Raw genomic sequence first — 57,671 nt, 5'->3', positions numbered from 1 at the left:
TGCTCCTTGATCCGGGATTCGCCGAGGATTTCCGCTGCCTCATCGGGCAGGAAGGCCTCGCCGATCTCTCTTGCGCGCTCGTCATTCCGTACGACGAAATACCGGACGTACGGTTTTGGCTCACCCACCCCAGTCGCGGTTTTCTGGACGAATCACGAATGTTTCCGCCAGAAAGCGAGTTCGCGCGGTATGTCGCTGACTGCTGGGACAACTCGCCAGCTTTCACGGTCAAGGAAAGTCGCTCCGACCACGTCAATGTGATCTGGGCCGCTCCGCGATCTCCGCCTGAAATCAGGTTTCGGTGAGAAAAGCGCGGATTTCAGTGAGAACTTCGTCGGGTTGTTGTTCCACCAGGAAATGGCCGGCGTCGATGGAATGGCCGCGTACGTTGGTGGCGTAGTCACGCCAAACCGTGAGCGGTTCGTACAGGGCGCCGACCGCGCCTTTGGCGCCCCACAGGACCAGCGTGGGCTGCTGCACCCTGCGGCCAGTATCGGCCTTGTCGTGCTCGAGGTCCACAGTGGCGGCGGCTCGGTAGTCTTCGCACATCGCGTGCCGTGTTTGTGGGTCGGCGAAACACCTTTCGTACTCGGCCAGGGCGGCAGGTGCGTACGAGTCGAGGCCACTGCCGAAGCTGCCCAACGCGCTGTGCAGGTAGTAGATCGGGTCGTTGCCGATCAGTCGCTCGGGCAGCTCGTCAGGCTGGATAAGGAAAAACCAGTGGTAGTAAACGGTCGCGAGCCGTTTGTCGGTGTGCCCGTACACATGCCGTGTCGGCACGATGTCGAGCATCGCCAGCCGCTCGACCGCCTCGGGGTGGTCCAGCGCCATCCGGTGGGTGACCCGTGCACCGCGATCGTGCCCGACCACCGCGAATCTTTGGTGCCCGAGCGTACGCATCACTTCGACCTGGTCCGCTGCCATGGCGCGAAAACTGTAGCCAGCGTGGTCGTCGCCACCTGGCGGCGTGGACGAATCGCCGTAGCCGCGCAGATCCGGGACAACGACCGTGTGGGTGGCCGCCAGTGCGGGTGCGATCTGGTGCCACATCGCGTGCGTCTGCGGAAACCCGTGCAGCAACAGCAAAGGTGGCCCGGAGCCGCCGACGCGGACATTGATTTCGGCGCCGCTGGTGGGAATCCGCCGCTGGCCGAATCCCTCGAAGAGCTGTCCGCTATCGGTCATCGTGCAGCCTCTCGAAGAAATCTTCCCTACTGATCCCGGGATTGTCCTTGTCCGCGGCCCAATGTTCCAGCACGATCGCGGCCGCTCGGCCAAAGTCGTCCGGCAGTCCGGCCGCTCGCATGGTCTCGGCGACCTCCAGCATCTCCGGCGCCCACCGCCACGCCCGGTCCACGATGCTCGGCAGGTCGGCCAACTCGGACAGCGCTGACGTGGTGGTCCTGGCCGCTTCCGTCATCAGGTGCTCGGTGACGCCGTACTGCGCCGCGAGGGCGTGCGCGACGGCCGCCAACGCCGAGGTCGCCTTGTTGTAGCCGGCGTACGCCATCTTCATCGCGCTCGACGCCCCGATTTCCGTTCCCAGGTCGACCGTTCCTACGTGTGAGTCGGCGAAAAGTTCGACGATGGCGGCCACATCCGCTGGTTCGCCTGACAAATAAAGGCGGTTGCGGCGGGTCGCATTTGGCGGTGGCCCGACGATGGCGCCGTCGATCGAGCGAGCGCCCGCTTTGGCCACCCGCTCGGCGATGGTTTTGGCTCTCTGTGGGCTGATGGCGTTCGCGTCGAGATAGATCCCCTGGAATCCGGCGCCAGCCACCTCGATGGCGACCGCCTCGGCGGCCGCGGGCGGACAGATCGACAGGACTATGTCAGCTCGCAGCGCCTCCTGCAGTGTTTCGACTGGGCTGAGGCCGGCCGCGGCGGCTCTCGCGTGGGTGGCGGGGCTCCGGCCGGCGCGGACCCAGAGGATTTCGGTGGCGTTAAGGGAGGCGATCTGCGCGACAGCGGCGCCCATCTCACCCGGATGCAGCACGGCGATCGTGGGGGTCATGTCGCAACGGTACGCAGTTTGGCCGGCTGCGCGATCTTAGTCGAGTGTGGGACTTTGTGCCGCGCTCGGCGTCGAGTGTGGGGTTTTGTCCGGCACTCGACGACGGACCTGTTGCCGGTGGAGCTGTTGATCATGGGCAAATCGCACCAGTGAACACCGGTCGCAACCGTTCCAGCCCCTCGATTGTACGTTCGGGCGAATGAGTCGAGAAGGACAGTCGCAGGGTCGCGAGATCCGGGTCGCGTACGTAAAAAGGCGCCCCAGGAACGTAAGCCACATCGTTTTTCAGTGCGTACGGCAACAAATCGCTGCTGACGAAGCCGGAAGGCAACCGTACCCACACAAACATCCCGCCGCTGGGCCGCGTCCACTCGCTCCCGGCGGGCAAAACAGCAGGCAGAACAGTCAGCATCGCATCGCGGCGGGTCCGATAGGCCGAGCGAACGCGATCAAGATGCAGAGACAAATCAGTGTTAGCCAGGTAGTGCGCGGCGGCGGCTTGGTCGATGGTGGAGGTGTGGAGGTCGGCGGCCTGTTTGGCGACGATCAGGGCGGCGCGCAACCCGGCGGGGGCGCGGAGCCAGCCCAGGCGCAGGCCCGGTGCGACGATTTTCGAGAAACTGCCCAAAAGGATCGTACGGTCGGCGGCGGCTGGGTGGGCGGCGATGGGTGGGATGGGGGCGCCGTCGTAGCGGAGTTCGGTGTACGGGTCGTCCTCGACGATCCAGACGCCGTGCTGGCCGGCGGATCGGGCGATGGCTTCCCGGCGGGCCGCGGACAGGGTGCGGCCGGTGGGGTTCTGGAAGGTCGGGACCAAGTAGAAGAGCTTGGGTTTTTCGCTCTGAATCAACGAAATTAGCTGCTCAACGTCCGGGCCGTCGGCGTCGCTGGGCACCGCGACCAGGCGGGCGCCGGCGAGCTGGAAGCACTGGATGGCGGACAGGTACGCCGGTTCCTCGACCAGGACGGTGTCGCCGGGCTCCAGTAGCGCGGTGGCCACGAGCGTGAGCGCCTGCTGCGAACCGGTGGTGACCAGCACGTCCTCCGGCGCGGTGGGGACCGGCGCGCGGGCCGCGATGGTGGCGCGTAGGGCCGGGTTTCCCTCGCTGGGGGAGTACTGCAGGGCGCGCCGGCCGTCGGTACGCAGGACGTGCTCGAACGAGCGGGCGAGGCCGGCGACATCGAAGAGATCGGGGGCCGGCAGGCCGCCGGAGAACGAGATGACCTCGGGGCGGCTGGTCAGCGCCAACAGGTCGCGGACCGGCGAGCTTGCGACAGTGGCGAGGCGGGCGGCGGGCGAGGGCAGCGGGGCGTACGACACGACAAATCTCCACAGATCAACGGATGAGCGGGAAAGCTCAGCCGTCACGGTCGTGCCGTTCGGCTGGACACCGGGCCACGGTGGTGGCCCACCTGAGACCTTACCGCTCGTTAAGGCGGCCGTCATGCCTTTTCGGATCGTCTAGTGTCGCTACATGCAGCACTACATGGCCCTCGCCGCGGCAGCTCCGGTGCCGTATTGGCTGGATCGGGCCGAGCGTCCGAAAGCGTTGCCAGCGCTGGGAAACCGGATCGACTGTGATCTCGCGGTGGTGGGCGGCGGGTTCAGCGGGCTGTGGACGGCCCTGCTGGCGAAGGAAGCCGACCCCGACCTGGCGGTCGTGCTGGTCGAGGGCGGTCGGTTGGGCTGGGCGGCCAGCGGTCGCAACGGCGGGTTCTGTGAGGCGAGCCTGACGCATGGTGAGGCGAACGGGCGAGCGCGCTTTCCGGATGAGTACGACACTCTGGACCGGCTGGGCAGGGAGAATCTCGACGATATCGAGAAAACGCTTCTCCGGCACGGCATCGACTGCGGATTCGAGCGGGTGGGTTCGCTGTCGGTGGCGACCGAGCCACATCAGGTGACCGAGCTGGAAGGCGACGGTTTCCTTGACCAAAAGGCGGTAAGAGCCGAGCTGAATTCGCCGACCTTTCTCGCCGGGCAGTGGGAAAAACAGGGCACCGCGCTGGTGGACCCGGCCCGGCTGGCCTGGGGCCTCGCGAAAGCCTGTCAGAAACTCGGCGTCACTATCTTCGAACACTCGGTGGTACGCGGAATGTCGGCTGGTCGGGCCGGAGTCTCGTTACGGATAAACGACAACGCGGTCGTACGAGCCAAAAACGTGGCGCTGGGCACGAATGCGTTCCGGTCCCCGTTGCGCAGGGTCCGGCCGTACACAGTGCCCGTCTACGACTATGTGCTGATGACCGAGCCGCTGAGCGCCGAGCGGCTCACCTCCATCGGGTGGCGGAACAGGCAGGGTGTTTCGGACAGTGGCAACCAGTTTCACTACTACCGGCTGACCGCGGACAACCGGATCCTGTGGGGCGGGTACGACGCGATCTACCATTTTGGCCGGAAAGTACGCCCGAAGTACGACCAGCGGCCGGCGACCTTTGAGCGGTTGGCGGACCATTTCTTCGAGACTTTCCCGCAGCTGGAGGGAATCGGCTTCACCCATCGATGGGGCGGAGCGATTGACACCTGCAGCCGGTTCTGCGCGTTCTTCGGCACCGCGCACTCCGGCCGGGTCGCGTACGCCTTGGGATTCACTGGCCTCGGCGTCGGAGCGACCAGGTTCGGTGCGCGGGTGATGCTGGATCTGCTGGCCGGGCAGCCAACCGAGCTGACCGAGTTGAGAATGGTCCGGACGAAGCCGATCCCGTTCCCGCCGGAGCCGGTCGCCTATGCCGGGATCGAGCTGACCCGACGGTCGATGGCGAAGGCCGATCGGGACAGCGGCCGGCGCGACCTGTGGCTGCGCGGCCTCGACGCGTTGGGGATGGGCTTCGACTCGTAAGAGTGTGTCTCTAAAGCGGGGGTCGGCCCGGACATCGGAGGGGGTCGGTAGACTCCCGGAGGTTAGACATCCCCCGCTTCCATAAGTCCGGAGTGTACGTACGTGAAGAGCACCGTGGAGACCTTGAGCCCGACCCGTGTGAAGCTGTCGGTGGAGGTCCCGTTCGAGGAGCTGCAGCCGAGCCTGGACAAGGCGTACAAGCAGATCGCGCAGCAGGTGGCGATCCCGGGCTTTCGGCGAGGCAAGGTGCCGGCCCGGCTGATCGACCAGCGGGTCGGCCGCGCGTCGGTGCTCTCCGAGGCGATCAATGACGCCATCCCAGTGCAGTACAGCGCGGCGATCCAGGAGCACGACGTCAAGGTGCTCGGCCAGCCCGACATCGACGTCACCAAGCTCGAGGACGGGGACGAGCTGAGCTTCACCGCCGAGGTGGATGTCCGCCCGGAGATCACGCTGCCGGTGTTTGACGAGCTCAAGGTCACCGTCGACACGCTGGATGTGACCGACGCGGACGTGGACGAGCACATCGACCTGCTTCGTGACCGGTTCGCGGTGCTCAAGAACGTCGAGCGGGCCGCGGCCGAGAAGGACTACGTGTCCATCGACCTGGTCGCCAAGATCGGCGGCGAGGAGGTCGAGGGCGGCAGCACTTCGGGTCTGTCGTACGAGGTCGGTACGAACCAGATGCTGGACGGGCTGGACGAGGCCATCATCGGGCTGACCGTCGACCAGGACAAGACCTTCAGCACCAAGCTGGTCGGCGGTGACCACGCCGGCGAGGAGGCCGAGGTCACGGTCACTGTCAAGGGCGTCAAGGAGAAGGACCTGCCGGCGCTGGACGACGACTTCGCGCAGACCGCCAGCGAGTTCGACACCATCGACGAGCTGCGCACGGACGCTCGTACGCGGGTCGAGCGGAACAAGCGGCTGGAGCAGATCGTGGCCGCCCGCGACGGCGTGTTGAAGGCGCTGATCGAGGCTGTTGAGGTGCCGCTGCCGGAGAGCGTGGTGCTCTCCGAGCTGGATTACCGCAAGCAGGCCATTTCCCGGCAGCTGGAGCAGGCCGGCGCCACCATCGCGCAGTATCTGGCCGCTGAGAGCAAGACCGAGGAAGACCTCGACGCCGAGCTCAAGGAGGCGTCGCAGGACGCCGTACGCAACCAGTTGGTGCTGGACGCGGTGGCCGACAGCGAGGAGTTGGGCGTCACCAACGAGGAGCTGACCACCGAGGTCGTGCAGCGGTCCGCGCAGATCGGCCGGGAGCCGCAGCAGTACGCCGACGAGCTGGTCAATTCCGGGCAGCTGCCCTTCATGATCGCCGACATCCGCCGCGGCAAGGCCCTCGCGCTGGTGCTGGACAAGGCCACCATCGAGGACTCCGCCGGCACCAAGATCGACCTCGGTGCGGCCATGCGGGAAGCGGACGCGGATGCGCATGCCGGCCACGACCATGCCGACCACGATCATGGCGATCACGACCACGCTGACCACGACCATGCTGACCACGACCATGGCGATCACGAAGACGACGACACCGACGAGGCGTAGTCGGGCGCGATGAGCTGGGCGAATGCCCGGCTCCTGCGCTCACAGCGAAACCGCCGGTAGAGCCCGCGTCAGGCGGCGGTAGCCGAGCTAACCTCGCGGGAGTAACAGCAAGCACCACTCCCTGTAGGCACCGCAAGTATCGAAGGCAGGAATACCGGTGACTGACTTGTACACCCCGGGGGATCCGGCGGCACGATCCGCTGGCGCGTCCGGCATGGGTTTCGACGACTCCGTCTTCAACCGGCTGCTGCGAGAGCGCATCATCTTCCTCGGCTCCGAGGTCAAGGACGAGAACTCGAACCTGATCGTGGCGCAACTGTTGGTGCTGTCGGCGGAAAGCCCGGAGGAGGACATCCACCTCTACATCAACTCGCCCGGCGGGTCGGTGACCGCGGGCATGGCGATCTATGACGCGATGCAGTTCGTTCAGTGCGACGTCGCGACGTACGCGATGGGCATGGCCGCCTCGATGGGACAGCTGCTGCTGTGCGCCGGCACCACCGGCAAGCGGCACGCGCTGCCGCACGCGCGGGTCATGATGCACCAACCGTCCGGCGGCATGGGCGGTACGGCCAGCGACATCGCCATCCAGGCCGAGCAGCTGATCTACACCAAGCGGATGTTCCAGGAGCGCACCGCGTTCCACACCGGCCAGACGTTCGAGCAGATCGAGGCCGACGCGGACCGGGACCGCTGGTTCACCGCGCAGGAGGCCAAGGACTACGGCTTCGTCGACCACGTGATCTCGGTCGCCGAGCAGGTCGCCTCGGGCGGTCGAACCCGATGAATCTTCAGAACATTGAGCAGGGAGTTTCAGCCGTGAACGGTTTCGCCCCGGTCACCAACCGGTACATCCTGCCGAGCTTCGTCGAACGGACCTCGTACGGGATCAAGGAGACCAACCCGTACAACCAGCTGTTCGAGGACCGGATCATCTTCCTCGGCATGCCGATCGACGACAGTGCGGCGAACGACATCATGGCGCAGCTGCTGAGCCTGGAGTCGCGCGAGCCGGACCGGGACATCTCGATCTACATCAACTCCCCGGGTGGCTCCTTCACCGCCATGACGGCGATTTACGACACCATCCAGTACGTGCGCCCGGACGTGTCGACGGTCTGCCTCGGGCAGGCCGCGTCCGCCGCCGCCGTGCTGCTGGCCGCTGGCACGCCGGGCAAGCGGATGGCGCTGGACAACGCCCGGATGCTGATCCACCAGCCGGCCACCGAGGGCGGTTACGGGCAGGGCTCGGACATCGAGATCCAGGCCAAGGAGATCCTCCGGATGCGTACGCAGATGGAGGCCATCATCGCCAAGCACACCAGCCGTACGCCCGAGCAGGTCCGTAAGGACATCGAGCGGGACCGCTTCCTGACTGCCCAGGAGGCCGTCGAGTACGGCTTGATCGACCAGATCCTGGAATCCCGCAAGGCAAGCCTCACCAACGCGGGCTGATTAAGTAAGAAGTGCGACGCGCGAGACAAAGAGGGCTCGGCCTAGAGCGTCGGACGAGGTACGGTCTGTTAGTGGCTCCGGACGCCACGCTGGCGATGCATACTTGGTGACTACCAGATGCACCGCCGGCGTGCAGCCGGGACCGGCATGACACCCGGCCTTGCCTGGCCGGCCACGACAAGGATGGGGTTCGTCAGTGGCACGCATCGGCGATGGCGGCGATCTGCTCAAGTGCTCGTTCTGCGGGAAGTCGCAGAAACAGGTGAAGAAGCTGATCGCTGGTCCCGGTGTCTACATCTGCGACGAGTGCATCGACCTGTGCAACGAGATCATCGAGGAAGAGCTTTCCGAGAGCAGTGATCTCAAGTGGGACGAGCTGCCCAAGCCGATCGAGATCTGTGAGTTCCTGGACTCGTACGTGGTCGGCCAGGATCACGCGAAGCGCTCGCTCGCGGTGGCGGTCTACAACCATTACAAGCGGGTGCAGGCGGAGAACGCGGCACACCGGTCCAACGCCGAGCAGGTCGAGTTGGCCAAGTCCAACATCCTGCTGATCGGCCCTACCGGCTGCGGCAAGACGCATCTGGCCCAGACGCTGGCCAAGATGCTGAATGTGCCGTTCGCGATCGCCGACGCCACCGCGCTGACCGAGGCCGGCTATGTCGGCGAGGATGTCGAGAACATCCTGCTCAAGCTGATCCAGGCCGCTGACTACGACGTGAAGCGCGCCGAGACCGGCATCATCTACATCGACGAGGTCGACAAGATCGCCCGCAAGTCGGAGAACCCGTCGATCACCCGCGACGTGTCCGGCGAGGGCGTCCAGCAGGCGCTGCTGAAGATCCTGGAAGGCACCACCGCGTCGGTGCCGCCGCAGGGCGGCCGCAAGCATCCGCACCAGGAGTTCATCCAGATCGACACGACGAACGTGCTGTTCATCGTGGGCGGTGCGTTCGCCGGGCTGGAGAAGATCATCGAGCAGCGGGTGGGTCGCAAGGGCATCGGCTTCGGCGCCGAGATTCGGTCGCGGACCGAGCTAGACGACGTGTATGCCGAGGTCATGCCGGAGGATCTGCTGAAGTTCGGGATGATCCCGGAGTTCATCGGCCGGCTGCCGGTCATCACCAGTGTCCGCAACCTGGACCGCGACGCGCTCGTACAGATCCTCACCGAGCCGCGGAACGCGCTCATCAAGCAGTATGCGCGGCTCTTCGAGCTGGACGGCGTGGAGCTGGAGTTCACCGAGGACGCGCTGGAGGCGGTGGCGGACCAGGCGGTCCTGCGCGGCACCGGCGCCCGCGGCCTGCGAGCCATCCTCGAAGAGGTCCTGCAGTCGGTGATGTACGAGATCCCGTCACGTTCGGACGTGGCCCGCGTGGTCATCACCAACGATGTGGTGTTGTCACACGTCAACCCGACGATCGTGCCGCGCGACACGCTCAGCAAGCGCGAGCGCCGGGACAAGTCGGCCTGATCCTGGTCGCCCTGATTCTGTTCGCGCTGCTTTCTGGAAGGTAGGCAGTGGCGTCTGAGATGACGGCTGTCCGCAAAATGCCGTTGGCGCCATTGGTCGGATGTTTCGGCGTCTTCGTGACTATGGGCCTGCTGGTTTCCACGCTGGGCCCGCTGTTGCCGGGGATCCGCGCCGAATTCGGGGTCGGACCGCAAGACGCCGGGCTGTTGGTGTCCGCGGTCCCGCTCGGGTGCATCGCGGGCACGCTGATCGTGCTTTTCCTCAACCGGCGCTTTCACGCCCGGGTGTTGCTCGCCGCGACCGGCGTGACGATGGCGGTCGGTCTGGTCGGCGCGGCCACCACCCCCAGCTGGTGGCTGGTGTGCGGGTCGCTGGTGATCGTCGGGATGGGCTACGGCGCGGCGACCGCGCTGGTCAACGGCGTGATCGCGGTCGCGTACGGGAGCAGGTCGGCCGGCTTGCTGAACCTGCTGAACGGCGTCTTCGGAGTAGCCGCGGTGGTCGGCCCGTTCGTGGTGTCCGGGCTCGCCGGCGGCCTGCCGGGCCTGCCGCCGCGCTTTGCCTACCTGCCGTACGTGCTGGTCGCGATCTTCTCGGCGGTGTTGGTCAGCCGGCTGCCGACCGGGTTTTCCACCATCCCGGAGGGCGCCGCTGCCCCCGAGGTGCTGGCCGACTCTCCTTCGCGGGGGCCCGTTAGGAACACGCAGTTGCAGTCGTACGGGCGGCTGGCGCTGGTGGCCGCGATGCTGGGCTCTTACGTGGCCACCGAGGTGGCCGCGAGCAGCTTCGCCACCACGCACCTGCTGGCCGCCGGAGCGGACGCGGGCACGGCCGTACGCGCCACGTCCCTGTTCTATGTGGGGCTGGCCGGTGGCCGGCTGCTGGTCGTACCGGTGGCGGCCCGGATCGGCGCCGGCCGGCTGATGCTCGGCTGCGCCGGCCTCGCGGCGGGTCTGCTGGTGGTGACGTGGGCGCTGCCGCTGGGCGGCTTCACGTACCTTCTCGTCGGTGCCGCGATGGGGCCGATCTTTCCGACCGCGCTCGCGTGGGTGAGCGGGCAGGGCCTGGGCCGGGACGCGCTGCCGATCGCCCTGACCGCCGCCAACATCGGCGGTCTGATCCTGCCGCCTATCATCGGCGCGGTGATCGGTGCGGTCGGCGCGACCGCGGCCCCGCTGCCGATGGCCGCGTCGGTCGCCATTAGCGCTTTGCTGATCAGCTATCTCCTCTTCAGTGCGCGTCGGAGTTCTGTCAAGTAGATCTCCCGGCCGGCCCCGATGAGTTCCGCTGACATTTGTCAGGGTGAGGCCGGATCTGGTCAGTGGTCTGATTTTTTCCGGGAGATTCGGATTTTCCGCGTACGTTTTCCGGTGTCCACAATTTTTCTCACCGGAGGTGCGAATGTCCACCATTGAACTCGTGCGGGCCTGGAAGGACGAGGACTACCGACTCAGCCTGTCGCCCGACGCCGTGCCAACCCACCCGGCCGGTGTCCCGCAGTCCGAGCTTTATGCAAGTCAGGCGCTTTCGTTGAATACCTGCGAGTTCGCGACCAGCTGTTTTCGGATTTGCAGCAACTGAGCAGGCCGCGGAAAACGTCGCATTCCTCGCCGGTCCGGCGAGGAATGCGACATTTATCAACTGTCAAGGAAAACCTGGAGTGCGCCCATGAAGCTCGACGGTTTACGGTCGGCGGCCGGCCGAGCTGTGCCATTGGTATTCCGCGGCCCGGACAATGGGCGGGTGAGTGACGATCCGGACCAGCTGGCTCGCGCGGACCGCAGGCTCACCCGCTGGCGGCAACAGGAACCGTTCGACAGCACCGAAAAAGACTGGTACGGGAGGCGCCTGGCGGCCGTCGGCCGCGACGTTGCGAGCGTACGCGCGCAGCTCGCCGGTGCTGTCCCGGCGTCCACCGAAACCTGGATCGACTGGCTGGTCGAATGTTTCGAGAATCCCGCGCCGCCGGTCGACATTCCGAAAGAGCACGTTTTCGCCACACTGGTGGGTCCGTTGGTCGCGTCGGCCCGGGACCAGCTCCGAGCCGCTGTGAGCCCGCTCTTGTCGCACTCCGTCGCGGAGCTTTTCCTGCCGGCATTGACGGCCGAGCTGCATGCGATGGCGGCTCGTACGATGGTGCTGGAGCTGAACGTCGCCCGCGTCACCGGGCAGCTGACCGCGGACACTCCGGGTGGGCGCTTCGAGGAATTCGTCGTACGGCTTCGCGATCGCGAGTTCGCGGTGGCACTGTTGACCGAATATGTCGTGCTGGCTCGCCAATTGACGCTTGCCACGCAGGCCTGGCTCGACAACCAGACCCGATTGCTCGCCCGATTCGTCGCCGACCTGCCGGCGCTGACCACGACTTTCGGCGCTGACGTTGGCCAGCTGTCCACTGTGGAGGTGGGGCTCGGGGACCGGCATCGGGGTGGTGCCACGGTGGCTCGGCTGGGTTTCGAAAGCGGCTTGCGGCTGCTGTACAAGCCGCGCCCGGTCGGTGTCGACGTACATTTCCAGCAGGTGGTGGATGGGCTCAACCAGCACCTGGAACATCCGTTGCGGCGGCTGGAAGTGCTGGCTGGGGACGGCTATGGGTGGATCGAACACGTGGAAGCCGCGCCCTGTGCGGATGAAGCGGAGCTGAGCCGGTTCTACTGGCGCTGTGGGTGCCTGGTGGCGCTGACGTACCTGCTCGAGGCCACTGACTGCCATGCGCAGAACCTGATCGCGGCCGGCGAGCACCCGGTGCTGGTCGATCTGGAAACGCTGCTGCAGCCAGAATTCCCTGATCCGCCAAAGAAGCTGTCCGACGGCGAGCGACTCGCCTACGCCGGGATCGCGCATTCGGTCGTACGGTCCGGCATGCTGCCCTATCGCTCGTGGGCCGAATCGGATCACGGCGGGGTGGACCTGTCAGCGCTGGGCTGGCGGCCGGGCGAGCGGATCCCACGGCCCAGCCCGGAACTAACGGGCGAGTGGACCGACGAAATGCATGTCGACTACGTACGGAATGCTCTCCAGCCGACCGGCGCTCAGCCATCGGATCGGCCAGTGGATCTGTTGGACCAACTGGACGCGCTGGATGCGGGGTTCACCGCCGCGTACGAGATTTTCTCTACACACCGCGAAGAGCTCCGGCCCTTGCTGATCGCCTTCGGCGCCGACGAGGTCCGTTTGTTGCGCCGGGACACACTGGAATACGGCTCGTTGCTGGGCGCCAGCTTCCATCCGGATCTGTTGCGGGACGCGCTGGATCGGGACCGGCATTTCGACCGGTTGTGGGCGCTGGCCGCGCGGGACCAGACCGCGTTGCCTTTTGTCGCCGACGAACAGCATGACCTGTGGAACAACGACATTCCGGTGTTCGCGGTGCGGACCGATGGTGTCGACGCGGTCGGAGGCACCGGCGTACCCATTCCGATGGCGGTCACCGCCGCGCCGCTTTCCACTGTGCTCGCCAAGCTGGACGCGCTCGGCCCCGCCGACCTCGACCGGCAGCGCTGGCTGCTCCGGTCCGCGGTGTCGGCGGGCTCGCCCGGAGCGGCCAGTGAGGCGAACACGGCACGCTACCCGTACGCGCGTGGTACCTCGGACAAGGTGAAGACGCGGGCGATCGACCAGGCCGCCGCGATCGCCGACGAGTTGATCCGCCGTGCGTACGCGGGGCGGTCGGACCTCGCCTGGAGCGGTCCGACGCTGACCCCGCACGGTGGTTGGGTGGTCGTGCCGCTCGGGCCGGACTTTTACAGCGGCACGGCCGGGATCGCGCTTTTTCTCGACACCGTGGCCGGAGTTACCGGCGAGCGGCGGCACCGAGCGGCCGCGTACGGTGCCCGCGCCACGCTGGAGCTGCAGATCCCGCGCCGAGCCAATCGGCTGACCGGCGGCCTGGACTCGGCCGGCGGGCTGCTCTACGCCCTCGCCCGGCTGGCCGGTGACTGGCCGGCCGCCACCGACCTGGCGGGTCCGGTGGTCGAGCGGATCGCCGCGCTCACGGCCACCGATGAGACGTACGACGTGGTGGGCGGCTCTGCCGGAAACATTGGCGGTCTCGCTGCTTGGTACGCCGTCGCGCCAAGCGCGCGCGTACGCGAGGTCGTACGCGCCTGCGCCGACCACCTCGTCGCCACCGCCGCCGCGCAACCCGTGGGCGTCGGCTGGGTGCCGGAGCCGCTGCGCTCGCAGGTCAGTCGACCCCTCGCCGGCTTCGGACATGGCGCCGCAGGCATCGCGTGGGCCCTGTGCAAGGCCGCCGATCTGCTCGGATCGCCGTTGTACGCGCGAACCGCGGTGGCGGCGCTGGCGTACGAGCGGACGCTTTTCGTTCCGTCGCTGGGAAACTGGCTGGACGTACGCGCCGAGGACGAGCCCCCCGCGGTCGCCTGGTGCCACGGCGCCACCGGGATCGGACTGTCCAGAATGGACATTCGCGGCACCCTGGACGACCCGGTCTTGGACACTGAGGTGCAGGCCGCGGTGACCGCTGTGGAGGCTGGCTTCGGACGTAACTTCTCGCTCTGCCACGGCGATCTGGGCAACCTCGACCTGCTGTTGTCACTTCCGTCGTACGACTGTGCTCCGGCGGCGGCAGGCATCCTCGATGGCCTCGACGCGTACGGCTGGCTGTGCGGCCTCCCGCGCGGGGTGCGGCTGCCGTCCCTGATGACCGGTCTCGCCGGCATCGGCTACGGCCTGCTCCGCCTCGCCGCCCCCACCACCGTGCCCTCCGTCCTCACCATGCGCCTGTAACAGCGGCCGAAATGGCTGGTCGCTGAAATGGTCTGAAGATAGGGGCGCACGAGTTTTGCGAGTGCGCTACGGTCGGTGCCGACGCGGTCGCCAGTGGTACGGGAGCGGGGATGGCAGCAGGTTCCACGACAGCTCTGCACGGAATGCCACAGCCGGACGACACCTTCGTCAATCGTGGGGGCCCGCTGGCTGCGATACGCCGGGTGCTGGAGGACGCGAAAGCTGCCGGCCAATGTGCGTACGTCCATGTGTATGGGCCGAGCGGGGTCGGCAAGTCGCAGCTGATCTACCAGTTGGCTCGGCAGTTGGACACCGAATTTCCGGACGGCGCCTGGTGTGTCGAGCTGGGCAGTGTCGAGGGCGCGGTGCTCGCCCGGCCAGCCGCCTACCTGCGCCAGTTGTTGACGTATATGGGCGTGGACGCAGCAACGCTGACCGATGACGTGGGGCTGCTTTCCACCCGGTTGAGGGAAAAGGTCGCCACCAGGCGAGTGTTGATCGTGCTGGACGGCGTGGTGGGGCCGGCGATCGCCGAGGTGTTCCGCTTCCACGCGCCGGGAAGTCTGGTGGTGCTGATCAGCCGGGACCGCTGGGATCGGCTGCCCGGCTCGTACGTGCCTTTTGAGATCCAGCCGCTGAAAGACCAGGATGCGGCGGAGCTCGCCGAACTCCGGTTCCGCCGAAGGGGGATCGCCTGTACGCCGCGGGTCGCTGACGCGATCGTCCGCGGCACCGGTGGAATGCCGCAGCTGATCGCGGTGGGCGCCGAGACGCTGGCCGGGCTGCCGGCCGGCTCGGAGGAACTCGTTCTGCGGTTCGTGGACGCGAAACTGGTGAAAGACTGGGGCCGGGTGTTCCGGCAAATGTACGACTCCGCCTACGATCAGTTGTCCACAGCCGGAAAACGCGCGTACCGGCTGCTCAGCCTGCATCCATTGCCGGAGTTGGAGTTTTCGGTGGACGCCGCGATGGCGTTGCTGGGCACCGACTTCGTGACCACTGTCAACGCGTTGACCGAACTGCGAAACAAGAATTTGCTGACGACCGCCTCCGAAGGCTACCGGTTCCACAGCAGCGTCTGGCGCGACGCGGCCACTCGTCGCGACGAGGTCGATTCGCCGGACGTGCAGCAGGAAGCGGTCGGCAGGATGCTCCTGTGGTATCTGGAAAAGGCTGTCTCGTACGAGCTGGTGCTGTCCGATCGCTGGCGGGTGCTGGAGATTTTCCAGCGGGTGGCGGCGGCGTGCGATCTCGCCGATCGGGTCGCCCGGGAGCGGACCCGCGAGGTCGCGCTGGCGTGGCTGGAGCGGAACCTGGAAATCCTGGTGCAGCTGGTGTTGCTGGCCCACGACCGTGGGTTTGACCGGGAAGCAGTGGCATTCGGCGAGGCCCTGTGGTCGGTCCTGCATCTGCACAACCATTTCGACAACTGGCGGACAGTCCATGAAGTGGCGCTGAAATCCGCCGAGCGAGCGAACCTCCCGTTGCCGCTCATGCATCTGTCGCTGCAGCTCGCGACTCTGGAGCTTCGGGAAGGAAAACTCGACCGCGCCGAGACGCTTGTCGATACGGCGTATCGGATCGCTGTCGACCAGGACCACGTTTTCGGGCAGCAGAGCGCCCTGGAGTGGAAGGCGCGAGTGCTGCTTGAGCGGCAGGCGTACGAAAGAGCGGTAGGTTTCTATAGCCAGTCGATCGACCTGGCTCAGGCCCGGCTGACCGATGCTGAAGGGCGTGGGCGCGCTGTCGCGCTGGGGCACTTCCACCGCGGCCGGGCGTATCACCGCTGGCGTGATCACCTGCCCGAGTCGTTCGCCGATCTGTCGATCGCGGCGACCTTCTTCCAGGACAGCGCGGATCGCGACAACTACGCCAAAATCCTGCACGAGTACGGCGACGCCTTGCGGCACGGCCAGCGAGCCCGCGAAGCGATCGCGCCGCTGGAAATGGCGCTTTCGTTGTTCCTGGCGGAAAAGTCGCTGGTGAGCGCGCGTCGGGTGCTGCAATCCCTCGCTCGTACGGCGCAAGCTCTGGGCGATCACCCGGCCGCCCAGGAATATCTCCGCCGAATGCACACCATTTAGCAGCTCGCGCCGACCGAATCAGGCGATAGTCGTACCAGCCCGGGGTGTGTCGCCGGCCGTCGACCGCATGATCGCGACGATTTCGTCGATGGCCACGGACCACAGCGCCGGTGGGACATTGCTGGCCATACCGGGATAGGTGACCAACCGCGCGCCCGGGATGGCGTCCGCGGTGGCGCGGCCACCTATCGGCCGGAAGGCGCGGTCGGCGGTGCCATGGATGACCAGCGCCGGCAGCCGCAGGGTAGCCAGTTCACCGCGCCGGTCGCCGGATGCCTGAAACGCCGCCGAAAGTCGCTCGACGCCGGCCTGGTCGTGACCGCGTTCAAAGCTGCGCCGGCCGAACTCGCGGATCATCGCCTCGTCCTGCGGATAGGCCTTGGATCCGAGGACCGCGTCGAGATCCCTTACATGTTGGGCATAATCCTCAGCGCTGTCGATGGACCGGCCCGTTCGCAGGATCCGTACGAGGGTGGCGAGGCTGGGTCGGCCGATGCGCGAGGACGGTGTCGACGCGATCGAGGTCAGGCTGCGTACCCGATCCTGAGAGCGGAATGCCATCGACTGGGCGATCATGCCGCCGAAAGTCTCGCCGACAACGTGCGCGCTGGACCAACCGATGGCGTCCAGCACGGCGACCGCGTCGTCCGCGAGGTCCGTCAGCTGATAGGCGGCCGCGCAGGCGGGCCGCAGCAACAGGTCCAGCTTGTTCGGACGCCCGGCATCGTGCAGATGCGTGGAGAGGCCGGTATCCCGGTTGTCGAAGCGGGCGACCAAAAATCCACGGGCCGCCAATGCGGCGCAAAAGTCGTCGGGCCAGGTCAGCATTTGTGAGATCCCGGCGATCAGCAGGAGCGGCTCGCCGCCGGCCGGCCCGATCGTCTCGTACGCGAGGTCGATGCCGTCATGATGAGCCATCCGGATGGTCATTGCTGCCTCCTGGTCGCCAGGTCGAAAGTTGTGACGAGTTCCTCGCAATAGCCGCGTACGTCGAAATCAGGGTTCCGGGACAGGTGGAGCACGGCGCCGTCGACGGCTTGGCGCACGGCGATCGCCATAGCTGGCACGCTGAACGCGCGGAACTCGTGGTTTCGTTGCCCGAGTTCGAGAATTGGCGCTGGATCCAAGGCCGCGAGGTCACCGACCGGTGGCCGGTCGGCGACGGAGGCAGCCATGACTTCGTCCAGCCGCTGCCCGGCCGGCGACCGGTAGCTCGTCCAGATCTCCAGCATCGCCAGAGCATGGTTTCGATGCGTGGCGATGAACTCACCGTTGGACCGGACGTACGCGCCCAGCTTCCCGACTGCGGTTGACTCTGCCTCGACGGCCGGCACCATCACCGGCACGGCCGTCAGGAAAATCTCCGTGATCAGCGCGTGGAGCAGTTCTTCTTTACCGTCGAAGTAGTAGAGAACAGCGCTCTTTGCCACGCCCGCGCGTTCGGCGATCTTGCTGACCGATGCCTGCGCGTACCCGCTCTGGGCCACCAGGTCGATCGCGCAGGCCACCAACTGGGCCCGCCGAGCCTGCTCGGTGAACGTACGACCATCCCGCTCGCCTCTTGTCCGCACGGTCTTATTATAGACCGACCGGTTCAGGATGAGAACGCCCGACCTAAGTGACGTTGTCCCGGCGCGCACGTAGTCATGGGTCTGGCGTTCGGGGACACCGGGCAATGACCGGCAGCACCGGCGCGGTGCGGTCCAGCGCCTGGATCTGGGACTTCTCATCCACACACAACACCAGCGCGTTCTCCGGCGGGTTCAGGTAGAGACCGACCACATCACGGACCTTGTCCACGAAGAACGGGTCGGTGGACAGCTTCCAGAACTCCACCACGTGCGGTTTGAGACCGAACACGCGCCGACCCGCGACACCGCGGTCTGGCTCATCCCGACCTGCTTCGCCATCAACCGCGTTGACCAGTGCGTTCCCTCGTCCGGCGGCTGGTGTTCCAAGGTTTGGATGATCACGTTCTCCACCTGCGCATCAGTCACCGCCCGCGGCCGACCCGGACGCGCCTCGTCACTGAGCCCACCTAACCCAGCCTCGACAAACCGGTTCCGCCACTTGGCGACCGTCTGCGGTCGGGTCCCCAACTCCCGGGCCACCACCTGGTTCTGCGCCCCATCCGCACACACGCCAGCACAATCCGCGCCCGAAACGCCAACGCCTGAGCCGTTTTCCGACGCCGCGCCCACGACATCAACACCTCCCGATCAGCCGCAGAAACAACCAACTCCCGACGAGGACGCCCACGACCAGCCATAAACCCAGACTGACCGATTAACGGCGCGAATTAACGACTCGACAGGCTAGGTGCGGAGGTTCACGACCGTGCAAGCGGGGACACCGGATGGTGGCGCTGAGTTGATGCGATTGTTGTCCGTTGATTCAACCAACGTCCGGGCGTGTGCATCAACACGCCGCCGGCGCCCCTAAACCAGACACAAGGGGCTCCATCGAATGACAAGAATTGAGGGGCGACGCTCAGGGGGCGGTACCCGCGGTTGGCGACATCGGCATGGTCGACGACGTCGTGATCTCCGCGCATGAGCACGTCCGGGCAGGGTTGTGGGCCGCCGGGCGTGGTGGTGCCCGGCGGCCGGGTGGTTTGTTTATGCGGCGAGTTGGTTGATTCCGCGGATGGGTCTTCGTTCAGGGTCCCGGTACGCGGGTGGGATGAATTCGACGATTCCGTCGATGATGCGTACTTCCCAGTCGCTATGATGGATCAGTCGATGGCAGGCATCACACAGGAGCACGCAGTTTTCCAGGCAAGTATCGCCACCATCGGCCCAGTGAGTGACGTGATGGCCACGGCACCAGCGAGGTGGTCGACCGCACCTGGCGCAGCCTTTATCCCGCGCTATGAGTGCTTTTCGTAGGTGCGCGGGAATGAGTCGTTCGGTGCGGGCAACATTGAGCGGTACGCTGTTCCTGCCCAGAAGCATCGGGGTGATGTCCGCGTCGCAGGCGAGCCTGCGGCCGGATTCTGGAGAGATAGCGATGCCGGTGTGCGCGTACGCGACACCGAGACGTTCCCGGAGCAGTTCCCAGTCCAGGGTAATAGTGAGGTGAGGCCGCTCCTGCCCTTGGACGGGGAGTTTCCCGGAGTCCGCAACAAGATTAAGCGCCTCGGCGAGCGCGTCGCCGTTGCGTTGGGAGACTGACCGCTCATCTCGGTGGCCGTCTTGGGTGGGGTGGGGTTTGGCCAGTGGGCTGAGGATTTCGGTGAGCAGGGTGCCCGTTTCGCCGTCGAAGGAGCCCCGGAAATTCAACCGCCCATCACGACCGGTGTGTAGGGACAGTTCGCGGCGCGGTTTCTCGTTCTCCCGTTCGGGCGGTGCTGGGCCGTCGGGGTCGAGGTGGTCGTGGATGCGTTGGCCAAGTTCGACGAGGCGGCGGGCGGGGTGATGTTTCGCGTGTTCCACCAGGGAAGCCTCGGCACCTTCGCGTTCTTCGATGTTCACCCTGGCGGGGAGCCTGTTCACGATCCCCAGAATCGTGTCGATGTGGGAATCCGCGAGTTCACCTCTGCGCATAGCGTCACTGACAAGACCAAGTTTGGGTACGAGGGTTTCACCGGTGAGTGCTTGGCTGCTGCACAGGTTCAACGCCCGTTTCAGGCGACGACCAGCCTCGGTCGGGGACAGCAGGAGGTTATCTTGCAGTAGCCTCATGGTGTTGTCATGCCCGAGTGCCTTACCGACCCGGTTCCGATGAATCGCCGCGACAATATCCAACGCCCGCGCCTGCCGCCGCCGAATGTCCTGCTCGGCTGCACGCAGCAAATCGACCAACTGCCGGGGTTTACACATCCAGAGCTCTGGATCTGCGACTTCATCGCCGGCGGCCATGACACCACTCTACCGCCATCACCGTCAAAAAGATCGAGTTCGTACGATCGGAACGTACTCATTTCTCAATCACATCAGCAAAACACGGAGCGCGCGCGTTCAAGCCCTAAGCACTTTGGTGAGAATGGTGCCAGAACCCGGCTGCGAGCGGGCGTTGATCCTCAGACGATTCAGGTAACGCCGGATGTCGGCCGGTCGACGCTCTACGAGTGGTACACGATCTACCAGTACGGTGATGGGCCGGTTATGAAGAGATTTCCAGGGTGTTTTCGACGCCACCCAAGGTGACCGCGACGGTGGCGGGCAGCGGACCCGTGAGGAGCAGGAAGTAGGCGGCGGAGGCGGCGGCTTCGGGAGGGAATCCCGGCGGAGTGTGGACCTTGAGGATGGCGTCGTTTTCGCGCGTACGTACGAAACAGACGTCGTCGTCGATCAGCGCGGCGAGATAGCAGCCGGGGTGATGAACAAGCAGATCGGCCAGGATGTCCGGCGTGCTTCCCTCGACCTCGCCGGCGCGTCGGAAGACCACTTCGGCGTTGCCGAGCAGTGAACGGACCGGATGCTCGGCGTGACAACACAAATGTGCGCCAGCTGGCGGCGCCGACAGTGGCAGTCCACTGTAGACGTCGGCGGGCCGGCGGGTCAGCCCTACGACAGAGCCCGCCGCTGAGCCGCTGACAAAGGTGGCTGCGATGTCCGGCCTTGTCAATATACCGGGAAAGTCGGCTGGAAGAATCCGTACGGGCGGCTCGTGGTTTGGCTCCGGCAAGGCCATCAGCCGGTAGAAAAGGGCACGCAGGCGTACGAGCGCGGCGCCGGGCTCGGACGTGATCAGATCGCTGACGTCTTTCCATTGCCCTGGCCGGAACTCGTCTATCGCGCGGTCGATCTGGGCGTCCAGCGGCAGCGTCCGGTCGAGTCGGGGAGCGGACCGCCCGAGCAGGTCGACGGGTGAGCCGCCGGCCACGTCCGCGACCGGGAACGCGGCCAGCAGGATCGGCTTGTCGAGTGCGGTCGCATATGTGGTCACTGCGCCGTGATCGCCGATCACGCAGTCCGCCGCGATCAACGCGGCCCGCCATCCTTCCTGTGGCGGGACCAAAATCAGCCCGGCTCGCTGACAGTCGGCCAGCCAACTGTGCACCTGCCAGCCGCCGTGTCCGTACCAGAGATGCGGGTGCAGGGCGGCGGCCACCCGATAGTTGTCCAGCGGCAGGTCCGCCATCACCTGCCGGAAAAGATCAGGCCAGGTCCCGAAAAGCGAGTGCTGCCACCAAGTAGACGAGAGCAGAACGAGCCGCTGGTGTGGACGTACGCCCAACGCTTTACGGTATCTGCTGCGATATTCGGCGCTCGCCGCGATCCGGTCGTGGCACGGATCGCCGATGACGGTGGCCACGTCGACGGCTTGCGGGACGGCATCGGCCAGTCGCTGGAGTTGTTCCCGATGGGAAAGGCCAACGGCGGCTGCGAAGACCTGTCCGTCGTGCAAAAGCCACTGCGGCGACAGCCCATAAGTCGCCCTAGGGACCCGGGACCCGGGACCCGGGACCCGGGACCCGGGACCCGGGACCCGGCCGTATTCTTAGTATATCCTATACCATGTGAGAGCAGGACAAGTGGGGCATTGATTTCGTGCAGGCTGCCGCTGTGCGCGGCCGCGATCGCGAGGTCGAACTCGGTCTGCAGTGCTTGCGCCCAGGGAATTGTCGCGGCGCCGAGAGCGGCCAGCACCTCGGCCACTCCGGCCCGTACGGCAGAGGTGCCCGGAGTGGTGAAAACCACCTGGATCCGCAGGTCGGCGTCGAAAACCGGCAGCACGTCCGCAAGCCGCGTCGCCGCGGTCACGGTGTGGACGATCACCAGCACGGTCCGTGCTGGCTGAATCGTCCGCCAGCGGGGCGCCTGGAGCCCGACCGGCACCTTCTCCCAGGTGTGGTCGGCGGGCACGGTCGCGGGCCTTTCTGCTGGACGAGGTCGATTCCACCCGAAGGGCGTCTGGAACCTGTGGCGGCCGATAGTCGAGCCCAAACGCCGCCTACCGGCACCGGTCGATGACCCACCATAGCTTTGCTATTTGGGTCATCACCCGGCACCGGTAGGACGACGTGTGGATCTCGACTTTCAACCACCACAGGTTCCAGACGCCCTAACCGCCAGCCGGCCGCGACCGCCGGTACGGTGCGTCACATGGAAATCTGGGTGGCCGTGGTGACCGGTGTGGTGGCCCTGCTGGCGGCTTTCGTCGGTGTGATCGGCACCCTGGTCGGCGCGCTGGTCGCCGATCGTGGCGCCCGCCGGCGCGAGGAAGATGCCCGCAAGGAGCGCCGCAATGAGACCGTGCGGGAAATGTACGGCCGGTTCCTCAGCGCGGCGGCACCTCTGGTCGCCGACCGCCGTGATCCGGACCGCGCGGCCACCGACGCGTTGCTGCTCGCCGCCACGGACTTCGATCTGCTGGTGCCGGCCGGGATGGCGAGCCAGGCCCGGCAGGCCGTCGCGGCCGCCGAACGCCTGGGACGGTTGCTGACCACTGAGGACCGCCAGTCACCGGCCGTCACCGAAGCGGTCGCCGACCTGCGTACGGCGGTGGACGTCATCCGCGACGCGATGCGCGCCGACCTTGCGTCCTAACGTCGGCTGTGGAGGCCGATAGGCTGCCCAACCGGCAGGAATTCGCTGCCTGAGTCGCCGTCCCGCTCGGCATGTCACCAGCTGGTTCGGCGTCGTCCACTTGGGCTATGTCAGAAACAGTGCTGAGTGCCCGGCGCCGAGTGCGCGGCATTGACGTGGTGTGCGCGATCGCGATGGCCATAGTGGTGGTGCCGATCGCTCTCTCTCCGGTGTTGTCCATCCTGCCCATTTCTGGTTTGCCAACGGGTCTCAGCAGAGGAATCGTGACTGTCGCGCCGATTGTCACGACGATTCTGCTGGGCCTCGCGATCGCGGGCGCAGCCGTGCGCCGGTTGCCTGGCACCGTCCGCGGCGGAAGCGTCGGCGTCCTGATCGGCATTCTGTTCAGTGTTCTGCTCGCCGGCGCCGCCTTTGCGGCTGTGCCGGTCTTCTTGGTCCTCTGGGTGATTGGCCGGACCTTGGTCGGGCTCCACTAGTGGAGAGTCCACTCGCCGGAGTCGGCGACCGGGTAGTAGCCGACCTCCTGGTAGATGTGGTTGCTCGTCGGGTTGGCGAGGTCGGTGAACAGGCAGCAGGCAGTCGCGCCGGCGGCCAGGGTGTCGGCCGAGACAGCGGCGACCAGGGCGCCGGCGTACCCGTGGCGGCGGTGCGCTGGCGGGGTGTAGACGAACCCGACGCGGACGACGCCACCGGACGCGTCCGTACGGGATGCGCTTGCCACCGGCTCGCCGTCGACCTCCCAGAGCCAGATCAGGCCCTGGCCGATGCGGCGGCGCAGGTTGGCCGCGCCCAGACTGTGACTGCCCAGCGCAGCGGCGAAAGCGGCCTGCCAGGTGACTGCCAGCTCGGTGTCCGCTTCGGTGGCGAGCCGGGCGCGACCTGGTACGCCGGTTGGCGGCTTGACTGCGTCCAGCTGGTAGAGGCGCATGCCCCGGGCCAGGGTCGCCGGTCCCCAGGCGGCGATGAACGGCTCGGCGGAGGTGGTGAGGCTGCTCAGCATGTCGATGTCGAAGGAGCGGCAGTAGTCGGCGACGGCGGCGGCAGCGGCCGGAGACATCGTCGACAAGCCGAGCGGATGAGGTGGCGTACGTATGGCGACGCCGGCAAGCGAACCGTCGTCGTCCAGTACGCGCAGCCATAATGGATCGCCGTCGACCACATAGCCACCGGCGGCGCCGGCGATCACCGAGGACAGGACCGTGTTCCGGACCGGGTCTTGCTTGAGCCAGCCCAGCACGGCAGCGGCGAAAGCCCTGACATCGTCATCCCGTACGCAGCGCATAACCCAGGATCGCTAACGGGTGCTTCCGAACGCCACTGATTTAGTGATCCATCCGCACTGACCAGCTGGCACTGCCGGTGGAATGCGACGCCTGGTTCTGGTCGGGGGCACCGAGCCAGCTGACCAGCAGCCCGATCAGGGTGAACGTGAGGATCCCGCCGGCCACCAGGTAGAGCGCCCTGGTCATCCGGGACGGTCCGCGCAGGAACAACCGCCACGCCATCACGCCGATGGCGGCGATCAGCAGCAGCGCGATGACGCCGTTCTCCGTGGGGTAGATGCCCTGCATGATTGGCTCGCGGTTCTCCGTAGACTTGAGGGTGTGACAACCACGGCCGACACCAACGCTCGCACCGACCTCCCGCCACAGTATTCCCCCGCGGCGGTAGAAGGGCCCGCTTACGAGCGATGGGTAACAAACGGCTACTTCCACGCCGACGAGAAATCCGACCGCGAGCCGTACTGCATCGTCCTGCCGCCACCGAACGTGACCGGCAACCTGCACATTGGTCACGCCCTCGACCACACCCTGCAGGACGCCTTGATCCGGCGCCGCCGCATGCAGGGGTACGAGACGCTGTGGATGCCCGGCATGGACCACGCCGGCATCGCCACCCAGAACGTGGTCGAGAAGCAGCTCGCCGCGAAGGAGGGCAGGTCGCGGCACGACCTCGGCCGGGAGGACTTCGTCGCCCGGGTCTGGGAGTGGAAAGAGGAATACGGCGGCCGGATCCTCGGCCAGATGCGCCGGCTCGGCGACTCGGTCGACTGGGAACGCGAGCGCTTCACCATGGACGAGGGCCTGTCCCGGGCCGTCCTGACCATCTTCAAGAGGCTGTACGACGACGGCCTGATCTACCGCGCCGAGCGGATCATCAACTGGTGTCCGCGCTGCATGACCGCGCTGTCGGATATCGAGGTCGAGCACAGCGACGACGATGGTGAGCTCGTCTCCATCCGTTATGGCGAAGGCGAGAACTCGATCGTCGTCGCCACCACCCGGGTCGAGACCATGCTCGGTGACACCGCGGTGGCCGTCCATCCCGACGACGAGCGCTATGCGCACCTGGTCGGCACCGAGGTCGAGTTGCCGCTCACCGGCCGCCGGATCCCGATCGTCGCCGACACCCACGTCGACCCGGCTTTCGGCACGGGCGCGGTGAAAGTCACACCGGCGCACGACCCGAACGACTTCGAGATCGGCCAGCGGCACCAGTTGCCGGCGCTGTCCGTGATGGACGAGCGTGGCGTGGTCACCGCGAAGGGACCTTTTGAGGGCCTGGACCGATTTGAGGCGCGCCCCGCGGTGGTCGCCGCGCTGCGCGAAGAGGGCCGGATCGTCGCCGAGAAGCGGCCGTACGTACACGCCGTCGGGCATTGCTCGCGTTGTGGCACGGCCGTCGAGCCGCGGCTTTCCAAGCAGTGGTTCGTGAACACCACCCCGCTGGCGAAGGCGGCCGGCGCCGCCGTACGAGATGGCCGGGTGAAGATTCACCCGCAGTCGCTGGAAAAGCGGTATTTCGACTGGGTCGACAACATGCACGACTGGTGCATTTCGCGGCAGCTCTGGTGGGGCCACCGGATCCCGGTCTGGTACGGCCCGGATGGCGAAATGCGGTGTGTTGGCCCGGACGAAGATGCACCTGGCGACGGCTGGACGCAGGACGCCGATGTCCTGGACACCTGGTTTTCCTCTGGGCTGTGGCCGTTCTCGACGCTCGGTTGGCCGGACGAGACGGCCGCGCTGAAGAAGTTCTATCCGAACTCGGTGCTGGTCACCGGCTACGACATCCTGTTCTTCTGGGTCGCCCGGATGATGATGTTCGGCCTGTACGCGATGGACGGCGTGCCGCCTTTCGACCACATCGCCCTGCACGGCCTGGTCCGTGACCAGTTCGGCAAGAAGATGTCCAAGTCGCGCGGAAACGTCGTCGACCCGATGGAGTGGATCGAGGCGTACGGCGCGGACGCCCTGCGGTTTTCGCTGGCCCGCGGCGCGAACCCGGGCACCGATCAGGCGATCAGCGCGGACTGGGTGGGCGGCGCACGGAATTTCTGCAACAAGATCTGGAATGCCACCCGGTTCGCGATCGCCAACGGCGCGACTGTCGGCGAGATCCCGGCGGATCTGTCCACTGTGGACCGTTGGGTGTTGTCCCGGCTGCACCAGACGATCGCCGAGGTCGACGAGCTGCTGGAGGATTTCCAGTTCGGCAAGGCATCCGACGCGCTCTACCATTTCGCGTGGGACGAGGTCTGCGACTGGTATTTGGAGCTCGCCAAGCCGACCCTGCAGGCCGGCGGTCCGGCCGCGGACGCGACTCGCGCGGTGCTGGGGAACGTCCTGGACGTGTTGCTGCGGGTCCTGCATCCCATCACGCCGTTCGTGACCGAGGAGCTGTGGCGAGCGTTGACCGGCGGCGAGACGCTGATAACCGCCGCGTGGCCTTCGCCGGATCCGGAGAAATTTCGGGACGCCAAGGCCGAAGCGACCGTGCTGGCGCTGCAGGAGGTCGTCACCGAGGTCCGCCGGTTCCGCGCCGAGCAGGGCCTCAAGCCCGGCCAGCGGGTGCCGGCGCGGCTCGCCGGCATCGCCGACACCGACCTGGCCGAGCACGCTGGTTCGTTGCGGGCGCTGCTGCGGCTGACCGAGCCCGAGGACGGCTTCAGCGCGACCGCGGCTTTGCCCGTACACGGGCTGAAACTGGAGTTGGACCTGTCCGGCACCATTGACGTGGCGGCCGAGCGAGCCCGGCTGACCAAGGACCTGGCCGCCGCCGAGAAGGAAAAGCAACAGAACTCCGGAAAACTCGGTAATCCGGCGTTCACCGCGAAGGCACCCGAGGCAGTGGTGGCCAAGGTGCGGGAGCGGGTCGCGGTGGCCGAGGCCGACATCGCCCGGATCACCGCCGCGCTGAAGGGGCTGCCGTCGGCGTGAACGTCAACAAGAGACACCGCAACAACGCCGGCAACACTGCGAAAGCGTCCGAGCAGCTCGAGGAAGTGCTGGCCGCGCTGGAAAGTCGCGGTCAGGGCCGGATGGTGCCGGACCGGTCCCGGATCGTCGAGCTGCTGGATCTGCTCGGCAACCCACAAAAGGCGTATCCGTCCGTACATTTGACTGGTACGAACGGGAAAACGTCGACCGCGCGGATGATCGACTCGCTGCTGCGGGCGCAGGGCCTGCGAGTCGGCCGCTACACCAGCCCGCACCTGGACAGCCCAGCCGAGCGGATCAGCGTCGACGGCGAGCCGATTGACGACGAGCGGTTCGTCGCCGCGTACCAGGACGTCGCCCCGTACGTGGAGCTGATGGACGCCCGCAACGACCAGCCGGTCACGTATTTCGAGCTGATGACCGCGATGGCGTTCGCCGCCTTCGCGGACACGCCGGTGGATGTGGCGGTGGTCGAGGTCGGACTGGGCGGCACCTGGGACGCGACCAACGTGCTGGAGGCCGCGGTCGCGGTGATCACCCCGATCGGGCTCGACCACGTGGAGCTGCTCGGCCCGACGATCGCCGACATCGCCACCGAGAAGGCCGGCATCATCCATCCCGGCTCTACCGTGGTGGCCGCGATCCAGCCGGTCGAGGCGGTCGAGCCGCTGCTGCGCCGGGTCGCCGAGGTGGGCGCCAACCTCGCCCGCGAAGGCGAGGAATTCGGCGTCATGGAGCGGCAGATCGCGGTGGGGGGTCAGGTGCTGTGGCTGCAGGGTCTGGCCGCTCGGTATGAGGAGATGTTCCTGCCGTTGCAGGGGGCGCACCAGGCGCAGAACGCGGCGGTCGCGGTAGCCGCCGTCGAGGCGTTCCTCGGCGCCGGCGCGGACCGGCAGTTGGAGCTGGAGGCCGTCCGGGAAGGCCTCGCCGACGCCAGCTCGCCGGGCCGGCTGGAGCGCGTACGCAATAGTCCGACCGTGCTGTTGGACGCCGCCCACAACCCGGCCGGCATGCAGGTGTTGGTGGACGCTCTGCGCGAGGAGTTCGCCTTCAGCCGGCTGGTCGCGGTGGTGGCGATGCTCAGCGACAAGGACGCCACCGCGATGCTGGAAGTCCTTGAGCCGTACGTGGACGCCGTCGTCATCACCCAGAACAGCTCGCCGCGCGCGCTGCCGGCCGACGACCTGGCCGCGCTCGCCGTGCAGGTCTTCGACCGGGATCGGGTGGAGGTCGAGCTGCGCCTGGACGAGGCGATCGAGGCGGCCGTGCGCAGGGTGGACGAGAACCCGGACGCCGCTTTCGGCGGCCAGGGCGTCATCATCACCGGCTCGGTAGTGACCGTCGCCGACGCGCGCAGGTTGCTCAAGCGATGACTGAGACTCCCGAGGAGGAAGAACCGACGTCGGGCCTGCGTAACCCGCAGGCCGCCGCCCGTGGCGTCGGGTCGGCGACCCTGCTGCTGGAAGCGTTGGTCCTGCTGCTCGCGCTCGTACCGCTGACCAAACTCTCCGGTCACGTCTCCGGCCTCGAGATCGGCGTCCTGCTCGGCTTGATCGCTGTCTGCGTGCTGACCTGCGCCGTCCTTAAACGCTCCTGGGGCTGGCACCTCGGCACCGCGATCCAGGTCGCGATCATCCTGACCGGCTTCTTCAACTGGGCCCTGCTGGTGCTCGGCCTGGTCTTCCTTGCCATCTGGGCTTACGTCCTACACGTCCGCCGCACTGTCCTACGCCCCGCCCACTTCGACCACTAAGTGGGACCAGGCGCCGTTTTGTCGGTGCATCCGTCACCGTCCATGGTTTCCGTTGTTGATCTTGGTTAGTTGGTCTACCTGAAGCGGACATATCGGGTGAGTGTCCGTTTTGGGTAGACCAACTAACCAAGATCAACACATCGACTTTTCCACTCGCTCGGAGATGTCGTCGCGTCCACTGCGACCGGTGCCTGCGGCGAGCAGCTGCCGCCGCCGATAGAGTGCTGGGGACTCAAGTGGGCATGAAAGACAGGAGATAAAGGTGTCGGAGCGTACGCTCGTGCTGCTGAAGCCAGACGCGGTGCGCCGCGGGCTGGTGGGGGAGATCCTCGGCCGGTTCGAGCGCAAGGGCCTGACCATCGAGGCGCTGGAGCTTCGTACGCTGGACGGGGAAACCGCCGACCAGCACTACGCCGAGCACGTGGAGAAGGCGTTTTACCCGCCATTGCGGGAGTTCATCACCTCCGGTCCGCTGATCGCGACCGTGTTGTCGGGCGACACCGCCATCGAGGTCGTACGCGCTCTGATTGGCAGCACCGACGGGCGCAAGGCCGCCGGCGGTACGATCCGTGGCGATTTGTCCTTGTCGAACCGGGAAAACCTGGTGCACGCATCGGATTCCGCGGACTCCGCGGCTCGGGAGATCAAGCATTTCTTTCCCGAACTGGGCTGACGCGTAACGCCGTGGCGCGTTTTGGGGATGTTCTTCGTTGCACCGTCTTCGTACAGTCTTCTTCGACGGCAGCAGAGTCAGCGGCACGCAGTGGTGTCGCGCACGAGAGGAACACATCATGAGCGACGACTACTCGACCAACGTCGATATCGATGGCGACGGTCATTACGACCACGTCGACTACACCGAGAACTCGGACGGCAGCGTCACGATCACCGGCGACGCCAACCACGACGGCAAGGTCGATTTCGTCGCCCACGACTACAACCACGACGGCATCGTCGACGACGCCAAATACGACACGAACCACGACGGCACGTACGACCAGTACTGGAAGGACACCAACGGCGACGGTTACCTCGACCGGGTCAGCGGTGACGGCAACCAGGACGGTCACACCGACTACAAGGGTGAAGACGCGAACGAGGACGGCAAGATCGACCACGTCACGAGCGACACCAACTATGACGGCAAGTACGACACGTATCAGCAGGACACGAACTACGACGGCAAGTTCGACTACACGCAGCACGACACGAACGAGGACGGCAAGGTCGACACCGTCAACTACGACAGCAACCACGACGGGCACTACGACACCACGTACACGCCCGAGGGCAACGTCCCCCTCCACAACGTCTAGGGCGTGTCTCCAAATCCCAGGTGGATGAGGGTCGAGATCCACACGTCGTCCTGCGGGTGCCGGGCGGTCGCCTTCATACCTGGTTGTATGGGGGTGATCGACCGGTGCTCGCAGGCGGCGTGTGGGCTCGGCCCTCGCCGCCTGGGGTTTGGAGACACGCCCTAGTACTACAGCCCTGTAGTACTAGCAACAAAGACGGCAGGCACGGCCGCCATAAACACGGTTAGCCGAGGCGGGTGACCTCGACGGTAACCTCGAGGGCGGCCGCGTCGCCGCCGGAGTAGATGCCCTTCAGTGGCGCCACGTCGGCGTAGTCGCGGCCAAGGGCCACCCAGATGTGCCTGGGCCCGATGGGGATGTCGTTGGTCGGGTCGTAGCCCCACCAACCGCCGGTCCACGCCTCGATCCAGGCGTGACTCTCGCCGCGTACGGTCTCCCGCAGCGCCGCGTTCGGCTTGGTGTGCAGATAACCCGAAACATACCGCGCTGGGATGCCCATGGTCCGCAGCAGGACGAGCGTGAGGTGCGCGAAGTCCTGGCAGACGCCCTCCCGGGCCTGCCACGCGTCGGTGGCGGTGCTGTGCACCCCCGTCGCCCCGGACCGGTACGCGAGCTGCTCGTGCACCCAGCGAGAGGCCTCCAGCACCGCTTCGTCCGGCCGCCGGCCGCGCCGCAGGTCGCGGGCGATCGCCGCCAGTTCGCGGTCCCTCGGGGTGTACGCGGTCGGCTCCAGCAGCTCGGTGTAGCGGTCCAGCACGTCCGGGGCCCGCAGGTCCGGCCAGCCGGCCTTGTCGATCGGCTCCGCTTCGGTACCCGTCTCGACCACCGACGACGACACGACAGTCAGCTGCTTGTGCGGCGCGTGCAGGTCGAAGGTGGTCACCTCGGTGCCCCAGTAGTCGACATACCGGTACGACCGGGTGGCCGGCGAGGTCTCGACGCGGGTGACGACGACGTTCTGCCGCCGGTCGCTGCGCGGGGTCAGCCGGGCCTCGTTGTACGACTGGGTGACCGGCGCCTCGTACTGGTAGCCGGTGGTGTGTACGACCCTGATCCGCCAGCTCACCGCTGCACCTCACTGTTCAGCTGGGCGTTGGTCCAAGCCACCCAGGGCGCGGTGTGGAAATACTGCAACGACACCGCTTCACCGACTTCGCGTACGCATTCCTGCAACGTCCCGAGCCGGCTCGGCAGGTCGTCGAGCAGGTCGTCCGGGCGCAGGAATTCCAGGTCGCTGCGCGCTTTTCCGAGCAACCGAAGCGCCTCCGCGCGGGCTCCGACGCGTACGCTCGGCTGGTTGTCCAGCTGTTCCAGGCACGACTCGGCCTGCCGTAACGCGTGGAAGACAGACCGCGGGAAGAGCCTGTCCAGCAACAAAAACTGGACGACCCGGCCGGCGTCCAGGGTGCCTCGGTACGTACGAAGGAAAGTGTCCTGCGCGCCGGCCGATCGCAGCACGGTGACCCAACCGGGGGAAGAGGCGCGGTCGCCGACCCTGGACAGCAGCAGTCGTACGATCATGTCGACGCGTTCGACCGAGCGGCCAAGGACCAGGAACCGCCAGCCGTCGTCGCGGCTCATCGTGGAGTCCGCCAGCCCGGCGAACATCGCCGCTCTTTCCTCGACGAAGCTGAAAAACGCATGTGGACCGACCCGGCGGGCATAGCGCTGCCGGTCCGGGATCGCGTTCCACATCGCGTTGAGGCATTCCCACATCTGCGCCGAAACGACCTCGCGCGCGCCCCTGGTGTTTTCCCGCGCGCTGGTCACCGACGAGACGATCGAGCCGGCCTGGTCTTTTGAATACGCCACCAGTTCGGTCAAGGACCACACATCGAAGGTCGCGCCGGCCGGGCCTTCGATGCCCAACACGCTGAGCAGCCTGCGGCTGGTGGTGTCCGGGTTGACGGTGGCGTCCTCTAGCAGTTGGTGCACGGAGACGTCCAGGATCCGGGCGGTGTCGTCGGCTCTTTCGACGTACCGGCCGATCCAGTAGAGCGATTCGGCGTTGCGGGCCAGCATCTCGTCCCCCTACTGCTGCTGTTGTTGTTGCTGTTGGGACGAAGTCAGCTCGGGTCCCTGTTCGGTCTCGACCCGGCCGACAATGTCGGTCAGGCTGGAAACCTCGGCGAGTCCCGGCTCGGCGAGCTCACGCTCCACAGTGGACGATCGGGGTGCCAGCACCCAGGTGTCCTTGGAGCCGCCACCCTGCGAGGAATTGACTACCAGACTGCCCTTGGGCAGCGCCACCCTGGTCAGTCCGCCGGGCAACACAAAAACTGACTTTCCGTCATTCACGGCAAAGGGGCGCAGGTCGACGTGCCGCGGCACCAGTCGGTCGGCCACCTTGGTCGGTACGGTCGAGAGCTGCACCACCGGCTGGGCGATCCAGCCGCGCGGGTGGTTGCGGATTTTCCTTTTGAGGGTGGCAAGTTCGGCCGCGGTGGCGGAGGGGCCAAAGACGATCCCGTAGCCGCCGGAGCCCTCGACCGGTTTGACCACCAGCTCGTCGATGTGGTCCAGGACGTACGTGCGTTCCTCCGGCAGCCAGCAGCGGAAGGTGTCCACATTGGGCAGGAGTGGCTTCTCGTTGAGGTAGAACTTCAGGATTTCCGGCAGATAAGTATAAATGAGCTTGTCGTCGCCGACGCCGTTGCCGAGCGCGTTCGCGATTACCACGTTGCCGGCCCGGGCCGCGTTGACCACGCCGGCCACCCCGAGCACCGAGTCCGGCCGAAAATGCAGCGGATCCAGGTAGTCGTCGTCGATTCGGCGGTAGATCACGTCCACCTGGCGTTCGCCCTCGGTCGTACGGATATAAACCACGTTGTCCCGTACGAAAAGATCGCGGCCCTCGACCAGTTCGACACCCATTTGCCTGGCCAACAATGAATGCTCGAAATATGCCGAGTTGTGCACTCCAGGCGTGAGTACGACGACATTCGGGTCGGCCGCATTCGGCGCCGCCGCGGCGCGCAATGCCCTCGACAAGTGCGCGCCATAGTCGGCGACCGCCCGGACCCGGTGCCGGGCGAACAGGTCCGGGAACACCCGGGCCATCGTCCGGCGGTTCTCCATCACGTACGAGACACCGCTCGGGCACCGCAGATTGTCTTCCAGTACCCGGAAAGTGCCTTGCTCGTCACGTACCAGGTCAATGCCTGCCACGTGGATGCGTACACCGTTCGGCGGGCTGAAGTTGGCCGCCTCGCGGTGAAAATGCGAGCAGGAAGTGATCAGTCTGCGCGGCAGCACGCCGTCCCGGAGGATCTCGGCGTCGCCGTAGATGTCGGCGAGAAACATCTCCAGCGCCTTGACCCGCTGGATGATGCCGCGCTCGAGTTTGGACCATTCGGCCGCGGTGATGACCCGGGGGATGAGGTCGAGCGGGAAGGGGCGTTCCTGCCCGGAGAGCGAGAACGTGATGCCTTGGTCGACGAACGCGCGGCCAAGTGCTTCGGCGCGGGCTCCGAGGTCGGCGACCTCGGAGGGCGCGAGGGCTTCGTAGAGGGTCTTGTACGCGGAGCGGACGCTGTCCTGGTCGGCGAACATCTCGTCGTACGCGTCGGCGTGCGGGCGGTTGGGGTCCAGGTAGCCGGCGAACAGCTCGCTGGGCGGTGCGCCGTTCAGCGACGGCGTACCAGCCCGTTGCGCCTGTGCCGCTGTCCGCGTCGGCCGGGGAGATGGCGTCATCCCCGCATCTTGTACTAGACACCCCGTTCCGCGCACGGGTGTCCGTCTGAGACACACCCTGACCGGACCAGGCCACCGGCTAGGAAAGCAGCGCGTAACCCTCGGCGAGCTGTTCGGCCTGCCGGAGCCAGTCTCCTGACGCGAGCCCCATCACGACCCGGTGCGCTCCGGCCTCGGCGAAGGCGGCCAGCCGATCGGCGATCTGGGCGGGGCCGCCGGTGAGGGGGATCTTTGGCGCCTCATCAGGGGCGATGCCGTACGCCTGCACGAGGCGGTCGGTCATGGCCTCGACCGGGATGTCGGCGCCGGCCAGGACGGCGGGGCCGCCGACGGTGATCAGCGGCATCGGGCGGCCCTGCTCGGCGGACATCTCGCGGAGTTTCGCGGCGCCGCGGATGACGGTGGACAGTGGCATCGACGAAGGGAACCACTCATCCGCGTACGCGAGAGTGCGGCGCAGGGTGGGAGCGGCGTCGGTGCCGCCGATCAGGATGGTGGGAACGGTGCTCGCGGGCGCGAGCGTCATCTCGGGGGAGTCGGGGCCGATTCGGGTTGGTTTGCCGGCGATCAGGTCGGGGAGGACTTCCAGGATCGCGTTCGTACGCCTGCCTCGTTCGGTGGCCGGGATGCCGACAGCTGGCCAGATCGGGGCGCTGGGGAAGCCACCGGAGCCGACGCCGAGCAGGATCCGGTCACCGGAGACCTGTTGCAGGCTCGCCAGCATGGCCGCGGAGGCGGCGGCTGGGCGCAGGGCCAGCGTGTACGTCCCGAAGCCGAGCCGGATGCGCTCGGTCGCCGCGGCGGCCGCGGCGAGCACGATCGGTGCGTCGAGTGCGTGATTGCCGCTTCCGAGCACCATATCGGCCGCCCACGCCGATTCGAGGCCGAGTCGCTCCACATGGCGGGCCGCGGCGCCGATACCGCCGACGCGGGCGAGGTCCTCCGGTTTCGTGATGATCGGCAGCGAGACGCCGAGTTTCAAAGCAGTCATGAGATGGACGGTAGAACCTCAACATTAGTTGATGTCAAGGAGCTGACATTCGTCACCTTTCGGCGGGGACATTTCTAACGTTGTAAATCACCTCGCCGATTTGTACGATCCTAAAGAAATGCATGTCTCGTAAGGAAAACGAGAGGACCCAAAATGCGGGTGAAAGCGATACTGGTGGCCGGCATCGCCGCGGTGGCGCTGACCGGGCTGGCGGCGCCGGCGACAGCCTCGGTGCGTACGGCCGCGCAGCAGCCTTCGGACGGATGGGCCGCGGATTTCCTCAGCCAGACTGACATTTACGGCGGGGTGCCGTACGACTCGGCCAAGGTCGGGGTCGGCACCCCGGGCGACCAGGTGCGGGTGACCTGTCACACCAAGGCCGGCTGGTTGTCGATCACCGACACCACCACCGCGGTCAGCGGTTTTGTCGACCCGCGCTACCTGAAGGTCTACGGCTTCCCCTTCGAGTGCCCGTGACGACGGCGGGGAATATTCGCTGTACGCGGTTCGCTACTCTGTACGCATAGGCATCGACCCGGCCATCACCGGCGAGCCTCCGGAAGAACGGGACGGTTGTCCTTAGTAGAACCGGACGGGACGGCCCGTCACAGCCGACCGGAGTGGGCGCTCGATGCCGCGGCCAGCGGCGGGTGGGGGCCAAGCGAGGTGGTACCGCGGTGGCGCGCAACGGCGCCGTCGTCCTCGCGTACGAGTGTGAAGTACGCGAGGAGAGCGAGCACCCGATGGCCTATCCGCAGCATCGAAAAGATCAGGGTGTGGCGGCCTCCCCGTCGTTCCCGGACCTGGAGAACGAGGTCCTGGACGGCTGGGACACCGACGGCACCTTCCAGGCCAGCATCGACCAGCGGCCGGCCGGCGACAAAGGCGCCAACGAGTTCGTCTTCTACGACGGGCCGCCGTTCGCGAACGGCCTGCCGCACTACGGCCATTTGCTGACCGGGTATGTGAAAGACCTGGTCCCGCGCTATCAGACGATGCGTGGCAAGCAGGTCGAGCGGCGGTTCGGGTGGGACACCCACGGGCTGCCGGCCGAGGTGGAGACCGAGAAACAGCTCGGCATCACCACCAAATCCGAGATCGTCACGCTCGGGATCGACAAGTTCAACGCGGCCACTCGTGAGTCGGTGCTGCGCTACACCCACGAGTGGGAGCGGTATGTGCGCCGCCAGGCCCGCTGGGTGGACTTCGAGAACGACTACAAGACGCTTGACCTGCCTTTCATGGAAAGCGTCATGTGGGCTTTCAAGTCGCTCTTCGACAAAGGCCTGATCTACGAAGGTTTCAAGGTGCTGCCGTATTGCTGGCGCTGCGAAACCCCGTTGTCCAACAACGAGATCAAGATGGACGACACGTACCGGGACCGGCAGGACCCGGCCGCGACCGTGTGGATGGAGCTCGAGGACACCGGCGAGCGGCTGCTGACCTGGACGACGATGCCGTGGACCGTCGTGCCCAACAGCAATATCGTGGTGGATAACGACGTCGACTACGCCGTGCTGGAGCTGGACGGACACAAGTACGTCCTGGCCGACGCACGGGTTGCCGCGTACGAGAAGGAACTCGGCGCGGCTGTGCGGGTCGACACCATCAAGGGCAGCGCGCTGGTCGGCCGCAAATACAAGCCGGCTTTCGAATTCCTGGTGGAAACGTACGCGGACGTGCCGGCGGCTTTCACCGTGCTGGCCGGAGATTTCGTGTCCACTGAGGACGGCACGGGACTGGTCGAGGTCAGCGGCGCACACGGTGAGGACGACTTCACCATCACCACCGCTGCCGGTGTGCCGACCGTCCTGACTGTCGACGACCGGACCAGGTTCACCTCGATCGCGCCGCGTTTTGAGGGCCTGCAGGTTTTTGAGGCCAACCGGCCGATCCTGCGCGAGTTGCGGGACCGCGGTCACCTGCTGCGCGAAGAGTCGTACGTCCACTCGTACCCGCACTGCTGGCGTTGCGACACTCCGCTGGTTTACAAGGCGCTGTCGTCGTGGTTCGTCAGCGTGACCAAGTTCAAGGCCCGCGCGGTCGAGCTGAACGAGCAGATCACCTGGACACCGGAACACGTCAAGCACGGTTCTTTCGGGAAATGGCTGGAGAACGCGATCGACTGGCCGATCTCGCGCAACCGGTTCTGGGGTTCGCCGATCCCGGTCTGGAAATCCGACGACGAGAACTACCCACGCATGGACGTGTACGGCTCGCTGGACGATCTGGAGCGTGATTTTGGCGTCCGGCCCGATGATCTGCACCGCCCGACGATCGACGACCTGACCCGGCCGAACCCGGACGACCCGACTGGGAAGTCCACCATGCGCCGGGTGCCGGAGGTTTTGGACTGCTGGTTCGAATCCGGCTCGATGCCGTTCGCCCAGGTGCACTATCCGTTCGAGAACGCGGAGTGGTTCGAGAACCACTTTCCCGGCGATTTCATCGTCGAATACATCGGGCAGACCCGGGCCTGGTTCTATTTCATGCAGATCATCGCGACCGCGCTGTTCGATCGGCCGGCCTTCCTGACCGCGATCAGCCACGGCATCGTGCTGGGCGACGACGGACGCAAGATGTCCAAGAGCCTGCGCAACTATCCGGACGTGTACGAGATGTTCAACGCGTACGGTTCGGATGCGATGCGCTGGTCGTTGATGTCCTCGCCGATCCTGCGCGGTGGCGACATGTCGGTCAGCGAGTCGGTGATCCGGGACGCCGTCCGGCAGGCCATCAACCCGCTGTGGAACGCCTGGTATTTCTTCGGCCTTTACGCCAATGCCGCGAAATACGAGGCGAAATGGCGGACCGACTCCGACAACGTGCTGGACCGGTACGTGCTCGCCAAGCTGTCCGACGCGGTGACCTCGGTGACCGCCACCATGGACGCGTACGACATCTCCGGTGCCTGCGCGTCGGTACGTTCTTTCCTCGACGTGCTGACAAACTGGTATGTCCGGCGCTCACGCGATCGGTTCTGGAACGAGGACGCGGACGCTTTTGACACGCTCTACACGGTGTTGGAGGTGCTGAGCCGTACGGCCGCACCGCTGCTGCCGATGGTCACCGAGGAGGTCTGGCGTGGCCTGACCGGCAACCGGTCGGTGCACCTGACCGACTGGCCGGACGCCGCGAGCCTGCCGGCGGATGCCGCTCTGGTGGCCAGCATGGACGAGGTGCGGGCGGTCTGCTCGGCGGCGCTTTCGCTGCGCAAGGCCGGCAAACTCCGGGTCCGGCTGCCGCTGAGCAAACTGACCGTGGCGGTCGCCGACGCGCAGGCGCTGGCGCCCTTCAAGGACCTGATCGCCGATGAGGTCAACGTCAAGGAGGTCGTGCTCACCACCGACGTGGCCGGCTACTGCGAACGGGTGTTGTCGCTGGTGCCACGCGTTTTGGGGCCACGGCTCGGAAAGAATGTGCAGCAGGTGATCAAGGCGGTGAAGGCCGGCGACTGGGCGGTGGCCGATGGCAAGGTGACCGCCGGGGGAGTCGAGCTGGTGGAGGGCGAGTACGAGCTTCGGCTCGTACCGACCAATACCAGCGACACCGCTTCCTCGGCCGCGCTCCCGGGCGACGCCGGAGTTGTCGTGCTGGCCACCGAAGTGACGCCGGAGCTGGCCGCGGAAGGTCTCGCGAAGGACGTGGTCCGGGCGGTGCAGCAGGCCCGCAAGGACGCTGGGCTCGATGTCGCGGACCGGATCGACCTGACCGTCGAGCCGTCCAATGAGGACGTACGAACCGCTGTGGAGGCGTACCGGGATCTGGTGACGGCTGAGACTTTGGCCACCACGCTCGGATTCGGCACGCTCAGCGGTGACGTGCCGGCCACCGAGGTGGCCGGTGGCTCGGTCCGGATCGCGGTCGCCAAAGCCAGCTGACGGCAGCGACAAAGCTTGACAGTAAAAGAAGAACCGGCCGTCGGAGCGATCCGACGGCCGGTTCTTCGTTGTCAGGAAAGGATCAGACCGTCCGGTTGAGGGTGCTCCTGGCGAGGTCGGTGATGCCTTTCTGGTGCGCGTCGTCCTGGTTGGTCGCGTTGCTGGAGTCGCCGCCGACCGCGAAATACTCCACGTGGGTCACCATGTTGCCGTCCAGGACGTAGATGTGCAGGGCGCTGCTGCTGGACTTGAAGCCGACCGCCTGTTGCCCGATGCCGTTGACGTTGATCGCCGGCCCGTAGACGCTGCTGCCGGAGGACTTCTCCGAGTTGAAGTCCCGCAGGGCCGCACCGGTCGGGTCGTCGCCGGTCTGGATGTCCATCTCGACGGTGACCTCGGCCTGCAACTGCCCCTTGACGTAGTACGCGTGGCAGCTGGTGCTGGACAGGGTCGAGTACTTGTTCACCTCGGGCTTGGGGTTCGGGCTCTTGCTGCTGTCCGGGCTCAGCCCAAAGGTGCTGGCGAAGGTGGACAGGTCGGCCGGCGCGCAGCCGTCGCTGGGCACCTTGTGGGTGGAACCAGCCGGCGCGTTCGCTCCGCTGCCGCCGGCCGCGCCGCTGGAACCGCCGCTCGCGCCGCCACTGCCGGCCGGCGCCGGCGCGTTGCTGCTGCCGGCGGTGGTCGTGGTCGAACCCGGCTTGAGCTTGAGGTACGCGAAGACGCCGACGCCGCCGAGACAGAGCACCAGCACGACCACACCGGCGACGATGCCGATGATCAGGCCCGTCTTGGACTTCTGCGGTGGCGGCGGCGGAGGCGGCGTGCCAAAGCCGGGAGGGCCGTATCCGGGCGGAGCCGAGTTCGGGTCGCCGTAGCCGGGCGGGCCGGAGGCGGGGTCGCCACCGTACGTCGGCTGGCCATACCCCTGGTCATATCCCGGCTGCTGGCCGTAGCCGGGGTCGCCGTAGCCGCCCTGCGGGCCGCCGTAGGTCGGGTCGCCGCCCTGCTGGCCGCCGCCCTGCTGGCCGTAGCCGCCCTGCTGCCCGTAACCGGGATCTCCGTAATTTCCTGACACGATATAACCCTTCACTTGCTGTTCGTTCGAGCCCGTCTGCGGCCTGAATTATGTCCACCGCTGGCCACCGGTTAGATCCCCTATTGATGCCAACCGGCCGATCGCGCTATTTCGCCGTCCGGGTCATCGCGGTGCGGGCCAGCGTGACCAGTGCGTTTTCGTGTGGAGTCTGCTGGGCAGCGTCGTCGGAGTCGGCGCCCACCCCGAAATACTCCGCGTCGAAGACGGCATTGCCATCCAATACGTAAAGAACGAGCCGGCCGGAGCTGGTTTTGTATTTCATCGCCTTGTCGCCGAGGCCGGTCACCGCCGTACCAGCGCCGTAAACGGAGTTGCTGGAGGAGAGCTCGGAGTTGTAGTCGCTGGTGGCGTCGCCCGCGGCGGCGGAACCCCCATGGAAGTTGATGTCCATCGACACGTCGGCGTCCAGCTCACCCTTGACGTACGAGCCCTTGCAGGTGGTCCCCTGCGTGTTGCCGTAGTTGTTCAGGTCGGGTTTGGGGTTCGGGCTCGTCGACGTGTCCTTGGTGAGCCCGAAGGTGGCCGCGAAGGCGTCGAAATCCGCCGGTGCGCAGCCGTCGGTGGGGGCGGTGTGCTGGTGGCCGGTGGCCACGGTGGTTCCGCCGCCGGGCCGGAGCAGGAAATACCCGCCGACGGCACCGATGCAGAGCAGCAGCACGAGGACTCCCGCGACAATGCCGATGATCAGCCCGGTGCTGGACCTCTTCTGCACTGGCGGCGCGGGATAGCCGGGCTGCCCGAACGGCGGCTGGCCGTACCCGGGCGGGCCGGACGCGGGTTGGCCGTACCCCGGCGGGCCGGACGCGGGCTGGCCGTAGCCAGGCGGCCCTGAGGCGGGTTGGCCGTATCCAGGCGGGCCGGAGGCCTGAGCAGGCTGGCCATATCCGCCCGGCTGGGCGTACGTGGTGGGATCCTGCGGCTGCTGCTCGCCGTAGGACTCGCCGGGCACGTCGAAGCCTTCCAACCGGTATTCGGTGGGGCCTGGATCGTTGCCGTACGGGTCCTTCCGGTACGGGTCACCGCCGGGGGGCGTGGACATCGGATCCCTTCCTTGGCAGATGGCTCGGGGCTGCGCCGAGACCGAGACAGTACATTCGCCGCACCCGTCGCGCGCGCTGGCCGGTCAGCTGGCGGTTCGGGTCAGGGCGGTGTTCGCCAGCGTCTTCAACGCGGTCACCACGCTGTCCTTGGACACGCTGGAGGCGGCTGAGCCGTAGCCGAACCACTCAGCGTCGACCACCACGTTGGCGTCCACCGCGTAGATCTCCATCCGGCCGCTGCTGGTGGTGACCAGGATGGCCTGGCTGCCCACTCCGCTGATCGTCTCGACCTGATATTTGAGCTGGTTGGCGACGGTTTGCTCGCTGCTCAGGTCCTGCACCGCGCCAGCGTTGTCGGAGGCGAACTCCATGTTGAGCTCGATATCGGCGATGACGTGGGTGTTGCCGCTGCCCTTCTCGTACTGCGCGCTGCACTTGGACGAGCCGCTGCTGACCGACTGTTCCGGCTGTGGCTTGTCGGGGGAAGTACCGAGCCCGAAGGTGTTCTGGATGGTCAGCAGATCCGCCGGGCCGCAGCCGGTGGTCGGCACCTTGTGGGTGGCCTGGTTGCCGCCGGTGCCCGTACCGGTCGAGGTGCCGCCGGCGTTGCCGGTGCTGTTCGTGGTGCTGGACGGCGTCGGCGCCGGTGTCCCGCGGAACACCACGAAGTAGCCCACGGTCCCGGCCCCGACGCAGAGCAACAGGGCGGCTACGCCGGCGACCAGCCCGATGATCAGGCCGGTGTTGGACTTCTTTGGCGGCGGTGGCGGCGCGTAGCCGGGCTCGCCGAACGCTGGCTGGCCGTATCCGGGCGGAGCCGACGCCGGGCCGTACCCGGGGGGCGCGGATGCGGGCTGCTGGTAGCCCGGCTGAGACTGGTAACCAGGCTGGCCCTGACCTGGATATCCCGACTGCGTCGGGTCGCCGTAACCTGTTCCGGTCACCGGATCCTGGTACGCGCCAGGCGTGCCGCCAGGCACGTCGTAGCCCTCCAGGCGGTATTCGGTTCGGTTGGGCTCGCCGTACGGCTCGTTCCCCCCGCCGTTGGGCGTGGACATCGGTTCCCCTTTACTCACCGTGAGGGCGGGCGCAGACGAGACGCCGCCGCCGAAACATCGGCTCCTATCCTGGCAGAGGGCGTCATGCACGAGCGTTTAGGGCAGGCGTACGGGCAGTGTAAATGTCCTTCACGGTCCGAAGAAGCCGATTTCCCGCCGGTCGATGTGTCGCCAGCGTCACGGTCACGGCGAGTGATGTGACGCTCTGTCGCTGATGGCAGTGCGGAGCGTACCGGCTGTGCGCTGGTCGGCAATGCCGATGCCGGCCGGTACCCTGGTTAACGTGACTACCAGCCCGACCACCGATGCGCAGCTGTCCGTCTTCGGCGCGCTCGAACCGCTGCTTGCCCGCGTTCAGAAACCCATCCAGTATGTGGGTGGGGAACAGGGCGCGACCAGCAAACCTTGGGAGTCGGCCGCGGTCCGCTGGGCGCTGATGTATCCGGACGCGTACGAGGTGGGCCTGCCCAACCAGGGCATCCAGATCCTCTACGAGATCCTGAACGAGCAGCCGGACGTGCTGGCCGAGCGGACGTACTCGGTCTGGCCCGACCTGGAAGCGTTGATGCGTGAGCACGGCGTCCCGCAGTTCACCGTCGACATGCACCGCCCGGTCAGCGCCTTCGACGTTTTCGGGGTGTCCTTCTCCACCGAGCTGGGCTATACCAACATGCTCACCGCGCTGGACCTGGCCGGCATCCCGCTGCACGCCGCCTACCGCGGGCTGGAGCACCCGGTGGTGCTCGCCGGCGGGCACGCGGCTTTCAACCCGGAGCCGATCGCCGACTTCATCGACGCCGCCGTGCTTGGCGACGGCGAGGAGGCCGTCCTGGAGATCACCGCGATCGTCCGGGACTGGAAGGCGCAGGGCAGGCCGGGCGGACGCGACGAGCTGCTGATGCGGCTGGCCCGTACCGAAACGGTCTACGTGCCCCGATTCTACGACGTGGAGTATGCCGAGAACGGCGAGATCTACCGGGTCGCGCCGAACCGTCCGGGCGTCCCGCATCGGGTTTACAAGCGCACCACGATGGACCTGGACGCGTGGCCGTATCCGAAGACTCCGCTGGTTCCGCTGGCCGAGACCGTGCACGAGCGGGCCAGCGTGGAGATCTTCCGCGGCTGCACGCGGGGTTGCCGGTTCTGTCAGGCCGGCATGATCACCCGGCCGGTCCGGGAGCGGTCCATCACCGGCATCGGCGAGATGGTCCAACAGAGCCTCAAGTCCAGTGGTTTCGAGGAGGTCGGGCTGCTGTCGCTGTCGTCCGCCGACCACTCCGAGATCAACGAGATCGTCACCGGGCTCGCCGACCGGTACGAGGGCACCACCACCTCGCTGTCGCTGCCATCGACCCGCGTCGACGCCTTCAACGTGACGTTGGCGAACGAACTTTCCCGCAATGGCCGGCGTTCCGGGCTGACCTTCGCACCGGAAGGCGGCAGCGAGCGGCTCCGCCAGGTGATCAACAAGATGGTGTCCAAAGAGGACCTCATCCGTACGGTCACCACCGCGTACGAGAACGGCTGGCGGCAGGTGAAGCTCTACTTCATGTGCGGGCTGCCCACAGAAACCACCGAAGACGTGCTGGAAATCGCCGAAATGGCGCACGACGTCATCCGAGCTGGCCGCAAAGCGACCGGACGAAGCGATATCCGTTGCACAGTCTCGATTGGTGGGTTCGTACCCAAGCCGCACACTCCTTTCCAGTGGGCTTCGCAAACCGATCCCGAGACCATCGACGAGCGTCTTTTGGCTCTGCGCAAGGCGATCAATGCCGACCGGTCGCTCGGCAAAGCGATCGGATATCGGTACCACGACGGCAAGCCCAGCCAGATCGAGGGTCTGCTGTCCCGTGGCGACCGCCGCATCGGCCGGGTCATCGAGAGCGTGTGGCGCGGCGGCGGCCGATTCGACGGGTGGAGCGAGCATTTCTCGTACGAACGGTGGGTGGATGCCTGTGCCGCCGAGCTGCCCGCTTTTGGGCTGGATCTGGCCTGGTTCACCACCCGTGAGCGCGGCGAGAACGAGGTTCTTCCGTGGGATCACCTCGATTCTGGGCTGGACCGGACGTGGCTGTGGGAGGACTGGCAGGACGCCCTGAAGGAATATGAGGTCGAGGACTGCCGATGGACCCCGTGCTACGACTGCGGGGTGTGTCCGACAATGGGAACCGATATTCAGATCGGTCCTACGGGTCGTACGCTGCTGCCCCTCTCGGTCGTGAAGCCTTAGTTTTTGCTTTGGGCATAGCGAAAAAGTAGGGGTGGAGTTTCGTCGAGTGCGGGACTTTGTGCCGCGGTCGACGTCGAGTGTGGGGTTTTGTCCCGCACTCGACGCTGGACGTGCTAGCGGCAGGGGAACCGGACCTCTTCGGGCGCAACGACAGGGGAAGCAGTTACGCTGGCGGCGACTGGGCCACCCTGTGTGAGGAGGACGTTCTGCCGCGTACACCTGACGGGCCACCGCCGCCACCGGCTGTGCAGAAGCTGCGCATCCGGTACGCGAAGCGCGGTCGGCTTCGGTTCACTTCGCATCGGGACATCGCGCGTGCCTTTGAGCGGGCGTTGCGGCGGGCCGCGGTGCCGATCGCCTATTCGGCGGGGTTCACGCCGCATCCGAAGGTGTCGTGGATGGGTGCCGCGCCGACCGGGATGGCGAGCGAGGCCGAGTACGTGGAGATCGGGGTGACCCGGCCGTTGGAGCCGGCGGAGTTGGCGGCGGCGCTGGATGCGGCGTTGCCGCCGGGGATCGACGTGACCGCGGCGGCGGTGTTCGACGCGGCGGCCGGGGACCGGCCGTTGGCCGAGCAGTTGGACGCCTCGCGGTGGCGGATGGAGCTGATGGATCTGTCGGCCGACGCCGGGCAGCAGCTGTTGGAGACCTTCCTCGCGGCCGCCGAGGTGCCGGTGAGCAAACTCACCAAGTCGGGTCGCAAGACCGTTGACGCTCGTGCCGCGGTCGTACGAGCGAGCGCTGCCGGCGCGCCGCTCGAGCGGGGCTCCGGCGCGTCTGTAGCGGGTAACGGCACCGAGTATGCGATACTGGACGTCGTCGTAAGGCATGTGACGCCGGCCGTACGACCCGATGACATTCTCACCGGCATGTGCGCAGCGGCCAACCTGTCGCCGCCGTCGTCCGTTCGGATGACGCGGCTGGCGCAGGGGACGCTGACCGCGGCCGGAGACCTGGTTGAGCCATTGGCCACCGACCGGGGCTGAGTGATGTGGTCGGGGTGCTGTTCTTTTTCAGTGCCACCACGAGACTTGAGCGGTCCACCAGGTGGGTCGCCTAACTGAAGTAGCAAGTGACACGCCCCTGAGCGGCTGCGTCGGACGCGCCCGGGGGCGGGATGGAGATATGCCTGCATGCCAACAAGGAAGCGCAGCGGCTCGTCGGCTGACGAAGCCGCCAGAGACGCTGCCGCGAACGCTGACTCGCCGACCGAGGATTCGGTAAGCAAGCCAGCCAAGACCACCCGACCACGCAAGACCGCCCGGGCCAAGGCGGCTCCGAAGGCTGCCGTCGATCCGGACGTGCCAGCCATCACACCGGCCGACCCAGCCGCCGAGGCGCCGGTCAAGAAGACCACGCGCCGGCGTACGACCAAGAAGGCCGCCGCCCCGGCGGTCGAGCCGGTCGACACCGTCGAGGCGGTTGCCGCGGTCGCTGATCCAGTGGTCGCTGAGGCCGTGGTGGAGGCGCCGCCGGCACCGCGCAAGCGGACTCGCCGGGCCGCGACCCGGGCCGCCGCCCCACCCGTTGAGCTACCGGTCGAGCCGGTCGTCGAGCCGCCTGCGGAGGTGGCCAGCCAGCCACCCGAGCTGACGCTGGTGCCGGAGCTGCCGACCATCTTCGGTGAGCCGGTTGTCGAGCCAGCGCCACGCAGCAGCCGGAGCCGGCCGCCGCGCAAGGCCGCGCTCGCGCCGCCGATGGCGCTGTTCGTGGCGCCGACCCTGCTGCCCGAGCCGCTCCCGATGGAGCCGGCTGTGGTCGAGGCGCCAGCCGACGAAGAGGTCGAAGAAGAGACCGCCGAGGCGGTCGAGGACGAGGCTGCCGCGGAGTCCGCCGAAGACGATGGCGACGGGTCGGCCGAGAGCCGGCGCCGCCGCCGGGGCCGTCGTGGCCGTGGCCGCGGCCGGGGTGGTGCCGACGGCACCGACGACACCGCCGCCGATGCTGAGCCCGCCGCTGAAGACACGGCGAAAACGCAGGTCAGCGACGAGGCGGAAGAGACAGAAGAAGCCGAAGACAGTGCAGTTGAGGACGGCGCCGCCGAAGGTGCTGGCGATGCCACCCGTCGGCGTCGTCGCCGCCGGCGCCGGGGCGGCGCCGAGGGTGCCGACGACCAGGCCGACGATGAGTCGGTGCCGACTGAGGTGCACGTCAGAGCACCTCGTACGGAGTCCAAGGCGGAACCGGAGAAGCACGTCGAGGACGACGGTGTCCGCGGTGTCCGCGGCTCGACCCGGCTGGAGGCCAAGCGCCAGCGCCGCCGGGATGGCCGGGACCAGGGCCGCCGCCGCCCGCCGGTGCTCACCGAGGCCGAGTTCCTGGCGCGCCGGGAAGCCGTCGCGCGAACCATGGTCGTACGCCAGCGTGGCGAGCGCACCCAGATCGCGGTTCTTGAGGACGGCGTGCTGGTCGAGCACTACGTGACCAAGGCGTCCTCCACGTCGTACGCGGGCAATGTCTATCTCGGCCGCGTGCAGAACGTGCTGCCGAGCATGGAGGCGGCGTTCGTCGACATCGGTAAGGGACGCAACGCGGTGCTCTACGCCGGCGAGGTCAACTGGGACCTGGCCGGCATGGACGGCAAGCCGCGCAAGATCGAGCAGGCCCTCAAGTCCGGCGACGCGGTGCTCGTCCAGGTCACCAAGGACCCGGTCGGTCACAAGGGCGCCCGGCTGACCTCGCAGGTGAGCCTGCCCGGTCGTTTCCTGGTGTACGTGCCGGAAAATGAGATGACCGGGATCAGTCGTAAGCTGCCGGACAACGAGCGCAAGCGGCTGAAGACGGTCCTGAAGAAGGTTGTCCCGGAAAACGCCGGCGTCATCGTGCGTACGGCCGCCGAGGGTGCCAGCGAGGAGGAGCTGCGCGGCGACGTGGCCCGGCTGGAAGCCCAGTGGCAGGCGATCGTCAAGGCCCAGCAGGCCGCCGGCTCCAACGCGCCGACGCTGCTTTACGGCGAGCCTGACCTGGTGATCCGCGTCATTCGCGACATCTTCAACGAGGACTTCGCGTCGCTGGTGGTCTCCGGTGACGGCGGCAACGATGACGCTTGGGAGACCGTGCGTGAGTACGTCGGGCACGTCTCGCCGGATCTGGTCGAGCGACTTTCCCACCACACCGGCGAAAAAGACGTGTTCACCGAATATCGGGTGGACGAGCAGCTGGCCAAGGCGCTGGACCGCAAGGTCTGGTTGCCGTCCGGCGGTTCGCTGGTCATCGACCGCACTGAGGCGATGACGGTCGTCGACGTGAACACCGGCCGGTTTACCGGCCAGGGCGGCAACCTTGAGGAGACCGTCACCAGGAACAACCTGGAGGCGGCCGAGGAGATCGTCCGGCAGCTGCGGCTGCGGGACATCGGCGGCATGATCGTCGTCGACTTCATCGACATGGTCCTGGAAAGCAACCGTGAGCTGGTCCTTCGCCGGCTGACCGAGTGCCTGGGCCGGGATCGTACGAAACACCAGGTCGCTGAGGTCACGTCGCTGGGTCTGGTCCAGATGACCCGCAAGCGGGTCGGCCAGGGTCTGTTGGAGGCCTTCAGCGAGACCTGCGAGCACTGCCACGGTCGCGGGTTGATCATCCACACTGAGCCGATCGAGCACCACCAAGGTGGCGGTCAGCAGCAGCAACAGCAACGGCAGCAGCCGGAGGAGTCGACCGGCGGTGGGCGGCGCAAGCGCAACCGCGGCCGGTCCGGTTCGCCGGCGGCTCACGACGAGTCGTCGAACGGCGTGGTGACGGCGGACGAGCTGTCCACCGAGGACGACGACACTGTTTTGGCCACCACAGCTGAGGCTGGTGCGGTTGCCGAAGCCGTGCGGGACGCTGAGCCGGTGTCCGCCCAGCCAGCTCCGGAGGTTCCGGCCGTCGAAGCTGTTGTTGTGGAGGCCGCTGAGCCGGTCGCGGCGGCGCCGCAGGGGACCCGTCCTCGGCGGGCTCGTCGGGCCGCCTCTCGACCCGCCGGTCCGCCACCGGTGCCGGTCGGCAGCTGACAGTTCGAAGAACGCCCCTTTCTCGCACTTCGGGAAAGGGGCGTTTTGCTGTGTTCGTACGGCCGGATGGTGACAGTCCCGCAAGACCGTTTGGTTTTCGCGCCCAGATCGCCTTGGCTCAGCGGCCAGATCGTGGTTGGCTGCCCGCTGTAGCGTGAAACAACCAGCCCTGGAGCCCGCCGATGTCTCAGGATTCCTTTACGTCAACGGAAAACCCGGTGACCAGGAGGCGGTTGATCACGGCCGCCGCGGCGGCCGGTGGCGCGGTGCTGGGAGCCACCGCCGTGCCAGCGCCGGCGGCGGCCGCTGACCCGAGCTTGTATTCGGTCGCGCTGGACAGCTTTCCGGGTGCCACCGACGACGCGAAACTGGACTCGGCGTTGAGTTATGTGGCCACGCAGACGTACAAGCCGACCATTCAGCTCGGCACCCGGCAGACTACTTTCGGCAAAACCAGGCTGCTTTTCGACGGTTTCAGCATCAGTGGGCCGGCCGGGGTGGGCACCGAGTTCAGCTTCACGAACAAGGTGAAGATCAGTACACCCGGCACCGGCTGGCTGGATGTGCCGGCGCCCAAGGTCAGGGGCATTTATATCGGCGGGCTCTGTTTTGAAGGTGACTCGAACACGACTTTTTTCGTCGACCACGACAACAATGGGCCGGTGCTGTGGGCGTCCACCATTCGTGATGTGGGATTCAATCTCTTCAGACATGTCATCTGGGGTGCTCACGATGCCGTCACTTTCGACGGTTTCTGGGACGTGAACAACTGCTACGACACCGAGTTCAAGCTGTGGGGATCGGACAGCAACTACTTCACCAACGGGTTGCTGATCGATTCCCCGAACACCGGCACCGGCAACCGCTATCACGTGTGGGCGCCCTGGCTCGGTAAGACGACCTTCGGACCGATGTTCATCACCGGCAAGGCGAACACTACGCCGATGCGCATTGACGGCGGTCGCGGAATTGTCGTACAAGCGGCACGTTTCGAGGCGCAGCAAGGAAATCCAACGCTCGGATCGCAGCTGCTGATCACCGGCGGCACCTTCGTACGGATCCGCGACCCGTGGTTCTTCAACGGCATGTCGGCGGCTGGCTCGACCGGCCACAGCACTCCGGCGTACGACAAGGGAATCGTCACCATCACCGGCGGCTCGAATATCGTGATCGACGGCGCGATGTTCAGCGACGGCGACGGTAACCAGACGGGTGCGACAGCAGCCGGCACCCCGCACGTCTACGTCGGCGGTGGCACCGGAGTCCGCCTTCGCAACCTGCAGGCCTCGACCTCGGACCAACTGAGGGTCGTACGAGCGGCAACGGTCAACGCGTCCGCGATCGTCACCGACCCGGACGTGACCGTGACGGTCGGCTGACGTGCGCACCACTCGCCACCGATCCACTGCGTGAGATAGCGTGGGGACGGAGTGACGGCGGGGTGCCGCGAGGCTGAGATCACACCCGTCGAACCTGATCTAGTTAAGACTAGCGAAGGGACCGTCGCGAGTGATTCCGCATGTGTTGACGATCGCCGGCACCGATCCCAGTGGTGGCGCCGGCATCCAAGCCGATCTGAAGACGTTTTCCGCGCTGGGCGGTTACGGCATGGGCGTGGTGACCGCCGTGGTCGCGCAGAACACCCAGGGCGTCAGGGGAATTCACCCCATTCCGGCGGCTTTCATCGGCGAGCAGCTGGATGCCGTTTTTGATGACGTACGGGTAGATGCCGTGAAAACCGGCATGCTGGGTGACGCCGACGTAATCCGTACGGTCGCCGCCGCGATTGCCAAACACCGGCCGAAATACGTGGTCGTTGACCCGGTTATGGTGGCCAAGAGCGGGCACCGGCTGTTGCCGGCCGACGCGGTGACGGCGCTGCGCGAGGAGTTGTTCCCGCTGGCGGACCTGATCACGCCGAACCTGCCGGAGGCAGCGGATCTGTTGGCCGAGAAGGAGGCCGTCGACTTGCTGGAGATGCATTTCCAGGCTGGGCGGCTGCGGGCGTACGGTCCGGCCGTGCTGCTCAAGGGTGGACATTTGGCGGGGGACGAGAGCATTGACATCCTGCTGGACGACGAGCCGATCGAGTTTTTCGCGCCACGGGTGAGAACTCGGAACACGCATGGCACCGGGTGCACTCTTTCGGCCGCGTTGGCCACCCTGCGGCCAACGCGTCCTGACTGGGTTTGCACTGTCAGGGACGCGAAAAACTATCTGACCGGGGCGCTGGCGGCGGCCGACCGGCTGGACATCGGCACCGGGCACGGGCCGCCGCACCATTTCCACGCGATGTGGAAGGACCAGTAGTGACCGATTTCTGCCCTCAGGTGTGGGAAAAGATCCAGCCGCTGCTGAAGGCGACGCTGGATCATCCGTTCAACCGCGAGTTGTCCGCGGGCACCCTTTCCGCCGATATCTTTCGCTTCTATCTCATTCAGGACGCCCGCTATCTCGCCGACTTCTCCCGCGCGCTGGCCCATGCGGCGGCGATCGCTCCTGACCCGGACGACGCGGCCTTCCTCGCCGGCAGTTCGGCGAACGTCATCACCGTCGAGCGCGGCCTGCACGAGCGGTATCTCGCGCGCTACGAGGGGGTCGACAACGTCCCGACCTCGCCGAGCGCGACGGCGTACAACAACCATCTGCTGGCGGCCGCGCAACGCGGTGGCTTCGGGCTGATGATGGCGACGGTGTTGCCGTGCTTCTGGATCTATGAGTACGTCGGGCGGGCCATCCACGCCGAGCAGAGCGGCGCGCCGAACCCGTATGGCGAGTGGATCCAGACGTACGCGGATGACGGTTTCAGCCAGTCGGTGGCGCGGGCCAAGGACATCGCCGACCGGGCGGCCGCGTCGGCCAGTGCGTACGAGCGGGCGGCTATGGTGGAAGCGTTCGTCCGCTCGGCTGAGTACGAGTGGATGTTCTGGGACTCCGCTTACCGCCAGGAAGTCTGGCCGACGGCCGGATTCGCCATCCAGGAGTGAGTTTGACCGCACTCGCGGCACAGACGTACCCTCGATGGCTGGTGCGCCGAGAGCACGCCGTAAGATGTAACGCAGTCATGTGTGCCGGCCAACTTTGGTCCGGAGCGCACGCCATCAGGGACCGCGAGCGTGGATAGCCACTGCTTGCGGAGCGAGCAGCGGTGAGGAGCACGACGTCGAGATGTACGCCATCGTCAAGACCGGCGGCAAGCAGTACAAGGTCGCCGAGGGGGATGTGATCGAGGTCGAGAAGCTCGTGGCCGCGCCCGGTGAGGCCGTCACTCTGCCGGCCCTGCTGGTGGTGGACGGCGAGGGTGACTCGCTCACCGTCACCCACGACTCGGACGCGCTTGCCGGCTACACGGTCAGCGCCGAGGTCGTCGGCCACGGCCGTGGCCCGAAGATCAAGATCCACAAGTTCAAGAACAAGACCGGCTACCACAAGCGCCAGGGTCACCGCCAGCACCTCACCCAGGTGAAGGTGACCGGGATCGCGACCGGAAAGTAGGAGTTAGCAGATATGGCGCACAAGAAAGGCGCATCGTCCTCGCGCAACGGTCGCGACTCGAACGCGCAGCGACTTGGGGTGAAGCGGTTCGGTGGCCAGCTGGTCAATGCCGGCGAGATCATCGTCCGCCAGCGGGGCACCCATTTCCACCCGGGGGACCTGGTCGGTCGCGGTAAGGACGACACTCTGTTCGCGCTTGCCGGCGGTCACGTGTTGTTCGGTCAGAAGCGCGGTCGCAAGACCGTGAACATCGTGCCGCCGGCCGAATAGGCGCGCTGGCACACAGACACACTTCTGCGAGGCGGGCCGGAGCTGATCCGGCCCGCCTCGTTGGTGTTCAAAGAAAGTAAGGAGTTCGACGTGGCAGCATCCGGCGGTCATTTTGTCGACCGCGTCGTGCTGCACGTCGCGGCCGGAGCGGGCGGGCATGGCTGTGCTTCGGTGCACCGGGAGAAGTTCAAGCCGCTCGGCGGCCCGGACGGCGGCGATGGCGGGCGCGGCGGCGATGTCGTGTTGGTCGTCGACGACGGCGTACACACGCTGCTCGACTTCCACTTCCGCCCACACGCGACCGCCGGCAACGGCAAGCCCGGCATGGGCAGCAACCGAGACGGCGCCAACGGCGGCGACCTGCTGCTCAAGGTGCCGGACGGCACTGTCGTGCAGGACGCCGATGGTACGGAGCTGGCCGACCTGGTCGGGGTCGGCACCAGGTTCGTGATCGCCCAAGGCGGACGCGGCGGTTTGGGTAACGCGGCTCTGGCATCTGCCCGCCGGAAGGCGCCCGGGTTCGCGCTGCTCGGCGAGCCGGGTGACGCGCTGGACATCGTGCTGGAGCTCAAAAGCGTCGCCGACGTGGGCCTGGTCGGCTTCCCGTCGGCCGGCAAATCGTCGCTGATCGCGTCGCTTTCGGCGGCCCGGCCGAAGATCGCCGACTACCCGTTCACCACGCTCGTACCGAACCTCGGGGTGGTGAGCGCCGGCGAGCAGGTCTTCACCATCGCCGACGTGCCCGGGCTGATTCCCGGCGCCGCGCAGGGCAAGGGTCTCGGGATGCAGTTCCTGCGGCACATCGAGCGTTGTGCGGTGCTCGTACACGTCGTCGACCTCGCCACCGAGGAGCCGGGTCGTGACCCGATGGCTGACATCGACGCGCTTGAGGCGGAGCTGGCCGAATACGGCGGCCTGGCCGAGCGGCCGCGGATGGTGGTGCTGAACAAGATCGACATCCCGCATGGCCGTGAGTTGGCGGACCTGGTCGAGGACGATCTGAAGGGCCGTGGCTGGCCGATCCTCCGGATCAGCGCGGTCACCCGCGAGGGGCTGCGGGAACTGTCGTTCGCGCTGGCCCGAGTCGTCGTCGAGGACCGCGCCGGCCGGCCGCCGGCGGAACCTGCCCGGGTGGTCATCCGGCCGAAGGCGGTCGACGACAGTGGCTTCACTGTCGAACAGGACAAGGAAAACGAGGGAGCTTTCGTCGTACGTGGCGGCCGCCCTGAGCGGTGGATCCGGCAGACCGACTTCACCAACGCCGAGGCAGTCGGCTACCTCGCCGACCGCCTCGCCCGGCTCGGCGTCGAGGACGCGCTGGCCAAGGCCGGTGCGGTGCCCGGCGCGGGGGTCACCATCGGCCCGGTCACCTTCGACTGGGAGCCGGTCGGGACGGAGCTGGTGCTCGGTCGGCGCGGCGAGGACAACCGGCTGGACCGCTCCAACCGGCCCGGCGCGTCCGCCCGACTGGCCGCCAAGAAAGCCCGGCGCTCGCACACCGACGACGAGTGGTCTGACGAGGACGAAGAGTGACATCTGTCGCTCGGGTCGCGGTCGCCCACGCCGACCGCATGGTCGTGAAGGTCGGCTCGTCGTCACTGACCGACAAACCCACCGGTCTCGCGACCGACCGGCTGGACGCGTTGGTCGAGGCGATCTCGGCCCGCCGGCTGTCCGGCCGGCAGGTCGTTCTGGTGTCGTCCGGTGCGATCGCCGCTGGCCTCGCGCCGCTGCGGCTGCGCCGCCGGCCCCGCGACCTCGCCACCCAGCAGGCCGCCGCGAGTGTCGGGCAGTCACTGCTGGTGCACGCGTACGCGCTCTCCTTCGCCCGCTACGGCCTGACCGTTGGTCAGGTGCTGCTCACCGCCGAGGACCTGATCCGCCGCTCGCACTACCGCAATGCCCAGCGAAACCTGGAAAGACTGCTCGACCTCGGCGTGGTTCCCATTGTGAACGAGAACGACGCGGTCGCCACCGCCGAGATTCGCTTCGGTGACAACGATCGGCTGGCCGCGCTGGTCGCCCACGTGCTGCACGCCGACGCTCTGGTTCTGTTGTCCGACGTGGACGGTCTCTACGACGGCGACCCGCGCCGGCCGGGTGCGCAACTGGTGCCGCAGGTGGCCGGCGCCGACGATCTCGCGGGCGTACAGGCGGGCCGGTCCGGCAGCGGTGTGGGCACCGGCGGGATGGCCAGCAAGGTGGACGCGGCGACGGTGGCCACGTCCGCCGGCGTACACGTCGTGCTGGCCTCGGCTCCGAACGCCGCTGCGGCGATGGCCGGCGCGCAAGTCGGCACCTGGTTCACCCCGACCGGCCGCCGGCTGCCGACCCGGCTGCTCTGGCTCAAACACGCGTCGACGCCACACGGCCGGCTGACCCTGGACGCCGGCGCGGTCGCCGCCGTGGTCGAGCGGCGGCTGTCGCTGCTGTCTGTCGGCGTCACCGCCGTCGAGGGCGAATTCGAGGCCGGCGACCCGGTCGACGTGTGCGATCCGGCCGGTCACGCCGTGGCTCGCGGCCTCGTGGCGTACGCGGCCGATGAGCTCCCACCACTGCTCGGCCGAGCCACCCACGACCTCTCAGACCGCTATCGCCGCGAAGTCATCCACCGCGACGACCTCGTTTTGCTCTAGGTTCTCGGGTTCAGGTCTGCTGAGAAGAATGGGGCGATGGCCTGGGCAGGGTTGTGGGCCGCCGGGTGGTGGTGCCCGGCGGCCGGGTGGATTTTTCTATGCGGCGAGCTGGTTAATCCCGCGGATGGGTCTTCGTTCGCGGTCAACGTACGCGGGTCGCAGGAATTCAACAATTCCGTCAACAATGCGTACGTCCCAGCCGCCGTGGTGCACTAAACGATGGCACCGGTCGCACAGGAGCACGCAATTTTCAAGACAGGTATGCCCACCATCGGCCCAGTGGGAAATGTGATGCCCCCGCGTCCAGCGAGGTGGTCGCCCGCACCTGGCGCAGCCTTTGTCTCGCGCTATCAAGGCTTTGCGTAGGGCTGGTGTGATGAGTCGTTCGTTGCGTCCGACATCAAGGGGCACGCTGTTGCTGCCCAGCACCATCGGGATGATGTCCGCGTCACAAGCCAGCCGCCGGACGCCTTCTGGGGAAATAGGTGCGCCGCTGTGTGGGTACGCGATACCGAGGCGGTCTCGGAGCATGTCCCAGCTGATGGTGATGGTGAGATGCGGCCGCTCGGCACCCTCGATCGGGAGTTTCCCGGAGTCCGCGATCAGATTCAACGCCTCCGCTAGCGCGTCCCCGTTGCGTTCGGACACTGACCGCTGGTCAGGGGTGCCGTTCTCAGCCGGGCGGGGTTTGGCCAGGGGACTGAGGATCTCACTAAAGAGCGTGCCGGTTTCACTGTCGAAGGAACCGCTGAAGTTCAGGCGTCCGTCTGTCCCGGTGTGGAGGGATAGTTCGCGGCGTGGTTTCTCGTTTTCGTGTTCGGAGGGCGCTGGTCCGTCGGGGTCCAGGTGGTCATGGATGCGTCGCCCGACTTTGGCTAAGCCGGGTGCGGTGTACCGTTTCGCATGTTCCACCAGCGAAGCTTCGGCTTCCTCACGGTCCTTGATGTTTACCCTGGCCGGGAGCCTGTTCACGACCCCAACAATGGTGTCGATCTGGGAGTCGGCGAGTTCCCCTCGGCGCATCGCCTCACTCGCGATACTGAGTGTGGGTGCGAGTGTTTCCCCGGTGAGGGCTTGGCTGGGGCACAGGTTCAGGGCCCGTTTGTAGCGGCGGGATGCCTCTGTGGGAGACAGTCGAAGGAGGTCTTGCAGCATTCCCAGGGTGTTGCGGTGCCCGAGCGTCTTGCCGACGTTTCCTCGGTGGATCGCCGCGACAATATCCAGCACTTCGACCTGCAGCAGTCGGACCGCTTTTTCTTTCTCCTGCAGCAACTCACCCAACTCGTCCGGCTCAAACCTCCAGAGCTCTGGAGCAGTGAGGTCATCGCCGGCGGCCATGACACTAATTCTACCGCTGCTACCGACAATATGATCGTGTACGGGTAATTAGGAAATGGATACTTTCACAATAATCCCAACGAAACATAGAGCGCGCGCGTTCGCGAGCCCCCGCATCCGTGGCGCGAAGTCGACATCTGATCACCGCCAGTCTTCGGGCCGCATCGGTGTCACGCCCCGAAAGGGAGGGGAGAATTCACATGACGCGGGTACGTCCTTTTTGTAGTGAGACAACCGAAGAGGCGCTCACTGATCTGCAGGGCCGATTGGCCAGAACGGGGTTCGCGTCGGCGTTTTCCGGCGTTGAGTGGACGTACGGCACGCCGCCGGCCTATCTCGCCGAGTTGCTGGATTACTGGCGGACGAGTTTGACTGGCGCGCGGCCGAGAAGCGACTCAACGAGATGCCGCAGTTCCTCCCTGAGGTCGACGGCCACACCGTTCTTTCGTCCGTTGCGCGCCAGCTGATCAAGATCAACTTCTCGTTCCGGCGGCGGGAGTCAGGGGCGCGGGGCGGCGTTGGTGGCGATGGCGTCGATGATTGTCGGGTACGCGTGTGGTGGGAGGTCGTGGCCCATGTCGGGGATGCCGACGAAGGTCGCGCCGGGGATCGCGGCGGCGGTGGCGCGGCCGCCGCTGATGTTGACCAGCGGGTCGGCTTCGCCGTGGACGATGGTGGTCGGCACTCGTACGCTGGCCAGGGCGGCCGTACGGTCCGGGGCCGTGACGATGGCGGCGAGCTGGCGGGCCAGGCCGGCCGGCTGGTGTGAGCGGTCGTAGCTGGCGCTTGCCGCGGCCCGCAGCGTCTCTTCTGAGGCACCCGTCGACCCGATGAACCGCTGCATCGCGACCGCACCCGCGATCGCCGCCTCTCGGGTTGGCGCCGCCGGCATCGGCGCGGCGAGCACGGCCGCGATGTCCGGGCGAGCCTGGCCGACCGACGGGTCGCCGGTGGTGGACATGATCGAGACCAGCGACAACACCCGTTCGGGATGGTCGATGACGAGCTGCTGGGCGATCATCCCGCCCATCGACGCGCCGGCGATGTGCGCCTTCTCGATGTCCAACGCATCGAGCAAACCGGCTGCGTCATCCGACATCGCGGACAACGGGTAGGGAGCGGTAGCCGTACGAGCGAAGAGCTCGGCGATCGGCGGCGCCGGCTCGTCGTCGAAGGTGGTGGACAGGCCCGAGTCGCGGTTGTCGAAGCGGATCACGTGGAAACCGCGCGCAGCCAGCAGCTCGCAGAACTCCGTCGGCCAAGTGGTCAGCTGCCCACCCAGTCCCATGATGAGCAGCATCGCCGGATCGGCCGCATCGCCGTGGGTCTCGTACTCCAGCTCGATGCCGTTCGCCTTCGCGCGGGCCATGTTTCCTCCAAGATGTTGGCTTCCCCAAGTTAACCTGACGCTGGATCGATAAGGCGCGTTATGCCGGCGTACGACCGGCGGCGGTGAGGCACTGTTGAGGATATGAATGCTCCGCGAACGCAGTGCCCGGTCTGCGCTGGCACCGGCCGCCCCGGGGTGGTCGGCGTCGAGAAGGTGACCTTCGGCCCGCGCAAACTCCTCGGCGCGCCAGCGCCCACGATGACCCCGCTCGTCGACTCGGTCGGCGGCATTCCGTACGTCGGCACCGGCCTCCGGCTGCGCCGCGCCACCCCGGCCACCGGCGCTTTCTGCTCCGACCACGCCCCTGAAGCCCGCCGCCTCGCCGCGGACGGGCTGACACTCGCGGCTGCCGTTCGGCGTCTCACCCGCGCTGACTGACCTGGTTGGCTCTCGTTGGGGGGCCTGGGTTGACGGTGTTTGCGGGGCCCGGTTGAGGGCGGTGTGGGGGCTGGGGAGGTGAGGGTCCTGGTTAAAGGCGGTGTTTGCAGTGGAGGTGAGCGCCCTGGTTGAAAGCGGTGTTTGCTGCGGAGATGAGCGCCCTGGTTAAGGGCGTTTTCTGCGAGGGTGCGGCGTCTCGTCTACCAGCCATCGGAAAATCCCGCCCCCGCCAC

At 66.7% G+C, this 57,671-nt stretch carries 49 protein-coding genes, 2 pseudogenes and 1 riboswitch (1 of these 52 running past the window's edge); of the genes and pseudogenes, 32 read left to right on the top strand and 19 right to left on the bottom strand.

The features are described 5' to 3' along the window. On the top strand, positions 1-305 hold the 3' portion of the coding sequence (locus ABD301_RS28385) for a hypothetical protein (protein WP_163571632.1). The gene continues 1 nt to the left of window position 1, outside the view; the window shows 305 of its 306 coding nt (coding positions 2-306); only part of the start codon is in view: it crosses the left edge, with 2 bases visible at positions 1-2; it ends in the stop codon at positions 303-305. Here ABD301_RS28385 and ABD301_RS28380 read toward each other — a convergent pair. The 3 genes from ABD301_RS28380 to ABD301_RS28370 all read right to left on the bottom strand — a co-directional run bounded on the left by ABD301_RS28380 (position 292) and on the right by ABD301_RS28370 (position 3,335). Then, positions 292-1,185: an alpha/beta fold hydrolase gene (locus tag ABD301_RS28380; RefSeq protein ID WP_344313426.1), complete on the bottom strand. Its 894-nt coding sequence runs from the start codon at positions 1,183-1,185 to the stop codon at positions 292-294. The genes ABD301_RS28385 and ABD301_RS28380 overlap by 14 nt on opposite strands. Beyond that, positions 1,175-2,014: an NAD(P)-dependent oxidoreductase gene (locus tag ABD301_RS28375; RefSeq protein ID WP_163571633.1), complete on the bottom strand. Its 840-nt coding sequence runs from the start codon at positions 2,012-2,014 to the stop codon at positions 1,175-1,177. The genes ABD301_RS28380 and ABD301_RS28375 overlap by 11 nt, the downstream gene beginning before the upstream one ends. A 130-nt stretch (positions 2,015-2,144) precedes the next feature. Continuing rightward, positions 2,145-3,335: an aminotransferase-like domain-containing protein gene (locus ABD301_RS28370; protein WP_344313425.1), complete on the bottom strand. Its 1,191-nt coding sequence runs from the start codon at positions 3,333-3,335 to the stop codon at positions 2,145-2,147. 154 nt (positions 3,336-3,489) lie between these two features. On the opposite strand from ABD301_RS28370, the gene ABD301_RS28365 reads away from it, so the two are divergent. The 9 genes from ABD301_RS28365 (at position 3,490) to ABD301_RS28325 (ending at position 16,164) form a co-directional block, all read left to right on the top strand. After that, positions 3,490-4,854 (top strand): NAD(P)/FAD-dependent oxidoreductase, encoded by a 1,365-nt coding sequence (locus ABD301_RS28365; RefSeq protein WP_163571634.1) that lies wholly within the window; start codon positions 3,490-3,492, stop codon positions 4,852-4,854. 102 nt (positions 4,855-4,956) lie between these two features. Continuing rightward, positions 4,957-6,402, top strand: coding sequence for a trigger factor (gene tig / locus ABD301_RS28360; RefSeq protein ID WP_163571635.1), 1,446 nt, complete (start codon positions 4,957-4,959; stop codon positions 6,400-6,402). 214 nt (positions 6,403-6,616) lie between these two features. Then, positions 6,617-7,189, top strand: coding sequence for an ATP-dependent Clp protease proteolytic subunit (locus ABD301_RS28355; RefSeq protein ID WP_163571669.1), 573 nt, complete (start codon positions 6,617-6,619; stop codon positions 7,187-7,189). Beyond that, positions 7,186-7,857 carry an ATP-dependent Clp protease proteolytic subunit gene (locus ABD301_RS28350; RefSeq protein ID WP_163571636.1) on the top strand — a complete coding sequence of 224 codons (672 nt, stop codon included), beginning with the start codon at positions 7,186-7,188 and terminating at the stop codon, positions 7,855-7,857. Before ABD301_RS28355 ends, ABD301_RS28350 begins: the two co-directional genes overlap by 4 nt. A 196-nt stretch (positions 7,858-8,053) precedes the next feature. Then, positions 8,054-9,331 (top strand): ATP-dependent Clp protease ATP-binding subunit ClpX, encoded by a 1,278-nt coding sequence (gene clpX, locus ABD301_RS28345; RefSeq protein WP_344313424.1) that lies wholly within the window; start codon positions 8,054-8,056, stop codon positions 9,329-9,331. A gap of 59 nt (positions 9,332-9,390) precedes the next feature. Continuing rightward, entirely contained in the window at positions 9,391-10,590 is a 1,200-nt protein-coding gene (locus ABD301_RS28340; protein ID WP_344313423.1) for an MFS transporter, read from the top strand. Positions 10,591-10,732: 142 nt separating this feature from the next. Further along, on the top strand, positions 10,733-10,912 hold the full coding sequence (locus tag ABD301_RS28335) for a mersacidin/lichenicidin family type 2 lantibiotic (protein WP_163571639.1): 180 nt from the start codon (positions 10,733-10,735) through the stop codon (positions 10,910-10,912). Positions 10,913-11,074: 162 nt separating this feature from the next. Further along, positions 11,075-14,080, top strand: a complete 3,006-nt coding sequence (locus tag ABD301_RS28330) for a type 2 lanthipeptide synthetase LanM family protein (protein WP_344313422.1) — start codon at positions 11,075-11,077, stop codon at positions 14,078-14,080. 110 nt (positions 14,081-14,190) lie between these two features. Next, a complete protein-coding gene (locus ABD301_RS28325) occupies positions 14,191-16,164 on the top strand; it encodes an AAA family ATPase (RefSeq protein WP_344313421.1) in 1,974 nt (657 codons plus the stop codon). Between the two features lie 18 nt (positions 16,165-16,182). Here ABD301_RS28325 and ABD301_RS28320 read toward each other — a convergent pair whose 3' ends face one another. The 5 genes and pseudogenes from ABD301_RS28320 to ABD301_RS28300 form a co-directional block, all read right to left on the bottom strand. Continuing rightward, complete coding sequence (locus ABD301_RS28320; RefSeq protein ID WP_344313420.1) at positions 16,183-17,094, bottom strand: alpha/beta fold hydrolase; 912 nt, start codon at positions 17,092-17,094, stop codon at positions 16,183-16,185. Further along, on the bottom strand, positions 17,091-17,735 hold the full coding sequence (locus ABD301_RS28315) for a TetR/AcrR family transcriptional regulator (protein WP_163571611.1): 645 nt from the start codon (positions 17,733-17,735) through the stop codon (positions 17,091-17,093). The genes ABD301_RS28320 and ABD301_RS28315 overlap by 4 nt, the downstream gene beginning before the upstream one ends. 45 nt (positions 17,736-17,780) lie before the next feature. Next, a pseudogene (locus tag ABD301_RS28310) lies at positions 17,781-18,433 on the bottom strand (IS630 family transposase); the annotation flags it as partial. 349 nt (positions 18,434-18,782) lie between these two features. Beyond that, entirely contained in the window at positions 18,783-20,024 is a 1,242-nt protein-coding gene (locus ABD301_RS28305; protein ID WP_344313419.1) for an HNH endonuclease, read from the bottom strand. A gap of 244 nt (positions 20,025-20,268) precedes the next feature. After that, on the bottom strand, positions 20,269-21,516 hold the full coding sequence (locus ABD301_RS28300; RefSeq protein WP_344313418.1) for a hypothetical protein: 1,248 nt from the start codon (positions 21,514-21,516) through the stop codon (positions 20,269-20,271). 135 nt (positions 21,517-21,651) lie between these two features. On the opposite strand from ABD301_RS28300, the gene ABD301_RS28295 reads away from it, so the two are divergent. The 3 genes from ABD301_RS28295 (at position 21,652) to ABD301_RS28285 (ending at position 23,134) form a co-directional block, all read left to right on the top strand. Continuing rightward, positions 21,652-21,909, top strand: a complete 258-nt coding sequence (locus ABD301_RS28295; RefSeq protein ID WP_344313417.1) for a hypothetical protein — start codon at positions 21,652-21,654, stop codon at positions 21,907-21,909. A 305-nt stretch (positions 21,910-22,214) separates the two neighbouring features. Then, a complete protein-coding gene (locus ABD301_RS28290; protein WP_163571649.1) occupies positions 22,215-22,658 on the top strand; it encodes a hypothetical protein in 444 nt (147 codons plus the stop codon). A gap of 107 nt (positions 22,659-22,765) precedes the next feature. Continuing rightward, on the top strand, positions 22,766-23,134 hold the full coding sequence (locus ABD301_RS28285; protein ID WP_344313416.1) for a hypothetical protein: 369 nt from the start codon (positions 22,766-22,768) through the stop codon (positions 23,132-23,134). On the opposite strand, the gene ABD301_RS28280 is transcribed toward ABD301_RS28285, so the two are convergent. Next, positions 23,131-23,940, bottom strand: coding sequence for a GNAT family N-acetyltransferase (locus ABD301_RS28280; RefSeq protein WP_163571651.1), 810 nt, complete (start codon positions 23,938-23,940; stop codon positions 23,131-23,133). The genes ABD301_RS28285 and ABD301_RS28280 overlap by 4 nt on opposite strands. A 40-nt stretch (positions 23,941-23,980) precedes the next feature. Then, the gene (locus tag ABD301_RS28275) at positions 23,981-24,229 is read right to left on the bottom strand and encodes a hypothetical protein (RefSeq protein ID WP_163571652.1); all 249 of its coding nucleotides are present in this window, start codon (positions 24,227-24,229) and stop codon (positions 23,981-23,983) included. Between the two features lie 33 nt (positions 24,230-24,262). On the opposite strand from ABD301_RS28275, the gene ABD301_RS28270 reads away from it, so the two are divergent. The 5 genes from ABD301_RS28270 (at position 24,263) to ABD301_RS28250 (ending at position 29,947) form a co-directional block, all read left to right on the top strand. Then, positions 24,263-26,878, top strand: coding sequence for a valine--tRNA ligase (locus tag ABD301_RS28270; protein WP_344313415.1), 2,616 nt, complete (start codon positions 24,263-24,265; stop codon positions 26,876-26,878). Further along, positions 26,875-28,251, top strand: a complete 1,377-nt coding sequence (locus ABD301_RS28265; protein ID WP_344313414.1) for a bifunctional folylpolyglutamate synthase/dihydrofolate synthase — start codon at positions 26,875-26,877, stop codon at positions 28,249-28,251. The genes ABD301_RS28270 and ABD301_RS28265 overlap by 4 nt, the downstream gene beginning before the upstream one ends. Next, positions 28,248-28,631, top strand: coding sequence for a DUF4233 domain-containing protein (locus tag ABD301_RS28260; protein WP_163571653.1), 384 nt, complete (start codon positions 28,248-28,250; stop codon positions 28,629-28,631). The genes ABD301_RS28265 and ABD301_RS28260 overlap by 4 nt, the downstream gene beginning before the upstream one ends. 262 nt (positions 28,632-28,893) lie before the next feature. Next, positions 28,894-29,304, top strand: coding sequence for a nucleoside-diphosphate kinase (gene ndk / locus ABD301_RS28255; RefSeq protein ID WP_344313413.1), 411 nt, complete (start codon positions 28,894-28,896; stop codon positions 29,302-29,304). Positions 29,305-29,422: 118 nt separating this feature from the next. Continuing rightward, a complete protein-coding gene (locus ABD301_RS28250) occupies positions 29,423-29,947 on the top strand; it encodes a hypothetical protein (protein ID WP_344313412.1) in 525 nt (174 codons plus the stop codon). A 223-nt stretch (positions 29,948-30,170) separates the two neighbouring features. Here ABD301_RS28250 and ABD301_RS28245 read toward each other — a convergent pair whose 3' ends face one another. The 4 genes from ABD301_RS28245 to ABD301_RS28230 form a co-directional block, all read right to left on the bottom strand. Then, the gene (locus ABD301_RS28245) at positions 30,171-31,013 is read right to left on the bottom strand and encodes a transglutaminase family protein (RefSeq protein ID WP_163571655.1); all 843 of its coding nucleotides are present in this window, start codon (positions 31,011-31,013) and stop codon (positions 30,171-30,173) included. Further along, a complete protein-coding gene (locus ABD301_RS28240; protein WP_163571656.1) occupies positions 31,010-31,969 on the bottom strand; it encodes an alpha-E domain-containing protein in 960 nt (319 codons plus the stop codon). The genes ABD301_RS28245 and ABD301_RS28240 overlap by 4 nt, the downstream gene beginning before the upstream one ends. Positions 31,970-31,978: 9 nt before the next feature. Continuing rightward, positions 31,979-33,640 (bottom strand): circularly permuted type 2 ATP-grasp protein, encoded by a 1,662-nt coding sequence (locus ABD301_RS28235; protein WP_163571657.1) that lies wholly within the window; start codon positions 33,638-33,640, stop codon positions 31,979-31,981. 79 nt (positions 33,641-33,719) lie between these two features. After that, complete coding sequence (locus tag ABD301_RS28230; RefSeq protein ID WP_344313411.1) at positions 33,720-34,631, bottom strand: LLM class flavin-dependent oxidoreductase; 912 nt, start codon at positions 34,629-34,631, stop codon at positions 33,720-33,722. Positions 34,632-34,784: 153 nt separating this feature from the next. On the opposite strand from ABD301_RS28230, the gene ABD301_RS28225 reads away from it, so the two are divergent. Both ABD301_RS28225 and ileS read left to right on the top strand, forming a co-directional pair. Continuing rightward, the gene (locus ABD301_RS28225; protein ID WP_163571659.1) at positions 34,785-35,108 is read left to right on the top strand and encodes a hypothetical protein; all 324 of its coding nucleotides are present in this window, start codon (positions 34,785-34,787) and stop codon (positions 35,106-35,108) included. 266 nt (positions 35,109-35,374) lie between these two features. Next, the gene (gene ileS / locus ABD301_RS28220) at positions 35,375-38,512 is read left to right on the top strand and encodes an isoleucine--tRNA ligase (protein ID WP_344313583.1); all 3,138 of its coding nucleotides are present in this window, start codon (positions 35,375-35,377) and stop codon (positions 38,510-38,512) included. A gap of 82 nt (positions 38,513-38,594) precedes the next feature. On the opposite strand, the gene ABD301_RS28215 is transcribed toward ileS, so the two are convergent. The 3 genes from ABD301_RS28215 to ABD301_RS28205 all read right to left on the bottom strand — a co-directional run bounded on the left by ABD301_RS28215 (position 38,595) and on the right by ABD301_RS28205 (position 41,706). Continuing rightward, positions 38,595-39,587 carry a hypothetical protein gene (locus ABD301_RS28215; RefSeq protein ID WP_344313410.1) on the bottom strand — a complete coding sequence of 331 codons (993 nt, stop codon included), beginning with the start codon at positions 39,585-39,587 and terminating at the stop codon, positions 38,595-38,597. A 106-nt stretch (positions 39,588-39,693) separates the two neighbouring features. Then, entirely contained in the window at positions 39,694-40,647 is a 954-nt protein-coding gene (locus ABD301_RS28210; RefSeq protein ID WP_344313409.1) for a hypothetical protein, read from the bottom strand. 84 nt (positions 40,648-40,731) lie between these two features. After that, positions 40,732-41,706: a hypothetical protein gene (locus ABD301_RS28205; RefSeq protein ID WP_279582022.1), complete on the bottom strand. Its 975-nt coding sequence runs from the start codon at positions 41,704-41,706 to the stop codon at positions 40,732-40,734. 283 nt (positions 41,707-41,989) lie between these two features. Between ABD301_RS28205 and ABD301_RS28200 the strand changes: the two genes are divergently transcribed. The 10 genes from ABD301_RS28200 to proB all read left to right on the top strand — a co-directional run bounded on the left by ABD301_RS28200 (position 41,990) and on the right by proB (position 54,332). Further along, the gene (locus tag ABD301_RS28200; protein WP_344313408.1) at positions 41,990-43,939 is read left to right on the top strand and encodes a TIGR03960 family B12-binding radical SAM protein; all 1,950 of its coding nucleotides are present in this window, start codon (positions 41,990-41,992) and stop codon (positions 43,937-43,939) included. A gap of 77 nt (positions 43,940-44,016) precedes the next feature. Further along, positions 44,017-44,925 carry a TIGR03936 family radical SAM-associated protein gene (locus ABD301_RS28195; protein ID WP_344313407.1) on the top strand — a complete coding sequence of 303 codons (909 nt, stop codon included), beginning with the start codon at positions 44,017-44,019 and terminating at the stop codon, positions 44,923-44,925. A 147-nt stretch (positions 44,926-45,072) separates the two neighbouring features. Beyond that, positions 45,073-47,931: an Rne/Rng family ribonuclease gene (locus tag ABD301_RS28190; RefSeq protein ID WP_344313406.1), complete on the top strand. Its 2,859-nt coding sequence runs from the start codon at positions 45,073-45,075 to the stop codon at positions 47,929-47,931. A gap of 218 nt (positions 47,932-48,149) precedes the next feature. After that, entirely contained in the window at positions 48,150-49,310 is a 1,161-nt protein-coding gene (locus tag ABD301_RS28185; RefSeq protein WP_344313405.1) for a hypothetical protein, read from the top strand. Between the two features lie 48 nt (positions 49,311-49,358). Beyond that, a riboswitch (TPP riboswitch) is annotated at positions 49,359-49,448 on the top strand. Further along, positions 49,441-50,241: a bifunctional hydroxymethylpyrimidine kinase/phosphomethylpyrimidine kinase gene (gene thiD / locus ABD301_RS28180; RefSeq protein WP_344313404.1), complete on the top strand. Its 801-nt coding sequence runs from the start codon at positions 49,441-49,443 to the stop codon at positions 50,239-50,241. It overlaps the preceding riboswitch by 8 nt. After that, positions 50,241-50,918, top strand: a complete 678-nt coding sequence (locus ABD301_RS28175) for a TenA family protein (RefSeq protein WP_344313403.1) — start codon at positions 50,241-50,243, stop codon at positions 50,916-50,918. Before thiD ends, ABD301_RS28175 begins: the two co-directional genes overlap by 1 nt. Positions 50,919-51,099: 181 nt before the next feature. Next, positions 51,100-51,426, top strand: a complete 327-nt coding sequence (gene rplU / locus ABD301_RS28170; protein WP_163573661.1) for a 50S ribosomal protein L21 — start codon at positions 51,100-51,102, stop codon at positions 51,424-51,426. Between the two features lie 12 nt (positions 51,427-51,438). Then, positions 51,439-51,696, top strand: a complete 258-nt coding sequence (gene rpmA / locus ABD301_RS28165) for a 50S ribosomal protein L27 (RefSeq protein WP_163573660.1) — start codon at positions 51,439-51,441, stop codon at positions 51,694-51,696. A 90-nt stretch (positions 51,697-51,786) separates the two neighbouring features. Continuing rightward, on the top strand, positions 51,787-53,229 hold the full coding sequence (obgE, locus tag ABD301_RS28160) for a GTPase ObgE (protein ID WP_344313402.1): 1,443 nt from the start codon (positions 51,787-51,789) through the stop codon (positions 53,227-53,229). Then, positions 53,226-54,332 (top strand): glutamate 5-kinase, encoded by a 1,107-nt coding sequence (gene proB / locus ABD301_RS28155; RefSeq protein ID WP_425551990.1) that lies wholly within the window; start codon positions 53,226-53,228, stop codon positions 54,330-54,332. The genes obgE and proB overlap by 4 nt, the downstream gene beginning before the upstream one ends. Positions 54,333-54,428: 96 nt before the next feature. Here the strand turns inward: proB and ABD301_RS28150 are convergent, their stop codons facing one another. Beyond that, the gene (locus ABD301_RS28150; protein ID WP_344313401.1) at positions 54,429-55,670 is read right to left on the bottom strand and encodes an HNH endonuclease; all 1,242 of its coding nucleotides are present in this window, start codon (positions 55,668-55,670) and stop codon (positions 54,429-54,431) included. Between the two features lie 200 nt (positions 55,671-55,870). Between ABD301_RS28150 and ABD301_RS42560 the strand changes: the two are divergent. Beyond that, positions 55,871-56,100, top strand: a pseudogene (locus tag ABD301_RS42560) (epoxide hydrolase N-terminal domain-containing protein); the annotation flags it as partial. Positions 56,101-56,169: 69 nt separating this feature from the next. Here the strand turns inward: ABD301_RS42560 and ABD301_RS28145 are convergent. Beyond that, positions 56,170-57,039, bottom strand: coding sequence for an alpha/beta fold hydrolase (locus tag ABD301_RS28145; protein WP_163573658.1), 870 nt, complete (start codon positions 57,037-57,039; stop codon positions 56,170-56,172). 102 nt (positions 57,040-57,141) lie between these two features. Here ABD301_RS28145 and ABD301_RS28140 point away from each other — a divergent pair, with 102 nt between their 5' ends. After that, the gene (locus tag ABD301_RS28140; protein WP_163573657.1) at positions 57,142-57,438 is read left to right on the top strand and encodes a hypothetical protein; all 297 of its coding nucleotides are present in this window, start codon (positions 57,142-57,144) and stop codon (positions 57,436-57,438) included. Positions 57,439-57,671: the final 233 nt, after the last annotated feature.

The organism is Fodinicola feengrottensis, from assembly GCF_039530045.1.
GTDB lineage: Bacteria > Actinomycetota > Actinomycetes > Mycobacteriales > HKI-0501 > Fodinicola > Fodinicola feengrottensis.
Note: the sequence above shows the minus strand (reverse complement) of the source record. Positions and strands in the feature narration are given on the sequence as shown.

Bases quoted from the DNA above. Each gene is read 5' to 3' on its own strand.
- ABD301_RS28380 (WP_344313426.1), bottom strand. From the start codon at position 1,185: ATGACCGATAGCGGACAGCTCTTCGAGGGATTCGGCCAGCGGCGGATT.
- ABD301_RS28375 (WP_163571633.1), bottom strand. From the start codon at position 2,014: ATGACCCCCACGATCGCCGTGCTGCATCCGGGTGAGATGGGCGCCGCT.
- ABD301_RS28365 (WP_163571634.1), top strand. From the start codon at position 3,490: ATGCAGCACTACATGGCCCTCGCCGCGGCAGCTCCGGTGCCGTATTGG.
- ABD301_RS28355 (WP_163571669.1), top strand. From the start codon at position 6,617: ATGGGTTTCGACGACTCCGTCTTCAACCGGCTGCTGCGAGAGCGCATC.
- ABD301_RS28350 (WP_163571636.1), top strand. From the start codon at position 7,186: ATGAATCTTCAGAACATTGAGCAGGGAGTTTCAGCCGTGAACGGTTTC.
- ABD301_RS28340 (WP_344313423.1), top strand. From the start codon at position 9,391: ATGACGGCTGTCCGCAAAATGCCGTTGGCGCCATTGGTCGGATGTTTC.
- ABD301_RS28335 (WP_163571639.1), top strand. From the start codon at position 10,733: ATGTCCACCATTGAACTCGTGCGGGCCTGGAAGGACGAGGACTACCGA.
- ABD301_RS28325 (WP_344313421.1), top strand. From the start codon at position 14,191: ATGGCAGCAGGTTCCACGACAGCTCTGCACGGAATGCCACAGCCGGAC.
- ABD301_RS28320 (WP_344313420.1), bottom strand. From the start codon at position 17,094: ATGACCATCCGGATGGCTCATCATGACGGCATCGACCTCGCGTACGAG.
- ABD301_RS28305 (WP_344313419.1), bottom strand. From the start codon at position 20,024: ATGGCCGCCGGCGATGAAGTCGCAGATCCAGAGCTCTGGATGTGTAAA.
- ABD301_RS28290 (WP_163571649.1), top strand. From the start codon at position 22,215: ATGGAAATCTGGGTGGCCGTGGTGACCGGTGTGGTGGCCCTGCTGGCG.
- ABD301_RS28285 (WP_344313416.1), top strand. From the start codon at position 22,766: ATGTCAGAAACAGTGCTGAGTGCCCGGCGCCGAGTGCGCGGCATTGAC.
- ABD301_RS28280 (WP_163571651.1), bottom strand. From the start codon at position 23,940: ATGCGCTGCGTACGGGATGACGATGTCAGGGCTTTCGCCGCTGCCGTG.
- ABD301_RS28275 (WP_163571652.1), bottom strand. From the start codon at position 24,229: ATGCAGGGCATCTACCCCACGGAGAACGGCGTCATCGCGCTGCTGCTG.
- ABD301_RS28260 (WP_163571653.1), top strand. From the start codon at position 28,248: ATGACTGAGACTCCCGAGGAGGAAGAACCGACGTCGGGCCTGCGTAAC.
- ABD301_RS28250 (WP_344313412.1), top strand. From the start codon at position 29,423: ATGAGCGACGACTACTCGACCAACGTCGATATCGATGGCGACGGTCAT.
- ABD301_RS28240 (WP_163571656.1), bottom strand. From the start codon at position 31,969: ATGCTGGCCCGCAACGCCGAATCGCTCTACTGGATCGGCCGGTACGTC.
- ABD301_RS28235 (WP_163571657.1), bottom strand. From the start codon at position 33,640: ATGACGCCATCTCCCCGGCCGACGCGGACAGCGGCACAGGCGCAACGG.
- ABD301_RS28230 (WP_344313411.1), bottom strand. From the start codon at position 34,631: ATGACTGCTTTGAAACTCGGCGTCTCGCTGCCGATCATCACGAAACCG.
- ABD301_RS28225 (WP_163571659.1), top strand. From the start codon at position 34,785: ATGCGGGTGAAAGCGATACTGGTGGCCGGCATCGCCGCGGTGGCGCTG.
- ileS (WP_344313583.1), top strand. From the start codon at position 35,375: ATGGCCTATCCGCAGCATCGAAAAGATCAGGGTGTGGCGGCCTCCCCG.
- ABD301_RS28210 (WP_344313409.1), bottom strand. From the start codon at position 40,647: ATGTCCACGCCCCCCGGCGGTGACCCGTACCGGAAGGACCCGTACGGC.
- ABD301_RS28205 (WP_279582022.1), bottom strand. From the start codon at position 41,706: ATGTCCACGCCCAACGGCGGGGGGAACGAGCCGTACGGCGAGCCCAAC.
- ABD301_RS28190 (WP_344313406.1), top strand. From the start codon at position 45,073: ATGCCAACAAGGAAGCGCAGCGGCTCGTCGGCTGACGAAGCCGCCAGA.
- rplU (WP_163573661.1), top strand. From the start codon at position 51,100: ATGTACGCCATCGTCAAGACCGGCGGCAAGCAGTACAAGGTCGCCGAG.
- rpmA (WP_163573660.1), top strand. From the start codon at position 51,439: ATGGCGCACAAGAAAGGCGCATCGTCCTCGCGCAACGGTCGCGACTCG.
- ABD301_RS28150 (WP_344313401.1), bottom strand. From the start codon at position 55,670: ATGGCCGCCGGCGATGACCTCACTGCTCCAGAGCTCTGGAGGTTTGAG.
- ABD301_RS28145 (WP_163573658.1), bottom strand. From the start codon at position 57,039: ATGGCCCGCGCGAAGGCGAACGGCATCGAGCTGGAGTACGAGACCCAC.
- ABD301_RS28140 (WP_163573657.1), top strand. From the start codon at position 57,142: ATGAATGCTCCGCGAACGCAGTGCCCGGTCTGCGCTGGCACCGGCCGC.